Source organism: Pantoea sp. YU22, assembly GCF_003970755.1.
Taxonomy (GTDB): Bacteria; Pseudomonadota; Gammaproteobacteria; order Enterobacterales; family Enterobacteriaceae; genus Pantoea; species Pantoea piersonii.
Genome location: NZ_RYDU01000023.1, coordinates 1 through 45,307 on the forward strand (window position 1 = coordinate 1; position 45,307 = coordinate 45,307).

A 45,307-nucleotide genomic window follows, 5' to 3' on the forward strand; every position below is an offset into this window, starting at 1 on the left:
ATTCGCAGCTTTTGTCGCCGCTATCTGCCCCTGGGTTCTGACAATATCCGCCGCCTGGTTCCCAATCTCCCCTATCAGCTGCGCCTCCTGCAGCCGGTTTTGTTCTTTTTCCTTGTCGAATATCGGGGAGAGCGTCTGGTTCGCGTGCTCAACGTCCCGGCTCAGCCCGCTCACGTCCTGGGCCTGGCTGGCCTGGTCGCGGATAACTATCGCCCCCTCGCTGACCGCCGCCTTCGTCGTCGAGCTGTCGCTGCCGCTGTGGTTGGCCCCCACCAGCAGCCCGTTCGCCATGTTCCCGGCAAACTGACCGGCAATGCTGCCCCCGGTGCTGATGCCCGCGCTCTGGTGCTCCACCTTATAGTCCGCGTGGTTTTCGATGTTATTCCAGCCCAGCGTGCCCGTCTCCAGCTTATTGAGGCTGGCGTCCGCCGTCGAGCCGATAACCGCCCCGTCCAGCTGCGTGTGCTCTCCAACGGTGACGTCAAAGCCCCCCTTGCCCGCAAAGATGCCGGTCTGCTCCTCCACGCTCTGCCAGTTGCTGTGCATTTTGTCCCGCGAGGCGCTCAGGCTCGCCGAGCCGGTCATGGAGCCGATGTTAAAGCTGCCCCCCGCGCTGACGCTCTGCTGCTTCGAGTCGTAGCGGTCGCTGTCCTGCTCGCTCGCCAGCGTCAGGTTGCGGCCCACGTCCGCCTTCACCCTCTCCCCGCTTACCTGCGCGCCCTGAAGCGTGGTGTCGCGCCCGCTCACCATCGTCACCTGGTTCCCCGCGCTCACCTGGGTCTCCGTATGGGTGACGCCGCTGCCCTGCTCGCTGCCCTTGCTCTTGTTGACGCTGGCGGAAATGTTGAAGCCCCAGCCGCCCTGGCCGACCCCGACGCCCACGCCAAGGGTGCCGCCGTGACTCTCGTTTTTGCCCTCCAGCGACGAGGTGTTCTCCGCCGAAAGCAGGCTGAGGTCCCGGTTCGCCGACAGCAGCACGTCCTTGCCGGCCTGCAGCTGGCTGCCCTGCACCCTCAGGTCGCCGTCGGCCCCTTTCGCCCCGCTGCCCCGCGCCACCACGCTCAGGTTATCTCCCGCCGTCAGGCTGCTGCCCTGGGCGGTGCGCTGCTCGCTGTTCTGGGTCGAGGTGGAGGACTGGCTGCCGTAAGAGAGGCTGATGCCGATGGTATTGCTGTTCTGTGGGCTGTTGCCCTGCGCCGCCGCCAGGCGCGCGGCCTGCACCGCCTCCACGCCGTTGAGCGCGGCTTTGGTGGCCTGCAGCGCCGCCAGCCGTCCGCTGTCGGCGGACTTCGCCTCCTGCACCGTCTGCGTCGCCGTATTCAGCGCGCTGCCCACCGTACCGGAGAGCGCCAGCGTGAGGCCGGAGGTTTTCTGCTCCACCTTGCGCGTCTGGCTGCTCTGGTTCTCCGCCGCGGTGATGCTCACCTCCCGGCCGTCCAGCGTCAGGTTTTTACCGGCGATAAGCTCGGAGCCGGTAACGTCAAGGCGGTTGCCCGCCTCCAGCGTCACGTTGCCGTTAACGCTGCCGACGGTGCTGCCCTGGTTAGTCAGCTCCTGCCCCGTCTCGGTGGTTTTCAGGCTCTGCGAGCCGATACTGAAACCGATGCCGCCGGTGCCTGACAGCCCGCTCTTTTTCTCCTGCGACAGATGCTGTTCGCTGTTGCGCTCCGTGGCGCCCAGGATGCTGAGATCGTTGCCCGCCTGCAGGACGACGTCGTTGGTGCCCGTAACCTGGCTGCCCTGCACGCGCAGGTCGTTGCCCGCCGCGACCGTGACGCTGTCGCCGCTCAGCGCGCTGCCCTCCGCCGTCTGCTGCGAAATCTGATCGCGCGTTTTGAGGGTGCTTTTCGACAGCCAGCCGCTGCTGCCGGTCGCCTTGTAGCGCTCATCCAGATCCTTAGTGTTCTCGCCGTTGAGAAGCGTCACGTCGTGGCCGGCGGTAAGGGCCAGCGCGTCGTCCGCTGAGAGGGTGGCGGCGCTTGCGTTCAGATCGTTGCCCGCCAGCAGGCTAACATCGCCTTTGCCCACCACTTCGCTACCGACCTGCTGCGTGTTGCCCTGTTTCAGGCTGTTGTCTGCGTCCCAGACGATATCGTCGCGGCTTGCGGTAGTGACGGTGTTAAGACTGAGGTCGCGGCCCGCATGGATCACCGTCTGGCTCTCCTCGCCGCTGTTGACCACCTGCGCCGCCGTCAGGTTGATATCGCGCCCGGCCTGCAGGATCAGCCTGCCGTCGTCGCCCTGCACGTACATGCCCGCCACGCTGTCGACGCTGGTGCGCGCAAAGCTGTTATCGCCGTTCTGGCTCTCGACGCTGCGCGTGGTGCTGACGGCGTTGATATCCCGACCGGCGTTTGCCAGCAGCGCGTCGGTGCCCTGGATCGCGCCGCCGATGTTATTAATATCGGTGCGGGCGTTAAGATCCACGCTCGCGCCTTTAATGGTGCCCGCCAGGTTAGTGATGTTGTCGGCGCTCAGCTTCACTACTTCGCGTCCGGCCAGGGTGCCGCTGTTAAACAGCCCGCCGCCGAGGTTCAGGTTGAGTTTGCGGCCCGCAATCAGCGCGCCGCTGCCGTCCACATCGCCCGGCTGCACGCGCGCGTAAACCTGCGGCACCAGTACCGTCTGGCTGGAGCCGTCCGGCAGGCTGACCTGCGCGTTGACCAGCCAGACGATATCCTCGGTCAGCAGCGCCATCTGCTCCGGCGTCAGCGCCACGCCGAGCGTCAGGTTGTACTGCTTGCCAAAGGCGATGCCGTTGTTCATCAGCGCCTTGTACTGATCTTCGTCGTTGCTGTATCCGTCCAGATAGCGCTGGCCCGTCAGGTTGATTACCTGCTCACGGATCAGGCGCTGCTCGTAAAAACCGTCGCCGAGGCGCTTCATGACGCTATCGCTGTTCTGCGTCAGTGCGTCCTGCATATAGTCGCTGCTCAGCCACTGCTTCTCCTGGGTGAAGCGCGGATCGGTCTCTACCAGATATTTGCCGTCGGGCGACGGGTTGGTCTTAAACAGGCTGTTATCCGGCAGGCGCGTATCCGGCCCGACGATGCGCACCACGCGCGCCGCTTCTCCCTGCTGCGGCGTAACGCTGCTGGCGACCTCGAAGCGCTGGCCCGGCTTGAGCGCGGCGGCAGCAATGCCTGGCAGCGTGCCGGTATCGACCTTCTGCAGGTCAGGCGAAAGCGTGCTGCCCGCCACGGCGGCGCTGACGCTGCCGGTATGGCCGATAACCGCGTTGGTTCCCTGCGCGCTCTGCGGCGCAATCGTGACCGGGCTGCCGCTGATGTCGCCGTGATCGACCAGCTCGCTCGGCTTCAGCGCAATCGTCTCAATCACATCCGGCGGCGTATAGGCCGAGGTTTTTTTGCCCTGACTGTCACCGCCTTTATGGCGGATGCGGTAGTAGCGGGTGGACTTACCAACGTCGGTCGTGATGCGCTGGCCCGCCACCTCGACGTTATCCAGCTCGCCCGCGTTCATCGTCAGCGTATTGCCCGCCACCATCTGGCTTTTATCGTTGAACACCTTATCGGCGTTCACCGTCATATTGCCGCCCGCGATAATCTTCGCCGGATCGCTTTCGGCAATCTGCGTCTCCTGCACCGTGCGGGTGTAGTCATACTGGGTGAAGCGGTCGTGGTTGCTGCCGGTTTTGCCCGGCGTGTTGAGGTTGCGCAGCGAGTCAGCGGAGTTGCGATCGACAAAGACGCCCTCTTCACCCGCTTTCCAGCGCACCGTATCACCCGACTGCTGATACTCAGTGATCGCCTCCGTGGAAACGGTCGCCAGCCCGGTGCTGAAATGATCGTTGACGTTATTGATCTGTCCGGCGGTAAGGAGCATATCGCCCGCCGACTCAATGGTCGCGCTGTGGTTATTGATGGTATCGGCCTTGCCGGTCGCCAGCCCGTCGGCATCCAGTTCGCCGCCCAGCGCCATATCCCCTGCGCTGTAGATCAGGCCGTGATCGCGGTTGTTCAGCGTCTGGACGCCGATATCGACCCGCTCGCGTCCGGCCAGCGTGGCGGCAGTGCCGTTTTCCGCCAGGTTATTGAAGACCCCAGCCTGCACGCCCACCGTATCGCCGTAGATACGGCCGCTGCCGATATTGGTTAAGGTGCCAGCCTTCAGCAGCGTCTGTTTGCCGTCGATCAGGCCGTAGTTGGTTAGCTGGCCGTTCAGCGTCAGCCAGTCCTGCCCGGCGTTGATTTCGCCGCTGGCGGCGTTCAGCAGATTACTGGCGCGCAGATCCAGCTTACCGCCCGCCAGCAGCTTGCCGCTGTTGGTGACGTCGCCTGGCGTGGTGAAGTTAAAGTTGCCGTTGGCGATCATCTCGCCGCTGTTGTTCAGGCTCTGCTGGCTGACCAGCGTGATATCGCCGAGGGAAAGCAGTTGCCCGTCGCCGCCGATGCGATCGGCGCGGATCGCCAGCGATCGGCCCGCTTTGACGACGCCCGCGCTGTTGGTCAGCGTCAGACCGTCGCCCTGAAGCGATAACGCCTCTCCGGCGCTTATCTGCCCGCTGCTGTTGTCGATCGGGCCGGTGCTGTTGATGGTCAGTTGCTTATCGGCCAGCAGCGCGCCGCGCTGGTTAGCCAGGCTACCGATGTTGATCTCGATATTCGCCGCTTCGATGCCCTGCTGCGCGCCCTGGGTGTCCTGATTATTCAGCTGCAGCGCGTTAAGTACGGCGTTCGCGCCGCTGCGGATAAGCCCGGCGGCGTTATCTATCGCGCCCTGCGCGCTCGACAGCAGCAGATCGCCGATGCTCTGGATCTGCCCGCCGCGGTTATCCAGATGCGTGGCATTGAGGCTGGCCGCCTGTTCGCTGACCACGCGCCCACCATTGCGGTTATCCAGCTCGCCGCTTTCCAGCCAAAGGTCGCCCTTCGCGCCCAGCGTACCGCCCTGATTGTCGAGATCGCCGCTTTGCAGGCGCAGATCGCCCAGGCTGTAGAGCGTGCCGTTTTCGTTGTTGATGCCCTGACCGTTGCTGTCAACAAGCACGCTACCGCCCTGCAGCAGGCCTGCCCGGTTATTGAGTGCGGATTGTGTGGCGAGGCGGAGCTGGTTTTGCGCTACCAGCGTACCAGCCGCATTATTTAACCCGCCTGCATCCAGCTGCAAGGCTTTTCCGCTCAGGGCCAGACCCTGCGCGTTATCCATTTTCTCTGCGGCGATAACCATATCGCCCTGGCTGGTCAGGCCGCCTTTGTCGCCGCTGTTTTGGTTGAGCAGCGTGTCCACGCCGATATCGAGGCGATCGCCGCTCTGGATCAGGCCGCCTTCGCTGTTGTTCAGCGTGCCGCCGCGCAGCGTCAGCGCCTGCTGCGCCGCCACCTGCCCGTCGCGGTTATCCAGCACGCCGAAATCCAGCTGGCCCGTCTCGCCGCTCGCCAGCGTGCCCTGGCCGTTGAGCAGCTCTCCGGCGGTCACGCGCAGCGCCTTGCCCGCGCCGATAACGCCGCTCTGGTTATCCAGCAACTGTGTCGCGCTCAGGGTCAGCCCCTGGCCCGCTTTAATCGTCCCGCTCTGGTTGTTGATAGTCTCCGCAGCGGCGGAAAGCCCCGCCTGTGAGGCCAGGGTGCCGTGCTGATTCACCAGCTCCGCGCCCTGGAAAAGAAGCTCGCCCTGGCTGGCGATAAAGCCCTGCTGGTTGTCGGTCGCGCCTGCGTTAAGGGTAAGCGCGCCCAGACTGCTGATGCCGCCCTTGCTGCCGCTGTCGCGGTTGCTCAGCGCATAGCCGTGGGTGTCGATGCTGGCATCGCCGCCCGACTGCAGCAGGCCCGCGTCGTTGGTCAGCGCGCCGTCGCTGCTGATCTGCAGGCGCTGCTTGCCCACCAGCGTGCCGCCGCTGTTATTGAGCCCCTGGGTAGTCAGTTGCGTATCGCCGCCGCCCGCCAGCATCCCCTGGCGGTTATCCAGTTCGCCGCTGCGCAGCGTCAGCGCGCCGGAGCTGAGTATGCCGCCGCTGTCGCCGCTCAGCTGGTTGCTCAGGCGCGCGCCGTGCGTATCGAGCAGCAGATCGCCACCTGCCTGCAGCAGCCCGCCGTCGTTATTCAGCGCGCCGCTGTCGCTGTGCAGCGCGCCAGTGGCGGCGATAACGCCGTTCTGGTTATCCAGCGCGTTCTGGCCCAGCGCCAGCGTAAGGTTATCGCCGAGCAGCTTGCCGCCCTGATTCTCCAGCCCGGCGGCATTGAGGGTAAAGTCCTGCTGCGCTTCGAGGCGTCCAGCCTGATTCGCCAGCGCCTGCTGCGTCGTAATGCTGCCGCTGCCCGTCGCCGCCGTCACCTTGCCCTGGCTGTTGTCCAGCCGCTCGGCGTTTAGCGTAACGTTGCGGCTCGCCGCCACTTCGCCCTGGCGGTTATCCACCGCGCCGCTTACCTGCGCCGTCAGGCTGCCCTGCTGCGCGGCGACGAGGGTGCCGGAGCGGTTATTGAGCGCCGCCGCACTGAGATCGATATCGCCGTTGGCCGCCAGCTGGCCGCTTTCATTGTCGAGCGCGCCGCGCGTATGCAAACGCATCGCGCCGCTGCCGCTCTGCACTATCTGGCCCTGGCGGTTCGACAGGCTGTCGGCATCAGCATCGATCTGCTGAGCGGAAGTGGTACCGTTATCGAGGTTAAGCTCGCCGCCGCGCAGGCTGAGCTGGCCGTTCGAGATCAGCCTGCCGCCACTGCCCTGCAGGCTGCGTGCGTTAACCGCCAGCGTGCCGCTGCCGGCATGGGTAATATCGCCGGACTGATTATCCAGGGTGTCGGCGCTAAGAGTCAGATTGCCGCTGTTGGTCGCAATGCGCCCGCCGCGGTTATTCAGGTCGCCCTGCAGCGTCAGCGAAAGATCGTCGCCGCCGGTTTGCGTAATCTGGCCCTGCTGACTGGAGAGATCGTGAGCGTGCAGATCGAGCTTATTCGCCGTCAGCGTGCCGCCGTCGTTATCCAGCCGCTTGCCGGTGCTGGCGCTGAGCTGTTGCTGCGCGGCGATAGCGCCGTTGCGCGTAACCAGATCGCCGTCGCGGGCGTCGAGGGTGATATTTTTCCCCTGCGTCCGGCTGCCGCTGAAATCCAGCCCCTGCCCACGCGCGGCCAGGTCGCCGCCCGCCAGGTTCTGCCCCTGCGCGGTCAGCTTGCCTGAGGTAGCGAGCGTCAGATCGCCTGAGTCGTCGATCTTGCCGTCGCTCTGCACGCCAGCGGCGAGGATGCTCTCTTTGGTGCTGTTCAGGCTGGCTGCCTGAAGCGTGAGGTTATTGCGTGCGGCAACAGAGCCACTGTTCGCTACGTCCGCCGCGCTGGAGAGCGTGGCGTTGCCGCCGGAGAAGATCGCGCCGCTGTTGCTGACGCCCTCGCTGGCGGCAACCTGCAGCTCGCCGCTGCTCTGTATGCTGCCGCTGTTCTCAATACGTCCGTCGGCGCTGATCACGACGGTGCCCGCCTGCGCGCCGATGCTGCCGGCGTTGCGTACGCCGACGCCCGCTTCGGTGCCAATCAAACGAATTTTTCCGGCATACATGCCACCAAGGCTGGAGACATCGAGCGCCATCTGCGGGCGCGAGGCGGGATCGTCGCTCTGTTTCGTTACCTGCTGATGCGCCGCATCCACCTGGTTGCGGCCGGTAGTCACCTTCAGGTCGTTAGCCCAGACGCTGGCGTTGATTTTTACCGAGCGGGCGATAATGTCGGTGTAGTCCTGACGCGAGCTGTCCATCCCTGCGCCTTCGACCGCCACCTCTCCGCGCTCGACGTTAAAGCCGGTGAGGTTGCCGTTATTCATCTGCGCCTGGCCTGTGGTCAGCGTGGCGCGGTTGGCGTTGATAAAACCGCAGCCGTTGCAGGTGATGCCGGACGGGTTGGCGATCACCACCTCCGCTTTTTGTCCCGCCACTTCCACAAAACCGTTCAGGCGGCTGGGATCGCGCGAGTTGACCTCGTTGAGGATCACTTTGGCTTCGCCTCTGGCGAGCCAGGGGTTGCCGCTCACCATGCCGCCCAGTTCGGTCTGCACGTTTTTATGCGAGTTGTTCAGGATGGCGCCCTGCTGCCCGACATCGAACTGGCTGTAGCTGTTGCGCGAAACGCCGCCTGCGGAGGGGGTCTGGATATTGATCTGCGGCGTGCCGTTGGCGCTGTTGATAATGGTCGGCTGCTGTCCGCCAGGTGCCTGCGCGTCCGCCACGATCGCGGCACTGGCGGGCTGTATCACACCCATCGCCAGCCAGAGGCTAAAACTCAGCGCCCCGACTTTGCCGATCAGGCGGCTCAGGGTATGGCCCACGCCGGAGGAGCGGGAACTGCCCGCGCGGCCCGAACGGGCAATATCGGCCACCACCATCAGCATGCCGCGCGCTTTGTTGAAAATGATTCGGTACAGGTTTCTGTTCATCTAATGTCCTTATCAGATTTGTGGCAGCTCCACGGCGAGCGGATGCTGCTGCTGCCAGCGTTTTGCCGCCTCATGGCTGACGCTGCCGCCATGAAAGTTAAACACGCGCTTGCCGCGCTGCTCTCCGCGATGATCCAGCGCCCGCCAGCAGGCGTGAGGAAAGAGGTCGCGGCGCACCAGACGGCTCATCGCCAGCGTATGGCCGAAGGGCGCGATCCAGTCGCAGCACCACATGCGATCGCCGCTATTCCAGTCTTCAGGCGGAAAATGGATGGCGGGCAGCGTGAGATAGCGCGCTTCCGTCTCCCTGTTCAGCCAGGCCCAGCTAAAGAAAAACACCGGCTGGCCCGCCTCCGCCACCAGAACGTACTGCTGCTGTTTGATAATCGGCAGCAGCAGCGTCGGCAGCGCGTGCAGCGGCGCGTCGCGGTGCAGCGGCGAATGCATCCATAGCCAGACGGCGGCGCCCAGCACCTCCGCCTCGCTCTCGTCGCCGCCGAGGATCAGCGGTGATTTAATCTCATATTGTCCTGCGCGCATGTCGGCCTCTCAGTAGCTCCAGTTAAGGTTGAAGCCGAGCGTGACGTTGCTGGTGCGCAGGCCATCCGGTCGGGAGAACGGCGTGCCGATAAACAGGTCATAGCCGGTGTTGAACGCCTGCCCGCGCAGCCCCGCCACGCCGCCCGCCAGATGCTGGCCGGTTAACAGTTCGCTGCCAGCGCCGCCGACTTCGCCGTAATCCGCGCCCAGGTAGAACTCCTGCGCGGGCAGCGGCGTGCTCCAGGCGATATCGTTGCGCACATACCAGCCGCGGCTGGCATTAAGCGTGCGTTCGCCGTCGAAGCCGCGCACCGTCCAGCGGTTGCCGATAGCGAACTGCTCCTGCGGCGTAAGCGGCGTGTTGCTCATCTGGCGCAGATACTGCATGTTGTAACGAAAATGCTGATCGCCAAGCGTAAACGGCAGATTGAACTGCGCATTAAGCTGCACGATTTTGCTCAGCGCCGTCGCCTCGCCGAAATACTCCTCCGGCGCAGGCTGCGCGCCAAACCAGCGCGTGCCGCGTTGATAGCTGATGCCCGCGTCCAGCGTAGCCTGCTGAATGTAGTGGCGATGCTGCAGACCGATACGCCAGGCGGCGGTCTGTCGCCGCTGCACCTGCACTTCGGTGTCGTTGATATAGTTGCGGCTTTCGCGCGTCAGCACGTCATAGGTAAAGGAGGTTTTCTGCGTGCCGCTGCGGTGCAGCACGCGGCTGATCTGGAAATCGAGGCTTTTGCTTTTGCCGCTGTAGCGATAATCCTGCTTACGTCCGGCCACCGTCTGGTGATAGTCGTAATCGCTGCCCGTCGCGGAGAACATCCAGTAGCCGAACGGCACCGAATAGTGGCCGGTGAGGTTTTTGCTGCCCTTGCCGCCCTGGCCCTGCAGGTCGTGCGTGGCCGACAGATAAAAGAGATCGCTCAGCGCAAAAGGGTTGTCGAGCGAAAGCGTCACGCCGCCCAGATAGCGGCCGGTGCTGCGGGTGCCGGAGTCATCCAGCGAGACGCCGACGCGCCACATCTTTTTCTGCTGCCAGCGCACCTGAATGTCGCTTTCGCCAGGCTGTTCGCCGGGAACCACCGACATATCCGCCTGCACGGTCGGCAGGCGCTGCAGATTTTCCAGCCCCTGTTCGATATCCCGTAAATCAAGCAGGTTGCCCGCATGAGCAGGAAAGGCGCTATAGAGCCAGAGATAGTGGTCGCTCTCCGGCGTCAGTTTCGCCTCGCGCACGTAGCCCGGCACGATCACCAGACGCAGCGCGCCGCTGTTGAGATCCTGCGACGGCGCCAGCACGCGCGTAGTGACATAGCCGTGATCCACCAGCCGGTTTTGCAGCGTGCTCATCAGCAGGTTGATGCCTTTCGCCCCCAGGCAGCGCCCCTGCGCCTGGCTGGCGATGCGGTTAAGCGGCAGCCAGCGGGGCAGCGCCTGCTGCCCCTGCAGCTCGACGCGCTCGATAGTGAAACAGGGACGTTCAGCGGGAAAAACGATGCTGCCGAAGCTGGAAGACGGCGGCGAAAGACGCACATCCGGCGCTTTCGGTTCAATCTGGCGCTCCAGCGCCTGCTGGCGCTGTTGCTGGAGGCGTAGCTGGTCATTTCCGTCAGGCAGCGCCTCTGCGGCGGTGGCCTGTGCGGTAAAAAACGCGCCGTTCAGCAGAGCGACGGAGAAAAGAATACATTTATGCTGGAAAACCATCCGACAATCCCTGTCACGTAAAGTAATCGTAAATTATGTTAACTCAGGTAAAAGTGGCCGCATATTACCCATAATTTACTGTTAGCGACAACTTTCGTTTGCTGATTTTTTAAGCTGAATGTTTAGGGGATTTTACCGGTTTTCGTAATAAAACCGGAGCGGTGAGCGCGGATACAGGGGAGTTTGCAGAGGAAAAATTTAAGACCATTCTTAACCACAGAAACGGGCTAAAAAATGGAAAAGCGGCGAGTCGCCTCGCCGCCGATGATTTAGCGTACAATGACCGTCAGTAAAATCAGCGCAATGGCGATAACAGCCACGCCAATAAACGCCCGATCGAGCCTTACCCTTCTCATTGCCGCCCTCCTAGAACCACTGACCGAAGCGGCGGATATAGATCCGTTTCATTCCCTGAGCCACCAGGCAGTAGCCGAACAGCGTCGCCACCAGCCAGGGGAAATAGGCGAGCGGCAGCGGCGCCAGTCCAACCATCGCGCCAAGCGGCGAGAACGGAATGCCGATGCCAAGCGCCATAATGCCGAACGTAGTCAACAGTACCGGCAGCGCCGCGCGGCTCTGAATAAAGGGGATTTTCTGCGTGCGCAGCATATGCACCACCAGCGTCTGCGACAGCAACCCTTCAACAAACCAGCCGGACTGAAACAGCGACTGCGCGCCCGTATGATTGGCGCCGAAGACGTACCACATCAGCGCAAAGGTGGTGATATCGAACAGCGACGAGGTCGGCCCCATCCACAGCATAAAGCGCCGGATATTGCTGGCGTCCCATTTGCGCGGCTTGCGCAGGAACTCCGCATCCATCTTGTCCCAGGGCAGCGCCAGCTGGGAGATGTCATACATCAGGTTCTGCAGCAGCAGCTGAATCGACAGCATCGGCAGAAACGGAATAAAGGCGCTGGCAATCAGTACGGAAAAGACGTTGCCGTAGTTAGAGCTGGCGGTCATATTCAGGTACTTGATGATATTGCCGAAGGTTTCGCGCCCTTTCAGCACGCCCTCTTCCAGCACGCGCAGATCTTTCTCCAGCAGGATAATATCGGAGGACTCTTTGGCGATATCCGCCGCGCTGTCGACCGAAATCCCGACGTCGGCGTCGCGCAGCGCCGGGGCGTCGTTAATGCCGTCGCCGAGGAAGCCTACCGTGTGGCCGTTCTGCTGAAACAGACGTACCAGCCGCGCTTTCTGCGGCGGCGTCAGCCTGGCGAACAGGCTGCTCCGCTCTGCGGCCTGCGCCAGCTCGCCGTCGCTCATCGCCTCGATCTCATCGCCGGTCAGCATCGCGCTGGCGTCCAGTCCCACCTCCTGGCAGATACGCGCCGTGACCACCGGGTTGTCACCGGTCAGCACTTTGACCGCCACGCCGTTGTCGCGCAGCGCCTGAATCGCCTGGCCTGCGCTCGCTTTTGGCGGATCGAGGAAAGTCAGCATCCCTTCCAGCGTCAGCTCGCGCTCATCCGCCTGCGCCAGCGGCGGCGCGATGTCGCCTGCGCGCGTTGCCACCAGCAGCACGCGGAAGCCCTGCTGGTTATACTCTTCGGCCAGCGCCTGCAGCATCGCCCGGCGGTCGTCACAGAGCGGGACGCACTCACCGTAAAGGCGAATCGTTGTCGACACGGCAAGCATCTCTTCGACAGCACCTTTACAGACCAGCAGCGACTCGCCCTGCTGCAGATCTTCCAGCAGCACCGACAGGCGACGCCGCGCGAAATCAAAAGGCAGTTCATCCTGTTTGTGGTAGCGGCTGCGCTGCGTCTCGCTGACCTGCATCGCGCCTGCGCGCATTACCGCGCGATCCATCGGATTTTTGCTTCCCGTCTGGCTGTTGCTGTTCAGCCAGCCAAGCAGCAGCACGCGCGCATCCTCGTCGCCGGCGCAGTTAAGCGCGTGCGACAGCTGGATCTCATCCTGCGTCAGGGTGCCGGTTTTATCGGTGCAGAGCAGATCCATCGCGCCGAGGTTCTGAATCGCGTTCAGGCGCTTAACGATAACTTTGCGCCGCGCCATCGCCATGGCCCCTTTCGCCAGATTAGAGCTGACGATCATCGGCAGCATCTCTGGCGTCAGCCCCACGGCGACGGCCAGCGCGAACAGCGTGGCGTCGGTCCAGTCTCCTTTGCTGAAGCCATTAATAAACAGCACCACCGGCACCATAATCAGCATAAAGCGGATCAGCAGCATGCTGACGCTGTTGACGCCGCGATCGAAAGCGGTCTGGGCGCGGCTGCCGACCAGCGACTTCGCCAGCGACCCGAACCAGGTCAGGCTGCCGGTCGCGACGACAACGGCGCACGCGCTGCCGCTGGATACGCTGGCGCCCATCAGGCAGATGTTATCCAGCTCCAGCAGGCTCTTGCCGCTCGCTGGCGCGCTGCTGCTTTTTACCGCCACATCGGCGCTGAGGTCCACTTTCTCGACCGGCAGCGACTCGCCGGTCAGCACGGCCTGGCTGACGGAAAGATCGCGCGAGCTGATAAGGCGGACATCGGCGGGCACCAGATCGCCCGCGCTGAGCAGAACGATATCGCCTGGCACCAGCTCGCGCATGGCGACCTCCTGCGGCGCGCCGTCGCGCATGGCGGTCGCCGTCGTGCGGACCAGCGACTTCAGCGCCTGCGCGGCGCGGTTGGTACGAAACTCCTGCCAGAAACGCAGCATGGCGCTCAGCGTTACCATGGTGCAGATAATAGTGACGCCGGTGAGATCGCCCTCGTCGCCCGCGCGCAGCGGCAGCCAGTAGTCGGTGAAAAAACTCACCAGCGCCAGTGCCAGCAGCACGTAGATAAAGGGGTTATGAAACGCCATCAGCAGCTGCAACAGCGCAGGCGGCGCTTTTTCCTGCGCCACGTCGTTAGGGCCGAACTGCGCCAGACGGCGCTCCGCCTCCTGCTGGCTCAGGCCTGCCGCCTGGCTATGCAAACTGGCCAGCGTCGCCTCGACAGAGCGACTCGCTTCCTGCTCAATTAAATATTTTTTTTCGCCGTTTCGCGCAGCGCCGCGGCTATTTTTCGCCAGCGTTTGGCTTTCCAGTTTTAATTCGGACATAGTAAATTCTCCCTACAACAGGCAAAGCAATCCCGACATGCGAAAATACGCATGCGTAAAAAGTTAAATATTAAAAAGGATGCGTAGCGTGAGGGCCGAATAAGCCGCAGGCGTAAGCGTCTCGCCGCGTATGGATAGCGATGCGGCGAAAAAGCGCAGGCGCAGGGCGCAGCCAGTCAGCTACGCGCAGCGAGGAGGAGGAAACAGAGCGTGCGAAAAAAGCAGCATAACGATCGCCTTATCGTGAATAAGCTTATTCAGGAAGCAATCGTTATTAAACAGGATTGCTGCCCGCCGGGTGGCAAGCAGCATGAAAATTCAGCTTGCCAGTATCTGTAAAAATGTCGAATGACTGTCCAAGTGAATTCTCCAGTAGGAAGTTGCCGCTATTATAAGCGCGTCGCATTAAGGGTAAAGATTAAAATAACGCTAAATAGACTTTGTTGAGGTTCTGTTTCTCTATACTTGTTAAACGCGGTTTTTTGCCGCTTATAACCATAGCGCAAGCCTTATAACTTTAATGCATAAGGTTAGCCCATAATAGACTATTCTTCCTTTAAGCCCTTCCGTACACTCGCGTTACTACTTTATAAGGCAAGGAATTACCATGAAAAAAACTGTCGCTTCCCTGTTGGCAATGTCGCTGACAGCCGCCTTTGCCGCGCATGCCGTCACGCCGAAAGATACGCTGGTTATCGCTCAGTCCATTGATGACGCCGACAGCTTCGATCCCGCCAAAGGCTTTGAGCTGACCAGCGTGCAGGCTTTTACCAATATTTATCAGCGTCTGGTCCAGTCCGATCCGCAAAATCCGACAGATCTGAAACCGACGCTCGCCGCCAGCTGGCAGCCGGGCAGCGACAACCGCAGCCTGACCTTTGAACTGCGCAAAGACGCCCGCTTCGCCAGCGGCAATCCGCTGCGCCCGGAAGATGTCATCTTCTCGCTGGGCCGCGTGGTGAAGCTTAACCTCGATCCCTCTTTTATTTTGACGCAGCTCGGCTGGACCAAAGAGAACGTTGACGGCTTTCTGAAGAAGGTCGACGACAACCACGTTCAGATTAGCTGGACCGCCAACGTCAGCCCGACCTACGTGCTGAGCCTGCTGTCAGCGCCGGTCTCCTCTATTGTCGATGAAAAAACCGTGAAGGCGAATGAGAAAAACGGCGATCTGGGCAACGGCTGGCTGGCGACCAACTCGGCGGGCAGCGGCCCCTATCAGATCCGTAAAGTGGTGCTGCACCAGGTCGTGCTGCTGACCGCGAATCCCACTTCGCCTGCGGGCGCGCCGAAGCTGAAAAACGTACTGATTAAAAACGTGCCGGAACCGGCGGCACGCCGTCTGCTGCTGGAGCAGGGCGACGCGGATATCGCGCGTAACCTCGGCGCCGATCAAATCGCCGCGCTGAAAGGCAAAGCGGGCGTGAAAACCGAAGCGATTCCGATGGCATCGCTCTACTATATTCAGTTCAACGTCGGCGCCAACGATACCCTGAAAAACCCGGCGCTGTGGGAAGCAGCGCGCTACCTGTTCGACTATAAAGGCATCGCCAGCGAGCTGCTGAAAGGCCAGTTCGACGTGCACCAGACCTTCCTGCCGAAGGGTTTCCTCGGCGCGGTCAACGACACGCCTTACAGCTACGATCCTGAGAAGGCGAAAGCGATTCTGCAGAAAGCGGGCCTGACCAACGTCAGCTTCAATCTCTCTACCAGCAACCAGCCGCCCTATCTCGATATCGCGCAGGCGTTGCAGGGCAGCTTCGCCAAAGGCGGCGTGAAGATCAACGTGCAGCCGGGTCTGAGTTCGGAAGTCTCCACCAGCGTGAAGGCGCATAAGTATCAGGCGACGCTGAACGCCTGGGGCGCGGACTATTTCGATCCCAACACCAACGCCGCCTCTTTCGCCTATAACCCGGAAGATGGCAGCAAAACCATCGCTTACCGTTCAGACTGGCATATCCCTGAGCTGAATAAGCAGGTGCTGGCGGCGACGGCGGAAAGCGATCCGCAGAAGCGCGTGGCGCTCTATGAAGCGATGCAGAAATCGGTGCTGAAAAGCTCGCCGTACGTTATCGGCCTGCAGGCGCGCAACCTGATCGCGCTGCGCGACAACCTGAAAGGCTACGTGCAGGGCATTAACCCTGACATGGTTTACTACTCGCAGGTCAGCAAATAATGGCGCAGTCAGCCTCCGATGCCGGGTTCGCCCGGCATATCTGGCCGCGCCTGTCGCGGTTCGTCACCAGCCTGCTGTCGCTGCTGGTGACGCTGCTCGGGCTGCTGGCCTTTACCTTTATGCTGTCCCACCTTTCGCCAGTAGATCCGGTGCAGCAGATCGCTGGCGATCACGCCAGCGAAGCGACCTACGCTCAGGTGCGTCACGAGCTGGGGCTGGATCAGCCGGTGCTGGTGCAGTTCTGGCGCTACCTGGAGCACCTGGCGCGCGGCGACCTTGGCCTTTCCCGTCTCACTAATCAGCCGGTAGCGAACGATCTGATGCAGACCTTTCCGGCGACGATTGAGCTGGCGACCTGCGCCATGCTATTCGCCGCCCTGTTCGGCATTAGCCTGGCGCTGCTCGCCGCCTGGAAGCCGGGCAGCCTGCTCGACAATGTGGCGCGCTTTATCTCCCTGCTTGGCTATTCGGTGCCGGTATTCTGGCTCGGCCTGCTCGGGCTGCTGCTGTTTTACGCCGTACTGCACTGGTCGGCCGGGCCCGGACGACTCGATGACCTCTATGTCTATACGCTGGAGCCGAAAACCGGCTTCGTGCTGATCGACAGCTGGCTCTCCGGCGACCGCGAGATGTTCCGCAACGCTATCGCTCATCTCTGGCTGCCGGTGGTGATCCTCGGCCTGCTGGCGATGGCGGGCATTACCCGTCTGCTGCGTGCCGCGCTGCTGGAAGAGAGCAGCAAAGAGTATGTGACGCTGGCGCGCGCCAAGGGCGCCGGTCGCGGCCGCATTCTGCTGCGCCATATTTTTCCCAACGTGCTGGGCACGCTGGTGACGGTCATCGCCCTTTCCTACGCCACGCTGCTGGAAGGCTCGGTGCTGACCGAGACCGTTTTCGCCTGGCCGGGCGTCGGGCGCTATATGACCAATGCGCTCTTCTCGGCCGATGTACCGGCCATCCTCGGCTCCACGCTGCTGATCGGCGCCTGCTTTATACTGCTTAACGCCCTGGCGGACGCCTTAACCTGGTTAACCGATCCGAGAACCCGATGACGCAACAACTTTCTGAACTCGAAACCGTGCGGCCGCGCCGCCGCCGCCGTCGCGTCACCTCGCTGACCATCGGCCTGACGCTGGTAGCGATCCTGGTGCTGACCGCCCTGCTCGCGCCGCTGCTGGCGCCTTTCGATCCCAATATGCAGACGATTTCGGCGCGCCTGCTGCCGCCATCGGCGCAGCACTGGTTCGGCACCGACGGCTTCGGCCGCGATCTGCTCTCACGCGTCATTTACGGCGCGCGGCCGACCCTGCTGCTGGTGTCGCTGATCCTGGTGCTGACCATTCCGGTCGGCCTGCTGGTCGGCATTACCGCGGGCTACCTCGGCGGCTGGACGGAGCGCGTGCTGATGCGTATTACCGATATCTTTCTCTCGCTGCCTAACCTGGTTATCGCGCTGGCGCTGGTGGCAATGCTCGGCCCAGGCCTGATGAACGGCGCGCTGGCGCTGGCGCTCACCAGCTGGCCGCCCTTCGCCCGCCAGGCGCGCGCCGAAACGCTGGCGCTGCGCCGCAGCGACTATCTGGCCGCCGCGCGTATGCAGGGCATCACCGGGCTGCGCCTGATGTTCGGCCATATTCTGCCGCTCTGCCTGCCGACCGCCGTGGTGCGCGCCGCGCTCAGCCTCGGCGGCATTATTCTTTCCGCCGCCGGTCTCGGCTTCCTCGGCATGGGCGTACAGCCGCCAACCGCCGAATGGGGCTCGATGGTCGCGGAAGGCAGCAAAGTGATTTTCGACCAGTGGTGGGTCGCCGCCGCGCCGGGCGCGGCGATTCTGTTCGGCAGCCTGGCTTTTAACCTGACAGGCGACGGCCTGCGCGACCGACTGGATACCCGCCATGCCAAATGATCTGTTACTTCACGCCGAATCGCTGAGCATCCGCAGCGACGACGCGCTGCTGGTGGATGACATCAGCTTTCGCATCGGCCGCGAGCGCGTGGCGCTGGTGGGCGAATCGGGCTCCGGCAAGTCGCTGACCGCCCGCGCGCTGATGGGACTGCTCTCGCCCGCGCTGCGCCTTCACGCGCAGAAGCTTGAGGTGGCTGGCCACGACGCGCAGCGCCTGAGCGAAAAAGCCTGGAGCGCGCTGCGCGGCGATACGGTGGCGATGGTGATGCAGGACCCGAAATATGCCCTTAACCCGACGCGCACCATCGGCTGGCAGGTCGAGGAGCCGCTGCTGCTGCACCGCCGCCTGAGCCGCAGCGAGCGGAAAGAGAAAGTGTGCGAGATGCTCGACGCCGTGGGCCTGCCGCAGCCGCGCCAGCTGATGCAGCGCTATCCGCATCAGCTCTCCGGCGGCATGGGCCAGCGCGTGATGCTGGCGATCGCGCTGATCGCCGATCCCGCCTTTTTAATCGCCGACGAGCCGACCTCGGCGCTCGATCACGCCATGCGCGATCAGGTACTGGCGTTGATCCGCCGTCTGGTCGAGGCGCGCAATATGGGCCTGCTGCTGATCAGCCACGATCTGCAGCAGGTCTCCGAACACTGCGAGCGCGTGATGGTGATGTACAAAGGCCGCGTGCTCGATACCCTGCCCGCCGCCGATCTGCCGCGCGCCACCCATCCCTATACGCGCACGCTCTGGTCGTGCCGTCCGAGCAAAGCGACACACGGCGAGGCGCTGCCGGTGCTGGACCGCGCCGCGCTGGAGGCGAATCATGATTAATCTTCAGCAGCTCAGCGTCTCGCATAAGCAGGGCTATGAACTCCGCACCGTGGTGCATGAGGTCGATTTACAGGTCAACGCCGGCGAGTGTTTCGGTCTGGTCGGCCCGTCCGGTTGCGGCAAATCGTCGCTGCTGTGGGTGATGGCCGGGCTGAACCCGCACTGGCAGGGGAAAATGGCGCTGGCGGGCTGCGACGTCGCGCCGGGCAAGCCCTTTACCGGCCAGCTGCGCCGCGATGTGCAGATGGTATTTCAGGACCCCTACGCCTCGCTGCATCCGCGTCATCGCCTGCGTCGCACCCTGGCGGAGCCGCTGAAGCTGCTGCGCCGCGACAATATCGACGATCGTATTAATCAGGGCTTCCGTCACGTCGGGCTGGATCCGGCGCTGGCGGAGCGCTATCCGCATCAGCTTTCGGGCGGTCAGCGCCAGCGCGTGGCGATCGTACGTGCGCTGCTGCTGGAGCCAAAGATCCTGCTGCTGGATGAGCCGACCTCGGCGCTGGATATGTCGGTGCAGGCGGAGATCCTCAATCTGCTGAACGATCTCAAGCGCGACGACGGCCTGACGATGGTGCTGGTCAGCCACGATCCCGACGTGATCGACCATATGTGCGATCGCGCCGCGCGCATGGCGCAGGGCCGCATCGTCGAGCAGATCACCGCCTGACGGATCGCGCGAGCTGGCGCGCCTTGTGCGCTATACTCGCGCGAAATCTGTCAACAAAGAGGTCACCATGACGGTTAAGCTACGCCCGCTGGAGCGGGAAGATCTGCACTTCGTACACCAGCTGGATAATAACGCCAGCGTAATGCGCTACTGGTTTGAAGAGCCCTATGAGGCGTTTGTCGAGCTCTACGATCTCTATAACAAGCATATTCACGATCAGAGCGAGCGCCGCTTCGTCGTAGAGCACGACGGTCAGAAAGCGGGGCTGGTAGAGCTGGTGGAGATCAATCATGTCCACCGCCGCGCCGAGTTTCAGATCATTATCGATCCGGCGCATCAGGGCAAAGGGCTGGCAAGCCAGGCGGCGAAGCTGGCGATGGAGTACGGCTTCTCCGTGCTGAATCTCTATAAGCTCTATCTGATTGTCGATCAGGAGAATGAGAAAGCGATCCACATCTACAGCAAGCTGGGATTTGAGACGGAAGGCGTGCTGAAGCACGAATTTTTTATCAACGGCGAGTATCGCAATACCATCCGCATGTGCATTTTCCAGCACCAGTTCCTGGAAAGGTTCCGCTCAGGCGGCGCGATGGTGAAGCCCACCGCGCAGTAATCGCCCTCAGCTACGCGCGCCGACCGGATTGAGGAAGGGGCGCGGATGGTCCGGCTGGAGGTTGTACATTCCGCCGTTAAAGGGATCGACCAGCAGCCAGCCGGGAAAGCCGCCCAGCGGAATATTGCCGAGCAGATACCAGAGGTTGGCTTTGCCTTCGATCGGCAGCGTAACCGGCACGTAGCCCGGGCTCTCCAGCATCACCTGATAGTGCTTCTTGCCGAAATAGCGGCCGGTCGACTTCGCCAGCTCGACGGTTTGCGGCGTGTAACCCTCTGCCACCGGGCGTCCATCCTCATCCTGTACGGTAAAGCGCGCGCCCTGCGGCAGAGAGTCGATACGCACCGCCTGGGTTGGTGAGCCGACAATCGAGGCGCAGCCGCTAAGCAGCAGCGCGGCGGCAAGGATAAGAAGTCGCTGTTTCATGAGTGGATCCGCTAAAGAGTCTGAAAGGGCAGTGTAAACCGCCCTTGCGCCGTTAATCGCCTTAGCATCGACTGTTTTCTGCGCTTTATTGCGGTTGACACCGCTACGCAATCGCCGCGATATCCTGCGGCGTGGTGCGGCAGCAGCCGCCGATCAGCCGTGCGCCAGCGGCGCGCCACTCGGCCAGCCGGTCATGCAGCGTGCAGCCCGACGGCGCAGAGTGCCAGGTTTTCGTCGTCGCATCGTACTGCTCGCCGGAGTTGGGATAGACCACCAGCGGTTTGCTGGTCAGCCTCTGCAATGCCGTCAGCGCAGGCGTCACCTGCTCCAGTGCGACGCAGTTGATGCCCAGCGCCACAATCTGCGGCTGCGCCTGCAGGAAAGCGGCGACCTCGCGCAGCGGCGTGCCGTCGCTGATATGCTCCGCATCGCGCAGCGTAAAGGAGAACCATGCCTGCGCGCCGGGGAATTCCGTCAGCAGCGCGGCCAGCGCCTGCGCTTCGGCAAAAGAAGGCAGCGTTTCGCACGCCAGCAGATCCGCCCCCGCCGCCAGCAGCGCCTGTACGCGCGGACGGTGGAACGCCTGCATCTCTTCGTCCGGCAGCGCGTAGTCGCCGCGATATTCCGCGCCGTTGGCAAGAAAAGCGCCGTATGGCCCAACCGATCCCGCCACCAGCAGCGTGACCCGGCTGCCGCTGGCAGTGCGGTAGTCGTCGCGCGCGCGTCGCGCCAGCTCAACGCTGCGGGCGATAAGCTGAAGCGACTGCGCCTCATCCAGCCCGCGCGCGGCGAAGCCCTGCGGCGTCGCCTGATAGCTGGCGGTAATGGCAACGCGCGCGCCGGCGGCGAAATAGTCGCGGTGTACCTGGTAGATCAGCTCAGGATTTTCCATTAGCACCTTCGCCGACCAGAGCGCGTCCGCCAGATTGCAGCCGCGCGCCTCCAGCTCGGTCGCCAGCGCGCCGTCCAGGATAAGAATGTCGCTTTCAGCCAGCGCCTGCGCCACGGAATTATGCTGCATTTCTGGCCTCCTCAGCCTGCGATTTTTTATGAGTAATAGCGTAAACCCCATAGCAGAGCAGCACAAAGGGAATGCCGCACCAGAGCGCGATGCGCTGCGAGGGATCGAACGCCAGCCCGACGCACGCCAGCAGGCAAAGGGCAAAGCCCAGTATCGGCGTCAGCGGATAGAGCGGCGCGCGGTAGGTTAGCTCGCTCAGCGCCCTGCCCTGCGCCAGATGGCGGCGGCGGAACATATAGTGCGAGGCGCAGATGCTGAGCCAGACCACCACCACCGCAAAGCCGGAGATGGCCGACAGCGCGACAAATACCGTATCCGGCGCGATAACGCTGGAGAGCAGCGCCAGCACGCCGCCCAGCATACTGACGGTGATCGCCAGCTGCGGCACGCCGCGCTTATTGACGCGGGCGAAGCAGCGCGGCAGCGTCTTTTCGTTCGCCAGCGACCAGAGCATACGCCCTGACGCGTAGAGCCCGGAGTTAGCCGCGGAGAGGATCGCCGTGAGGATAACGAAATTCACGATATCCGCCGCATAAGGAAGGCCGATCTTTTCAAACACCAGCACAAAGGGGCTTTTGACGATGCCCGCCTGATCCATCGGGATCAGCGCCGCCAGCACCAGCACCGTACCGACAAAGAAGATGATCAGCCGCGCTACCGTGGTGCGGATCGCCAGCGGCAGCACTTTTTGCGGGTTTTCCGTTTCACCCGCGGCGATACCGATAAGCTCGGTGCCGGAAAAGGCGAAGTTCACCGCCACCATGGTCATGATAATCGGCAGCACGCCGTGCGGCAGCCAGCCGTGCTGGGTGAGGTTGCTTAGCCCCGGCGCGGCGCTGCCATCCTTTAGCGGGATAAAGCCGAACATCGCCGCCGCGCCCAGCACGATAAAGGCGATGATGGTGACGACTTTGACAAGCGAGAACCAGAACTCCCCTTCGGCGAAGAAGCGCGTGGAGATAATATTCAGCAGGTAGATGGCGACGCAAAACAGCAGGCACCAGATCCACACCGGCACCTGCGGAAACCAGTACTGCATGCAGAAGCCTGCGGCGGTAAAGCTGGAGCCGAGCGCCACCGTCCAGGTCAGCCAGTAGAGCCAGGCGACGGTATAGCCGGTAGCGGGACTGAGATAGCGCGCCGCATAGACGTGGAACGCGCCGGTTTCCGGCATCGCCACCGACAGCTCCCCCAGACAGACCATCACCAGCCACACTACCAGCGCGCCAATCAGGTAGGCGAGCAACGTGCCCGCCGCGCCGGTGGTGGAAATGATATAGCCGGTATTAAAAAACAGCCCGGTGCCGATTACGCCGCCCAGCGATAACATCACCAGATGGCGCGTTTTCATGGTGCGCTTAAAGTGTTCCCGTGACGGGTTTTCCTGCTCGCTCATCTTTTATCCGTATGGACGTCTAAACATCTATATGGCAGGGTTATACGCGTCGCCGGCGGGAATTGCAACGTGATAAAAGATAAGGATTTGATAAAAAGCAGCGCCGTGCCCCGCGCTGACGGGGCTGGCCGCTATCAGCCGAAAACGCTTTGCAGGTAGCGTTCCAGGGCGATACGTGAACTGAAACCGTGGGGAATGCCGTAGTGCTCCTGCGACTCGCCCGCCAGATAGAGTGGAAACCGCGTGTAGTGATCGCAGGTCTTCATCTCTGACGCCGGTTCGGCAAACGGCTGACTCTTCTCTTTTAACGTGGGGTGGATCACCAGCGCCGTGCGTCCCATACGGGCTTCGCGGTTAACATAGACATAGCTGTCGCCACGGCGATAGCCGTAAGCTTTTGGCGTGACTTCGTCAACTTCAAATCCCGCCTTTTCCAGAACGCGCGCTACCTCATCGGGTCGTAAATACATGCTCTTTCCTCTCCTCTTTCAAGCCTCGCAACCTTACAACAGCACGCCGCCGTGCGGCTTTCGGAATTTCCCTAAACCCCCGTCCTGCCGATGCGTTTATCCGCGTATCGTCTACACTCAGTATTACTTTCAAAATCAAAGGGAGCGAAAAAATGTTTAATCGAACCACAAAAAACGATGACATTGATGTTAACCAGGATGTAAACGAGCTCGCTGATTCGCTGGAAGCGCTGCTGAAATCCTACGGTAGCGAAGCAAAAGATGAAGTGGACTCTGCTCGCAGCCAGGCGCAGGCGCTGCTGAAGCAGACGCGCGCGAAGCTGAACGGCGGTCATAACCGCGTTTCCCAGGCGGCGCGTGATGCGAGCTACCAGGTGGACGCCTACGTGCATGATAAACCCTGGTACGGCGTGGGCATCGGTGCCGCCGTTGGCCTGGTGTTAGGCGCGCTGCTGGTCGGCCGCCGTTAATCTCCATTAAAATGCACTAAGCCTCGCGTAAGCGGGGCTTTTTTTCGCCTCTTTCCTGCCCCGCCATCTTTACAAAAATTTTTGCGCTGCCCCGAACCGCATGTCGCCTGGCTTTAGCCGCCCCTTGATGATTTATTGCCCAGATATCTATATATGGTGCGCTTGAATTTAAACACCACTATATCTAGTATTCTTTCTATCGACCAGACACAAGATGTGAGCGGCAACGAAGCCTGAAACAGGGGCATCCGCTTACGTATCACAGATACCTTGTCCATGACAGAAAGGAAATACGAATCATGCGCATTATTATTTACACAAAAGATAACTGTGTCCAGTGCAGCGCCACCAAAAACGCTATGGATCGTCATGGCATCGACTATCAGCTGATCAATCTCGACGCGCAGCCTGACGCCGTTGACGGCCTGAAATCGCTCGGTTACCGCCAGGTGCCGGTGGTGATGGCGGATGGCGAGCACTGGAGCGGCTTCCGCCCGGACAAAATCGCCGGTCTGCGTCAGCTTGCGGCGGCAGGAGAGTAGCGCCATGTTTCCACTGGTCTATTTTTCCAGCCAGTCGGAAAACACCCACCGGTTTATTGCCCGTCTGGGGCTGCCGGCGCGCCGCATTCCTCTCGACCTCTCCGCGCGTCTGCAGCACCACCAGCCCTATATCCTGGTGGTGCCGAGCTATGGCGGCGGCGGCAGTCGCGGCGCGGTCCCCAGACAGGTTATTCACTTTCTTAATGATGAATCGAACCGGCGCGGCATTCGCGGCGTGATCGCAGCGGGCAACCGCAATTTCGGCGAGGCTTACTGCCTGGCCGGCGACATTATCGCGCAAAAATGCCAGGTTCCTGTGCTCTACCGCTTTGAGCTGATGGGAACGCCGGAAGACATCGCCACGGTTAAAGCGGGAGTAACCCAATTTTGGCAACAACAGACACCCTCAATGGCGTAACGCTCGACTATCATGCGCTGAACGCCATGCTGAACCTCTATGATGCCGATGGCCGCATCCAGTTCAGCAAAGATCGCGAAGCGACGCGCCAGTTCTTTCTGCAGCATGTCGCGCCTAATACGCTCTCTTTCGCCAGCGCGGCGGAGCGTCTGCGCTACCTGGTCGCGGAAGGCTATTACGAAGCGGACGTGCTGAACCAGTACGACTTCGACTTCCTGTGCCGTTTCCACGACGAGGCGGCGGCCTGGGGCTTTGAATTCAAGACGTTTCTCGGCGCGTGGAAGTTCTACACCAGCTATACGCTGAAAAGCTTCGACGGCAAACGCTATCTCGAAACCTTCGAGCAGCGCGCCTGCATGGTGGCGCTGACCCTGGCGCAGGGCAGCGAGACGCTGGCGCGATCCCTGCTGGAAGAGATGCTGAGCGGCCGCTTCCAGCCTGCGACGCCCACCTTCCTCAACTGCGGCAAACAGCAGCGCGGCGAGCTGGTCTCCTGTTTCCTGCTGCGCATCGAAGATAATATGGAATCGATCGGCCGCGCGGTGAATTCAGCGCTGCAGCTCTCCAAGCGCGGCGGCGGCGTGGCCTTCCTGCTCTCCAACCTGCGGGAAAACGGCGCGCCGATTAAGCGCATCGAGAACCAGTCGTCGGGTGTTATTCCGGTGATGAAGATGCTCGAGGACGCCTTCTCCTACGCCAACCAGCTTGGCGCACGTCAGGGCGCGGGCGCGGTCTGGCTCAACGCGCATCATCCCGATATCCTGCGCTTTCTCGATACCAAGCGGGAAAACGCCGACGAGAAGATCCGCATTAAAACGCTCTCGCTCGGCGTCGTCATTCCCGATATTACCTTTCAGCTGGCGAAGGAGAATCGCCAGATGGCGCTCTTTTCGCCCTACGACGTTGAACGGATTTATGGCCAGGCGTTCGGCGATATCAGCATCAGCGAGAAGTATGACGAGATGGTGGCGGACGACCGCATCCGTAAAAGCTGGATCCAGCCGCGCGACTTCTTCCAGACGCTGGCGGAGATTCAGTTCGAGTCCGGCTATCCCTACATCATGTATGAGGACAGCGTTAACCGCAGCAACCCGATCGCCGGCCGTATCAATATGAGCAATCTCTGCTCGGAAATTTTGCAGGTTAACAGCCCCAGCGAGTTCAATGAGGATCTGAGCTATCGCCGCATCGGCAAAGATATCTCCTGCAACCTCGGTTCGCTGAATATCGCGCACGCCATGGACTCGCGCGACCTGGCGCGTACCGTAGAGGTCGCGGTGCGCGCGCTGACGGCGGTTTCCGATATGAGTCATATTGGCTCGGTGCCGTCGGTCGCAGAGGGCAACCAGCGTTCGCACGCCATTGGCCTGGGGCAGATGAACCTGCACGGCTATCTGGCGCGCGAGGGAATGGCCTACGGTTCGCCGGAAGCGCTCGACTTCACCAACCTCTATTTCTACTGCGTCACCTTCTATGCGCTGCGCACCTCTAACCAGCTGGCGCGCGAGCGCAGGCAGCGCTTTGACGGCTTTGAGCACTCCGCCTACGCCAGCGGCGCGTATTTCGATAAATATGTAGAGCGCGACTGGCTGCCGCGCACCGGGCGTGTGGCGCGCCTGTTCGCCGAGGCCGGAATGACACTGCCGACGCGCGCCGACTGGCAGGCGCTGCGCGAGGCGGTGATGACGCACGGTTTATATAACCAGAACCTGCAGGCGATTCCGCCTACCGGCTCTATCTCCTATATCAACCATGCGACCTCAAGCATCCACCCGATTGTGTCGCGCATCGAAATCCGTAAAGAGGGAAAAACCGGACGCGTTTACTACCCTGCGCCCTTTATGACCAACGAGAACCTGGATCTCTATCAGGATGCCTATCAGATCGGGCCGGAAGCGATTATCGACACCTATGCCGAAGCGACGCAGCATGTCGATCAGGGGCTGTCGCTGACGCTCTTTTTCCGTGACGATGTGACGACGCGCGACATCAACAAAGCGCAGATTTACGCCTGGAAGAAAGGCATCAAAACGCTTTACTACATTCGACTGCGCCAGATGGCGCTACAGGGCACGGAGGTGCAGGGCTGCGTTTCCTGCGCGTTGTGATGAAAACTATGCAACTACAACAGATTCAGGCGATTAACTGGAACCGTCTTCAGGACGAGAAAGATCTCGAAGTGTGGAACCGTCTGACCAGTAACTTCTGGCTGCCGGAAAAGGTGCCGCTCTCGAACGATCTGCCCGCCTGGCAGACGCTGGACAGCCAGCAGCAGCAGCTCACTATCCGCGTCTTTACCGGACTGACGCTGCTCGACACCATTCAGAACGTTATCGGCGCGCCGGGTCTGATGCCGGATGCGCTGACGCCGCACGAAGAGGCGGTGCTCTCCAATATCAGCTTTATGGAGGCGGTGCACGCGCGATCCTACAGCTCGATTTTCTCGACGCTCTGCAACACCAGCGACGTAGACGCCGCCTATCAGTGGAGTGAAGAGAACGAGGCGCTGCAGAACAAGGCGCGCATCATTCTGGCGCACTACCGCGCCGACGATCCGCTGAAGAAAAAGATCGCCAGCGTCTTCCTGGAGTCGTTCCTCTTCTACTCCGGGTTCTGGCTGCCGATGTACTGGTCAAGCCGCGGCAAGCTGACCAATACCGCCGATCTGATCCGCCTTATTATTCGCGACGAAGCGGTGCACGGCTACTACATCGGCTATAAGTACCAGAAAGCGCTGGAGCAGGCGGATGACGCGCGCAAAGAGGAGCTACAGCAGTTCGCCTACGATCTGCTGCTGGCGCTGTATGAAAATGAGGTCATCTACACCGAGGCGCTCTATGCCGATGTGGGCTGGGCGGAAGAGGTAAAAACATTTCTGCACTATAACGCCAATAAGGCGCTGATGAATCTGGGCTATGAAGCGCTGTTCCCGGCGGAACTCACCACGGTAAACCCGGCTATCCTTGCCGCGCTTTCGCCTAACGCCGATGAAAACCACGATTTCTTCTCCGGCTCCGGCTCCTCCTATGTGATGGGCAAAGCGGTCGAAACCGAAGACGAAGACTGGGATTTTTAATCCTCTGCTGTCGGGCCCGTTGCGGCCCGATATTTTTATTTTATCGCCCTCTTTCCCGCCCCTATTTCGCCAGCAATCACCTTTTTATTTCGCAAATATGACGCCCTGATGACGTGCTAATTACGCCATTTCGGCTCGCTCTTTTCTGGCAATTTTGCTGTTTACGGCGCCAAATCGCCATAATTCACGATCGCCCTGGCAAAAAATTAGCGGCCCCTTATCCCTTGTGAGCACTGGAAATTCTGCCGTTTGCGCCCCTTCCCTGACCATGAATATCGCCATCCAGGGTTGTCAGATAATGTCAGTATGGTACGGTATGAGCCGCTTAAATTTAACCAGGAAAGCTGAACTTCAAAATAAATTAAACAGGATTATATCACTGCATGGCAATTAAACTTGAAGTAAAAAACCTGTATAAAATATTCGGGGAAAACCCCGATCGCGCCTTTAAATATATTGAGAAAGGGGAAAGCAAAGAGACCATTCTGGCGAAAACCGGTCTGTCTCTGGGCGTCAAAAACGCCAGTCTGGCCATTGAAGAAGGCGAGATATTCGTCATCATGGGACTCTCCGGCTCCGGAAAATCGACCATGGTTCGCCTTCTCAATCGTCTGATAGAACCCACCCGCGGTCAGGTAATCATTGACGGCGTCGATATTGCAAAAATATCCGACAGCGAACTGCGCGAGGTGCGCAGAAATAAAATCAGTATGGTATTCCAGTCGTTTGCGCTGATGCCGCATATGAACGTGCTAAATAATACCGCCTTCGGCATGGAATTAGCTGGCGTCCCGCTGGCGGAACGTCAGGAAAAAGCGCTGGACGCGCTGCGTCAGGTCGGCCTGGAAAATTATGCGCATGCTTATCCCGATGAACTTTCCGGCGGCATGCGCCAGCGCGTTGGATTAGCCCGCGCGCTGGCGATTAATCCCGATATTTTGCTGATGGACGAGGCGTTTTCAGCGCTCGATCCGCTGATCCGCACCGAAATGCAGGATGAGCTGGTTAAGCTGCAGGCGAAACATCAGCGCACCATTATTTTTATTTCCCACGATCTCGACGAAGCGATGCGCATCGGCGACCGCATCGCCATTATGCAGGGCGGCGAAGTGGTGCAGGTCGGCACGCCGGATGAAATTCTCAATAATCCGGCCAACGACTATGTGCGCACCTTCTTCCGCGGCGTCGATATCAGCCACGTCTTTAGCGCGAAAGATATCGCCCGCCGCAGCGCTGGCGCGCTGATCCGCAAGGCGCCCGGCTTTGGCCCGCGCTCTGCCATCAAACTGTTGCAGGATGAGGATCGCGAATTCGGCTATGTGCTGGAGAAGCAAAAATTTATCGGCGTGGTCTCCACCGACTCGCTGAAAGCGGCGCTGGCGGCAGGCGAAGGGCTGGAGAGCGCCCTGCTCGACGCGCCAGCCGCCGTTCCCTCTGATACCTCGCTGAACGAACTGCTCGGCCACGTCGCGCACGCGCCCTGCGCCGTGCCGGTGGTTGGCGAAGAGAATCAGTACGTCGGTATCATTTCCAAAGGCATGTTGTTACGCGCTTTAGATCGTGAGGGAGCTTCGTCATGAGTGAACAAAACAGTCAACCCTGGGATAGCGCAAGCGCCGCGCCTCACTCCACCGATGCCGCGCAGGCGAGCAGCGATCCCTGGTCAGGCGCGGGTGATGCCGCAACACAGAGCGCCGCGCCCGCCGGCAACGGCGCCGACGCCTGGGGAACGCCCGACGGCAGCACCGCGCATAGCGCCGCCAGCAGCGGCAGCGACTGGCTGAGCAGCGCGCCTGCGCCGCAGCCGGAACATTTTAATCTACTCGATCCCTTCCATAAAACCTGGATCCCGCTCGATCGCTGGGTGACCGAAGGCATCGACTGGGTGGTCAATCACTTCCGTCCGGTGTTTCAGGGCATTCGCGTGCCGGTGGACTATATCCTGAGCGCCTTTCAGCATCTGCTGCAGAGCCTGCCCGCGCCGATAGCGATTCTGGTGTTCGCTCTGATCGCCTGGCAGATCGCCAGCCCGGCGATGGGCGTCGCTACGCTGATCTCGCTGGTGCTGATCGGCGCTATCGGCGCCTGGTCGCAGGCGATGGTGACGCTGGCGCTGGTGCTTACCGCACTGCTGTTCTGTATCGTCATCGGGCTGCCGCTGGGCATCTGGCTGGCGCGCAGCGAGCGCGCGGGCCGCATCATACGGCCGCTGCTGGACGCCATGCAGACGACGCCGGCATTCGTCTACCTGGTACCGATCGTCATGCTGTTCGGTATCGGCAACGTGCCTGGCGTGGTGGTCACCATTATTTTCGCCCTGCCGCCGATGGTGCGCCTGACCATTCTCGGCATCAAGCAGGTGCCCGCCGATCTGATCGAAGCCAGCGAGTCCTTTGGCGCCAGCCCGCGCCAGATGCTGTTCAAAGTGCAGCTGCCGCTGGCGATGCCGACCATTATGGCGGGCGTAAACCAGACGCTGATGCTGGCGCTGTCGATGGTGGTGATCGCTTCAATGATCGCCGTCGGCGGACTGGGTCAGATGGTGCTGCGCGGCATCGGCCGTCTTGATATGGGACTGGCCACCGTGGGCGGCGTCGGTATCGTTATCCTCGCCATTATTCTCGATCGTCTGACCCAGTCAGTGGGTCGCGATGACCGCAGCCGCGGCAGCCGCCACTGGAGCCATAGCGGGCCGGTTGGCCTGCTGACGCGTCCTTTCCGTAAATCCTGATTTTCGGGCGGTCCTTCGCGGCCGCCCGCCTCGCAACGTCGACAATAAGGAATAACTATGCGCAAGACCGCACCTCTCCTCGCCGCCGTGCTGACCACGCTCGCCCTCTCCCAGGCTTCCGCTGCCGATCTCCCCGGCACTGGCATTACCGTTAAGCCTGCGCAAAGCACCATTGCCGAAGAGGGCTTTCAGACCCTACTGGTAAGTCGCGCGCTGGAAAAACTGGGCTATAGCGTCGAGAAGCCGAGCGAAATCGACTACAACGTGGCCTACACCTCTATGGCCGCCGGCGACATTACCTTTATCGCCACCAACTGGCAGCCGCTGCACGACGATATGTATAACGCCGCCGGCGGCGACAAAAAGTTCTACCGTGCAGGCACCTATGTCTCTGGCGCGGCGCAGGGCTACCTGATTGACAAGAAAACCGCCGAGCAGTACCACATCACCAATATCGCCCAGCTGAAAGATCCCAAAATCGCTAAGCTGTTCGACAGCAACGGCGACGGCAAAGCGGATATGACCGGCTGCACGCCGGGCTGGGGCTGCGAAGCGGTTATCAATCATCAGAACACCGCGTTCGGCCTGAGCGATACCGTCACCGCCAATATGGGCAACTACTCGGCGATGATCGCCGATACCCTGGCGCGCTTTAAGCAGGGCAAACCGATTCTTTACTATACCTGGACGCCATACTGGCTGAGCGACGTGCTGAAGCCGGGCCGCGATGTGGTGTGGCTGCAGGTGCCCTTCTCGTCGCTGCCTGGGGCGCAGAGCAAGGTGGACACCAAACTGGCTAACGGCGCGAATTATGGTTTCCCGGTTAACACCATGCATATCGTAGCGAACAAAGCCTGGGCTGAAAAAAACCCGGCGGCGGCAAAACTGTTCGCCGAGATGAAGCTGCCGATTACCGATATCAATGCGGAAAACGCGGCGATGCATGCAGGCCAGGCATCTGAAGCGGATATTAACCGCCACGTCGATGGCTGGATAAAAGCCCACCAGCAGCAGTTCGATCAGTGGATTAAAGACGCCCTTGCGGCCGCAAAATAAGTAAATACTCACTTCAGGGGCAGAACTCTCTGCCCCTTCGCTTTCTGCTGTACCGACTGGTACGTCCTGTCAATTTACACATTAATGAAATAGTTTTTTGGGTTACTATTACCCCATTATGATTATTACTACCTGCCTAATATATAAATGAATACTCATCGCCATACGCTGACGCCTGCGCTGGTCGTGCTGATGTCCATCGCCACCGGGCTCTCCGTAGCAAGCAACTACTATGTGCAGCCGCTGCTCAATACCGTCGCCAGCAATTTCGGCCTCTCCGTCAGCATGGCGGGGTTTATCGTCACCACGGCGCAACTCGGCTACGCCTGCGGTCTGCTGCTGCTGGTGCCGCTTGGCGATATGCTTGAACGCCGCGCGCTGATCGTCGGTATGAGCCTGCTGGCCGCAGGCGGCATGGTGATTACCGCCACCTCCTCCTCTTTTTCCCTGCTGCTGCTGGGCACCGTACTGACCGGGCTGTTTTCAGTCGTGGCGCAGATCCTGGTGCCGCTTGCCGCGACGCTGGCGCCGCCAGAGAAGCGCGGCAAAATCGTCGGTACGGTGATGAGCGGCCTGCTGCTCGGCATTCTGCTGGCGCGCACCGTTGCGGGCGCGCTGGCGCAGCTGGGCGGCTGGCGTACCGTTTACTGGACCGCCAGCGTATTAATGGCACTGATGGCGCTGGCGCTGTGGCGTTTTTTGCCGCAGGTGAAACCTTCGGTGTCGCTTAACTACCCGCAGCTGCTGAAATCGATTTTCCAGCTTTATAAGGCGAATCGCGTTATCCGCACCCGCGCCCTTACCGGCTGTCTCTCTTTCGCCAACTTCAGCGTGCTCTGGACTTCAATGGCGTTTCTGCTCGCCTCTCCGCCTTACAGCTACTCTGAAGGCGAAATCGGTCTGCTGGGTCTGGTCGGCGCGGCGGGCGCGCTGGCCGCGCGTCAGGCCGGGTCGCTGGCGGATAAAGGCAAAGCCAGGCTCACCACCACGCTGGGCCTGCTGATTATGCTCGCCTCCTGGGGAATGACGGCGCTGGGCGCGCACTCGCTGGTGGCGCTGATTGTCGGCATTCTGCTGCTCGACCTGGCGGTGCAGGGCGTGCATATCACTAACCAGAGCGTGATCTACAGCCGGATGCCTGAGGCGCGTAATCGCCTCACGTCGGGTTATATGACCAGCTATTTTATCGGCGGCGCATTTGGCTCCCTTCTTTCCGCCAACGCGTTTCACGCTGCCGGCTGGTACGGCGTTTGCGCTGCCGGTGTGATCATGACGTTGCTCAACCTGCTGATTTGGTGGCGCGGCTATCGTTTCGAAACCCAGTTAAGTAAGTAAATAAAATGCCAAAGATGTGATTGAGTCTGGTCACGAATGGTTAGTTTTGTTATGGTTAGCATCAAATCTATTCACAGAAGTTATTTTTTCTTGCGAAATTATTTAGCAAACAAAAAGTTTCTTCCCGTATTGATATCGACTCCTGCAGCAGCCCGCGGCGGTGAGCGAGGGTTTCGTGCCCAGGGTCAGGGAGTGGCCTGGAAACACCTGATGACGACAGTGTGACCTTCTGAACAATTGCGCGGAGTAAAAATGACTACGCTTAATCTGTCACCATCGTTACTATATTAGTTGAAACTAGTGAGGTTTTTTTATAATGGAAAGTTCGTTTACTCCCATTGAACAGATGCTTAACATCCGCGCAAATCGCCATAAAGATTTCCCGCTGCACGAAATCATTCTGACGCGTCTGTGCATGCACATGCAGGGAAAGCTGCTGGAAAATCGCAATAAGATGTTAAAGGCGCAGGGAATTAACGAAACCTTATTCATGGCGCTGATCACGCTGGACACGCAGGAAAACCAGAGCATTCAGCCGTCCGAGCTGAGCGCCGCGCTGGGTTCTTCGCGTACCAATGCGACGCGCATCGCAGACGAGCTGGAGAAACGCGGCTGGATCGAGCGTCGCGAGAGCGATAACGATCGTCGCTGCCTCCATCTGCATCTGACCGAAAAAGGTAATGAGTTTCTGCGTCAGCTGCTGCCGCCCCAGCATCAGAGCCTGCAGTATCTCTGGTCTTCTCTGTCGAACGATGAAAAATCGCAGCTGGAAGGCATCACGCGTAAGCTACTCAATCGTCTCGATAAAATGGACGAAGATCAGGTCATCTCTTCCCTGTCTCGCTAATAGCAAGAACTGCGACACAATCACCTGTCGAAACCGTTATTTTAATCCCCTTTTATCCGGCCAGCGCCTTGTCGCTGGCTTTTTTCGACTCGGGCTCCGTGAAAAGGGACGATCGCGCCCCGACATATGAAACAGTTGGAGATTGACATGAGTGCAACGGCGGAGGCGCAAAGCCCGCAACAGCCAGCCAATAAAAAGAAGACGCGTAAAAAAGTGCTGCTTCTGCTGGCGCTGCTTTTTGTGCTGGCTGGTATCGCATGGGGTGTTTACTGGTTCCTGGTGCTGCGGCACTTTCAGGAAACGGATGATGCTTACGTGGCCGGAAACCAGGTACAGGTGATGGCGCAGGTGTCGGGCAGCGTCAATAAGGTCTGGTTTGACGACACCGATTACGTCAAGAAAGGCGACGTGCTGGTTTCGCTGGATAAAACCGACGCCGAACAGGCGTTTGAAAAAGCGCAGACCGCGCTGGCCACCAGCGTGCGTCAGACGCATCAGCTGATGATCAACGCTAAGCAGTATCAGGCGAGCATCGCGCTGCAGCAAACGGCGCTGGCACAGGCGGAAGCCGATCTGAAACGTCGCGAGCCGCTGGGTGCCTCTAACCTGATCGGCCGCGAAGAGCTGCAGCACTCGCGCGATGCGGTTGCCACCGCTAAAGCGCAGCTTGATGTGGCGGTGCAGCAGTACAACGCGAATCAGGCGATGATCCTCAACACTTCGCTGGAGGATCAGCCTGCGGTGAAACAGGCCGCCGCTGAACTGCGCGACGCCTGGCTGGCGCTGCAGCGTACCGATATTCGCAGCCCGATGGACGGTTATGTCTCGCGCCGCAGCGTGCAGGTCGGTTCGCAAATCGATACCAGCACAGCGCTGATGGCCGTGGTTCCCGCCACCAACCTGTGGATCGACGCCAACTTTAAAGAGACGCAGCTGGCAGGCGTACGCATTGGACAGGACGCGACGGTCGTGGCTGATATCTACGGCGACGACGTGACCTATCACGGCAAAGTGGTCGGCCTGGATATGGGCACCGGCAGCGCTTTTTCGCTGCTGCCTGCGCAGAACGCCACCGGCAACTGGATCAAAGTGGTGCAGCGTCTGCCGGTGCGTATCGAGCTTAACCAGGATGATATCGTGAAGCATCCGCTGCGTATTGGTCTCTCGACGCTGGTGAAAGTCGATACCACAAATAAAGATGGCAGCATGCTCGCCACCAGCGTTCGCCAGCAGGCTGCCTACAGCACTAATGCGCTGGCGATCGACCTGGCGTCGGTGAATCAGCTGATCACAGATATCGTCCGCGCCAACGCCGGATGATGACGCGGAGGCTGTCATGGCACAAAAACCGCTAGAAGGCGCGCCGCTGGTCCTGATGACCATTGCGCTGTCGTTGGCGACCTTTATGCAGGTGCTGGATTCGACCATCGCTAACGTGGCGATCCCCACCATTGCAGGCAATCTGGGCGCGTCCAACTCGCAGGGCACCTGGGTCATTACCTCGTTTGGGGTGGCGAACGCTATCTCCATTCCCATTACGGGCTGGCTGGCGAAGCGCGTCGGCGAGGTAAAGCTCTTTACCTGGGCGACGATTCTGTTCGCCCTCGCCTCCTGGGCGTGCGGTATGTCGGAAAGCCTGGAGATGCTGATTTTCTTCCGCATCCTGCAGGGCGTGGTAGCCGGTCCGCTGATCCCGCTGTCGCAGAGTCTGCTGCTCAGCAACTATCCGCCCGCCAAACGCAGCATCGCCCTCTCGTTGTGGGCGATGACGGTGATTGTCGCGCCGATCTGCGGCCCAATTCTCGGCGGCTGGATCAGCGATAACTACCACTGGGGCTGGATCTTCTTTATCAACGTGCCGATCGGCGCCGTGGTGGTGATGCTGACGTTGCAGACCCTGCGCGGCCGCGAGACACGCACCGAAGTGCGTCCTATCGACGTGGTGGGCCTGGTGCTGCTGGTCGTGGGTATCGGCTGTCTGCAGGTGATGCTGGACCGCGGTAAAGAGCTTGACTGGTTTAACTCCACCGAGATTATCGTACTGACGGTCGTCGCCGTGATATCTCTGGCGGTACTGCTGGTGTGGGAGCTGACCGACGACCACCCGATTGTCGATCTGGCGCTGTTTAAGTCGCGCAACTTCACCATCGGCTGCCTCTCAATCAGCCTGGCCTATATGCTCTACTTCGGCTCGATTGTATTGCTGCCGCAGCTGTTGCAGGAGGTATATGGCTACACCGCCACCTGGGCCGGTCTGGCGTCCGCGCCGGTAGGCATCATTCCGGTGATCCTGTCGCCGATTATCGGCCGCTTCGCCCACAAGCTGGATATGCGCAAGCTGGTGACCTTCAGCTTTATTATGTACGCCGTCTGCTTCTACTGGCGCGCCTATACCTTCGAACCCTCGATGGACTTCGGCGCATCGGCCTGGCCGCAGTTTATCCAGGGATTCGCCGTCGCCTGCTTCTTTATGCCGCTCACCACCATTACCCTTTCCGGGCTGTCGCCGGATCGGCTGGCGGCGGCGTCGAGCCTGTCGAACTTCGTGCGTACTCTGGCGGGCTCGATTGGCACCTCGATTACCACCACCATGTGGACCGACCGGGAATCGATGCATCACAGCACCTTCAGCGAGTCGGTTACGCCCTATAACCCCAATGCGCAGCAGATGTATCACCAGCTGGAAGGGATGGGCATGTCACATCAGCAGGCATCAGCCTATATCGCGCAGCAGATCACCAACCAGGGATTGATTATCTCCGCCAATGAGATCTTCTGGGCGTCGGCGGGAGTGTTTCTGGTTCTGCTGGTGCTGATCTGGTTCGCCCGACCGCCCTTTGGGTCAGGCAGCGGCGGCGGCGGCGCGCACTAAGGTCTGTCTCGCCATTCCTGACAGATCCCTGTCCGCTTCGGCATCTTCCCTGAACAAAAACGGGCCTTTCGGCCCGTTTTTTTATGCGTTCTGTCGCCACCATTCGGCAAGCAAAATACCGGTCGCCACCGAGACGTTAAGGCTTTCGACGTTGCCGGTCCCGCCGATCGACAGGCTGATATCGCCCTGCTGGAACGCGCTGTCGGACAGGCCTTCGCTCTCCTGACCCAGCACCAGCACCATTTTCGCCGGCAGCTCAGCTTTCGCCAGCGGCGCCCCCTCATGGCTTGAGGTCGTCACAATGGTGTAACCCGCTTTACGGAACGCTTCCAGACCGCCAGCAAAGCTTTCGCCGCTGATCGCCTGTACGTGTTCGGCGCCGCCTTCAGCGGTACGCACCGCCGCGCCGGACTCCAGCAGCGAAGCGTCATTCACCAGCAGACCTTTAACGCCGAAGTGCGCGCAGCTGCGCATAATGCCGCCCAGGTTATGCGGGTTGCTGACATCTTCCAGCGCCAGTACGCAATCTTTCTCACCGGCCTGGCTCAGCCACTCGCTGACCGCCATGCCCATGCGTTTTTTAATAATGAAGCAGACGCCGCCGTGATGCTCAGTGCCGGACGCTTTCGCCAGCTCGGCATCTTCTACGACGTGATAGGCTTTGCGGTTCGCCGCCAGCCAGCGTAGCGCTTCGCGGAAACGCGGCGTCACGCTCTGCACAAACCAGGCGCGCACGATCGCTTCCGGACGGCTCTGAAACAGCGCCTGGCAGGCGTTTTCGCCATACACGCGCGTCTCTTCCTGACGCTGACGACGGATCACTTCCGGATCGATAGCGACCTTGCCGCCCTGCTCCGGCTGTTTCTCTTCAACGGACGCACGCTCGCTCGGCGGACGCGACACGGTACGCCAGGGCGAGAACGATTCATCGTTACGCGGTTTGCGGCCAGCCTCATCGCTGCGAGGTCTGCGGCTGCCTTCATCGCTGCGGGGTTTGCGGCTGGCGCCCTCTTCGCTGCGGCGGCCAGAGGAACGACGCGAATCTTCCTGACGGGCTGGGCGGCCACCACCTTTACCGGTACGCGGGTTCGGCGCGCGTGAGCCATTCTCGCCCTCATCTCGCACGTACATCACTTTTACCTTGCCACTTTTGCCTTTAAATTCGTCGTTCATCTGTTCCTCCTGCATTGAGAGCGCGAAGATTACCTGATGTATTAGCGCTTAGCTATCAACTATTGAACCTATTGGACAATCCAGTTTGAGGGCTGTTCGCAACCTTCTCATAATGGACAATATTTACAAGACTGACACCTGCAACCCCCTTGAGGTATATATGAATACGGTATGCGCTTCCTGTCAGGCAACCAATCGCGTTCCCCAGGAGCGCGTTGCCGATGGAGCTAAATGCGGCCGCTGCGGCAGCGAACTTTTTAATGGCGAAGTGGCTAACGCGACCGCCGAAACGCTGGATAAATATCTACAGGACGATCTGCCGGTCGTGGTGGACTTCTGGGCGCCCTGGTGCGGGCCCTGCGTCAACTTCGCGCCGGTCTTTAAAGAGGTGGCGCAGGCGCGCAGCGGCCAGGTGCGTTTCGTTAAGGTCAATACCGAAGCGGAACCTTCGCTGAGCGCGCGTTTTCGTATCCGCAGCATTCCCACCATTATGATCTTTAAAAAAGGCGAGCTGGTGGACATGCTGAACGGCGCGATGCCGAAAGCGCCTTTCAATGAATGGCTTGATGAGTCGCTATAAGCTCTGAGTCGGCAGGCGGAAGAGCTGGCCGAAAAGCCAGGCTTTCCGCGGCCATGGTCAAAAGCGCCGAAGCCTCTCCCGCATTAGCCTCTTATCAGCCCATACAGGCCAGCCGCGCTGGCCTTTTTCTTTTCCCGCGCGCTTCGATTACACTAGCGTTTTACTTTGTCCACTAAGCCATGACTGATAACGCCGTTCTCCGCCTGCGTGCGCAACGCCTTGCCCGCGCCACTCGCCCTTTTCTTGCCCGTGGCAATCGCGTGGTGCGCTGTCAGCGCTGTCTGCTGCCGCAGAAAAATTGCCTGTGCGCCACTATCCAGCCGCAGAGCGCGCGTAGTCGCTTTTGCCTGGTGATGTTCGATACCGAGCCGATGAAGCCCAGCAATACCGGACGGCTGATCGCCGATATTTTGCCGCAGACCGAAGCGTTTGGCTGGTCGCGTACCGAACCCGATCCCGCCCTGCTGAGCGCGGTTGCGCATCCCGACTATCAGCCGATGGTGGTGTTTCCCGCCTCCTACGCCGATCCCGGCCGCGAAGTGCTGACCGCGCCGCCGCTCAGCGGCAAGCCGCCGCTCTTTATTATGCTCGACGGCACCTGGACCGAGGCGCGCAAAATGTTTCGCAAAAGTCCCTGGCTCGATGCGCTGCCGGTCATGTCGCTAAACGTCACCGCGCCCTCGCGCTATACGCTGCGCGAAGCCCATGGCGAAGGCCAGCACTGCACCGCCGAAGTCGCCGCCGCGCTGCTGGAGCAGGCAGGCGACGCTGCCGCGGCGCACGCCCTGCTTCACCATTTTGAACGGTTTCGCCATGCCTATCTGGCAGGCAAACCGCACCATCCCGCGCATCAAACCGCCATCGTCGAGAGTCTTTAGCGCTTACGTGCGGCGATCCGCTGCTGGATTGCCGCCTCCCGCCAGCGCGGCAAAATTTTGTTGTGGCTCTCAGCCTGCGATCGCCGAACCGGCAAACCCGGGAAAAAACGATTACAATCACGCCAGTCGACTTCAGGAGGGCGGGATGAGCCAACGCGGGCTGGAAGCGCTGTTACGACCTAAATCTATTGCGGTGATTGGCGCCTCGGACAGGGCGGGACGCGCCGGGCACTTTATGATGCGCAATCTGCTGGCGGGGGGTTTCAGCGGCCCGGTGCTGCCGGTCACGCCAAAATACAGGGCCGTCAGCGGCGTGCTCGCCTGGCCTACCATCGACAGCCTGCCTTTCGCGCCTGACCTGGCGGTGATCTGTACCCATGCGAAACGCAATCTCGAACTGCTGCAACAGCTGGGCGAAAAAGGGTGTAAAGCCTGCATTATTCTCTCCGCACCCGCCAGCCAGCTGGAGGCGCTAAAAAGCTGCGCCGCGCAGTGGCAGATTCGCCTGCTCGGCCCTAACAGTCTCGGGCTGCTCGCGCCCTGGCAAGGACTTAACGCCAGCTTCTCGCCGGTGCCGATTGAGAAAGGCCGCATCGCCTTTATCTCGCAGTCGGCAGCGGTCTCCAATACCATTCTCGACTGGGCGCAGCAGCGCAATCTGGGCTTCTCCTGGTTTATTGCGCTGGGCGACAGCCTGGATACCGACGTTGACGATCTGCTCGATTTTCTGGCGCGCGACGGCAAAACCAGCGCCATTCTGCTCTACCTTGAGCACCTGAGCGATGCGCGACGCTTTGTGTCGGCCTCGCGCAGCGCCTCGCGTAATAAACCTATCCTGGTGATCAAAAGCGGCCGCAGTCATCAGGCTCAGGCCCTGCTCGGCACCCATAGCGGGCTGGACGCCGCCTGGGATGCGGCGATTCAGCGCGCGGGCCTGCTGCGCGTGCAGGATACCCATGAACTCTTCACCGCCGTGGAGTCGCTCAGTCATATGCGTCCGCTGCGCGGCGACAGGCTGATGATTATCAGCAACGGCGCCGCACCTGCCGCGCTGGCGTTAGACGAACTCTATGCGCGCAACGGCAAGCTTGCTGCCCTGAACGACGAAACGCTCTCGGCGCTGGCCGCGCTGCTGCCGGAAGGCGTCGGGCGCGGCAATCCGCTCGACCTGAAAGATGACGCCACGCCGCAGCGCTATGTTGACTGCATTACTGTGCTGCTTAACAGCCATGAACTGGATGCGCTGATGATCATTCATGCGCCCAGCGCGGTAGCGCCCGCAACCGAATCGGCGCAGCAGATCATTGACGCTATCGCCGCTCATCCGCGCGGTAAGCAGGTGACGCTCCTGACTAACTGGTGCGGCGAATTCTCATCGCTGGCGGCGCGGCGCGCCTTTACCCAGGCGGGCATTCCCACATGGCGCACGCCGGAAGGCACGGTAACCGCCTTTATGCACCAGGTAGAGTATCGCCGTAATCAGAAACAGCTGCGCGAAACGCCGGCGCTGCCCGCCAGCCTGACTCAGGACACCGCTCAGGCGCATCAGCTGCTGTCACAGGCACTGGCGAAAGGTGTCACGACGCTTGATACGCACGAAGTGCAGCCGATCCTGCAGGCGTACGGCATGGCAACGCTGCCGACCTGGATTGCCCATGACAGCGCGGAATCGGCCGCTATCGCCGAGCGTATCGGCTATCCCGTGGCGCTCAAGCTGCGCTCGCCCGATATCGCCCATAAATCTGAAGTTCAGGGCGTTATGCTCTATCTGCGCAACGCCGCAGAGGTACAGCAGGCGGCCGAAGCCATTATCGACCGGGTTAAACAGACGATGCCTCAGGCATGCATCGAAGGATTGCTGGTTCAGAGCATGGCTAATCGCGCCGGGGCCCAGGAACTGCGCGTAGTGGTGCAACAGGATGCGCTGTTCGGGCCGGTCATTTTGCTGGGCGAAGGCGGCGTTGAGTGGCAGGCGGACAAACAGGCGGCGGTCGCGCTGCCGCCGCTTAATATGACGCTGGCGCGCTATCTGGTCATTCAGGCGATCAAAAGCGGCAAGATCCGCAGTCGCGGCGGTCTGGGTACGCTGGATATTCCGGCGCTCAGTCAGCTGCTGGTGCAGGTTTCTAACCTGGTGGTGGACTGCCCGGAGATCCAGCGGCTCGATATTCATCCGCTGCTGGCGGCGGGCAGCGAATTTACCCTGCTAGACGTCACGCTGGATCTGGTGCCTTTTAGCGGCGACAGCGAAGCGCGGCTGGCGATTCGCCCCTATCCGCAGCAGCTTGAAGAGCGGGTAACGCTGAAAGATGGGCAGAGCTGCCTGTTTCGCCCTATCCTGCCGGAAGACGAACCCCTGCTGCGCGCTTTTATCGCCCAGGTCACCAAAGAAGACCTTTATTACCGCTACTTCAGCGAAATCAACGAATTTACCCATGACGATCTCGCCAATATGACGCAGATCGATTATGACCGCGAGATGGCTTTCGTCGCGGTGCGCCAGCAGCAGGAGATGAGCGAGATTATTGGCGTCACGCGCGCGATTTCCGACGCCGACAATATCGACGCCGAATTTTCCGTACTGGTGCGATCTGACTTAAAAGGGCTGGGCATGGGACGACGGCTGCTGGAAAAAATGATCCGCTATACGCGCGATCACGGGCTGCAGCAGCTCAACGGTATCACCATGCCGCACAACCGCGGCATGATTACCCTGGCGCGCAAGCTGGGTTTCGGCGTGGATGTTCAGCTTGATGAGGGTATCGTCAGCCTGAATTTACCCTTACACAGGGACATCGGCTAACCTTGTAGAGAAAGGTAAAAAATGGCCGACCACATAAGGTTGGTGTTATTATTTACCGTTATGACCCTGATTTGATGGCAAAAGGCCATGCAATGAACCGAGAAGAAGCGCACTGCGATGCTGACTAAATTCAAACGCAATAAGCATCAACAACACCTTGCACAGTTGCCGAAACTGTCACAGTCCGCTGCGGATGTGTCAACACTCTACTCGCCTGCTGATTTCCGTCGCACGCTGCTGGAAAAAATCGCGGCGGCGCAGCATCGTATCTGCATTGTCGCCCTCTATATGGAGAACGACGACGCCGGACGTGCCGTTATGGATGCGCTCTATGCGGCGAAACGCGCACGTCCAGAGCTCGATGTCAGCATTCTGGTCGACTGGCATCGCGCTCAGCGCGGCCGCATCGGTGCGGCACGCGGCGTGACGAATGCAGACTGGTATTGCGAAATGGCGACGCAGCATGCAGATATCGCCATTCCGGTTTACGGCATTCCCGTCAATACGCGCGAAGCGCTTGGCGTACTGCACCTTAAAGGCTTTATTATCGACGATACGCTGCTCTACAGCGGCGCCAGCATTAACGACGTTTATCTGCACCAGCACGATAAGTACCGTTACGATCGCTATCAGCTGATTCGTAATCCGCAGCTGGCCGACACCATGTATGAGTGGATCAACGTTAATCTCAAGCAGTCGGAAGCGGTCAATCGTCTCGACCAGCAGGAACGTCCTTCCAGCCCGGAAATCAAAAATGAAACGCGCCAGTTCCGCCAGGATCTGCGTGGATTCAATTATCAGTTCGCGGGCGATGGCCATAACGAAGAGCTGACCGTTACGCCGCTGGTCGGCCTGGGCAAACGCAGCCTGCTGAACAAAACCATTTTCCACCTGATGCCCTGCACCGAGCGGAAGCTGACTATCTGCACGCCTTATTTCAACCTGCCGGCGATTCTGGTGCGCAGCATTATCCATTTGCTGCGCGAGGGCAAAGAGGTAGAGATCATCGTCGGCGATAAGACCGCCAACGATTTCTATATTCCGCCCGAGCAGCCTTTCAAAATCATCGGCGCCCTGCCCTATCTTTATGAAATTAACCTGCGCCGTTTCCTCAGCCGCCTGCAGTATTATGTGGATAACGGCCAGCTGGCGGTACGTCTGTGGAAGGATGGCGAGAACAGTTATCACCTGAAAGGCATATGGGTGGATGACGAGTGGACGCTGATTACCGGTAATAACCTTAATCCGCGCGCCTGGCGCCTCGATCTGGAAAACGCAGTGCTAATCCACGATCCGCTGCATCAGCTGGCCGAGCAGCGTGAAAAAGAGCTGTCGCTGATCCGTACCCATACGCACGTGGTGAAGCACTTCCGCGACCTGGAAAGCATCGCCGACTATCCGGCTAAGGTGCGCAAGCTGATCCGCCGCCTGCGCCGTATTCGTATCGACCGTCTTATTAGCCGTATTCTCTGATGCGTTGTCTGGCGCGCCGCTACGCGCCAGGCAAAAAGCCTTCAACAGCCGCTTTTCGGGCGGGAACGGTGAAGGCTTCGCCAGAAAGACCTACAGCCTGATGCCTTTGCCGCGTTTATGTAGCAACAGCGACACCACAAACGCCAGCGCGCCCATCGCCGACACATACCAGAAAAATGTTGTTTCGATGCCCTGCTGTTTCATCAGCAGCGCGACATATTCCGCCGACCCGCCAAAAATAGCATTTGCCACGGCATAGGATAAGCCGACGCCAAGCGCACGCACCTCCGGCGGGAACATCTCCGCCTTAAGGATGCCGCTGATCGCGGTATAGAAGCTGGTAATCAGCAGCGCCAGCATGATCAGGCAGAAAGCGATGGCAGGACTCTGCACGCTTTGCAGCGCAGTCAGGATCGGAACGGTACATATGGCCGCGCCCGCGCCGAAGATCAGCATCGATCCCCGACGACCGATTTTATCTGAGAACGCGCCGATAAGGGGCTGTATCAGCATAAACACCAGCAGCGCGCCGGTCATCAGTCCGCTGGCGCTTTTCGCATCCATGCCCGCCGTGTTCACCAGATACTTCTGCATATAGGTAGTAAAGGTATAGAAGCTCAGCGAGCCGCCGGCGGTAAAACCAAGCACCATCAGAAAGGCGCGCGGATGGTTGCGCAGCAGGCCGGTGATACTGCCAGCGTCTTTATGTCGACGGCTCTGTTTATCGGAGGTTTCATGCAGCGAACGCCGCAGCCAGAGGGCCACCACAGCAAGGAGAGCGCCGAGAAAAAAAGGAATGCGCCAGCCCCAGCTGCGCAGATCCTCTTCGCTGAGAATAAACTGCAGTACGACGACCGTCAGCACCGCCAGTAGCTGACCGCCGATCAGCGTGACATATTGAAAAGAGGCGTAGAAACCTTTGCGTCCCTCCAGCGCCACCTCGCTCATGTAGGTCGCGCTGGTGCCATACTCCCCGCCGACCGACAGCCCCTGAAACATGCGCGCCAGCAGCAGGATCGCCGGAGCAGCAATGCCAATACTGCCATAGCCGGGCAGACAGGCGATGACCAGCGAGCCAAAACACATCATGCATACCGAAATAAGCATCGATTTCTTACGTCCGTGACGATCGCCGATATATCCAAACAGCCAGCCGCCAATGGGACGCATTAAAAAGCCTGCGGCGAACACCCCAGCAGTTTGCAGCAGTTGCGTGGTGGTATCCCCTTTGGGGAAGAAGATATGTGCGAAATAGAGTGAGAAGAAGGAGTAGACATAAAAGTCGAACCACTCCACCAGGTTGCCTGATGATGCGCCGACGATTGCCCAGACGCGTTTTTTGCTGATCCCCTGCTCTTCTGTTGCATGCTGGGATGCGCGCGTATTAATTTCTGCCATGCGTAACCTCATGTTCCTTGCTGATAAACAGCGCCAAAACAGTGAGTAAACCATTTCATCGATGACAACGAAACGTTATCGCCGCCGTGGTGCGGTAAATGTGATGCGGAAGAGGTTTGGGTGTAACGCGTGTAGAGAGGAGCAGGTTTTTTTCTGACCTGTAACGCAAAAAACCCTGACCGCCAGGTCAGGGTTATCGCGTATGGATGCCTGGCAGTTCCCTACTCTCGCATGGGGAGACCCCACACTACCATCGGCGCTACGGCGTTTCACTTCTGAGTTCGGCATGGGGTCAGGTGGGACCGCCGCGCTAAGGCCGCCAGGCAAATTCTGTCTTCCGCGCCGCCTCGCCGGGCCGCGCAGAGTTTATCCGTCACAAGCTGAAAATTCGCGTCTCACAAAACGCCTCTGGCGTTGTAAGGTTAAGCCTCACGGGTCATTAGTACCGGTTAGCTCAACGCATCG

Annotated in this window: 33 protein-coding genes and 1 rRNA gene; 22 read left to right on the plus strand and 12 right to left on the minus strand. The window is 60.3% G+C overall.

Annotation, left to right across the window (positions count from 1 at the left end; genetic code table 11):
• The 5 genes from EKL29_RS20780 to mgtA all read right to left on the minus strand — a co-directional run.
• A partial coding sequence (locus EKL29_RS20780; RefSeq protein WP_126690586.1) for a hemagglutinin repeat-containing protein occupies positions 1–8,382 on the minus strand: 8,382 nt, incomplete at its 3' end.
• Between the two features lie 12 nt (positions 8,383–8,394).
• A complete protein-coding gene (locus EKL29_RS20785; RefSeq protein ID WP_126690587.1) occupies positions 8,395–8,922 on the minus strand; it encodes a toxin-activating lysine-acyltransferase in 528 nt (175 codons plus the stop codon).
• 9 nt (positions 8,923–8,931) lie between these two features.
• Positions 8,932–10,626, minus strand: a complete 1,695-nt coding sequence (locus tag EKL29_RS20790; RefSeq protein WP_126690588.1) for a ShlB/FhaC/HecB family hemolysin secretion/activation protein — start codon at positions 10,624–10,626, stop codon at positions 8,932–8,934.
• A 269-nt stretch (positions 10,627–10,895) separates the two neighbouring features.
• Entirely contained in the window at positions 10,896–10,982 is an 87-nt protein-coding gene (gene mgtU, locus EKL29_RS23595; RefSeq protein ID WP_371315545.1) for a magnesium transporter protection protein MgtU, read from the minus strand.
• A 10-nt stretch (positions 10,983–10,992) separates the two neighbouring features.
• Positions 10,993–13,689, minus strand: coding sequence for a magnesium-translocating P-type ATPase (gene mgtA, locus EKL29_RS20795; RefSeq protein WP_126690589.1), 2,697 nt, complete (start codon positions 13,687–13,689; stop codon positions 10,993–10,995).
• 607 nt (positions 13,690–14,296) lie between these two features.
• Here mgtA and EKL29_RS20800 point away from each other — a divergent pair.
• The 6 genes from EKL29_RS20800 to speG all read left to right on the plus strand — a co-directional run bounded on the left by EKL29_RS20800 (position 14,297) and on the right by speG (position 19,877).
• On the plus strand, positions 14,297–15,865 hold the full coding sequence (locus EKL29_RS20800) for an ABC transporter substrate-binding protein (RefSeq protein WP_120457436.1): 1,569 nt from the start codon (positions 14,297–14,299) through the stop codon (positions 15,863–15,865).
• Positions 15,865–16,917, plus strand: a complete 1,053-nt coding sequence (locus EKL29_RS20805) for an ABC transporter permease (protein ID WP_120457434.1) — start codon at positions 15,865–15,867, stop codon at positions 16,915–16,917. The genes EKL29_RS20800 and EKL29_RS20805 overlap by 1 nt, the downstream gene beginning before the upstream one ends.
• The gene (locus EKL29_RS20810) at positions 16,914–17,771 is read left to right on the plus strand and encodes an ABC transporter permease (protein WP_120457433.1); all 858 of its coding nucleotides are present in this window, start codon (positions 16,914–16,916) and stop codon (positions 17,769–17,771) included. The genes EKL29_RS20805 and EKL29_RS20810 overlap by 4 nt, the downstream gene beginning before the upstream one ends.
• Positions 17,761–18,594 (plus strand): ABC transporter ATP-binding protein, encoded by an 834-nt coding sequence (locus tag EKL29_RS20815; protein ID WP_120457431.1) that lies wholly within the window; start codon positions 17,761–17,763, stop codon positions 18,592–18,594. The genes EKL29_RS20810 and EKL29_RS20815 overlap by 11 nt, the downstream gene beginning before the upstream one ends.
• The gene (locus tag EKL29_RS20820) at positions 18,587–19,264 is read left to right on the plus strand and encodes an ABC transporter ATP-binding protein (protein ID WP_120457429.1); all 678 of its coding nucleotides are present in this window, start codon (positions 18,587–18,589) and stop codon (positions 19,262–19,264) included. The genes EKL29_RS20815 and EKL29_RS20820 overlap by 8 nt, the downstream gene beginning before the upstream one ends.
• A 67-nt stretch (positions 19,265–19,331) precedes the next feature.
• Positions 19,332–19,877: a spermidine N1-acetyltransferase gene (gene speG / locus EKL29_RS20825; protein WP_120457653.1), complete on the plus strand. Its 546-nt coding sequence runs from the start codon at positions 19,332–19,334 to the stop codon at positions 19,875–19,877.
• 6 nt (positions 19,878–19,883) lie between these two features.
• Here the strand turns inward: speG and EKL29_RS20830 are convergent, their stop codons facing one another.
• The 4 genes from EKL29_RS20830 to EKL29_RS20845 form a co-directional block, all read right to left on the minus strand.
• Complete coding sequence (locus EKL29_RS20830; protein WP_120457427.1) at positions 19,884–20,303, minus strand: hypothetical protein; 420 nt, start codon at positions 20,301–20,303, stop codon at positions 19,884–19,886.
• A 103-nt stretch (positions 20,304–20,406) separates the two neighbouring features.
• On the minus strand, positions 20,407–21,324 hold the full coding sequence (gene mmuM, locus EKL29_RS20835; RefSeq protein ID WP_126690590.1) for a homocysteine S-methyltransferase: 918 nt from the start codon (positions 21,322–21,324) through the stop codon (positions 20,407–20,409).
• A complete protein-coding gene (mmuP, locus tag EKL29_RS20840) occupies positions 21,314–22,720 on the minus strand; it encodes an S-methylmethionine permease (protein ID WP_126690591.1) in 1,407 nt (468 codons plus the stop codon). The genes mmuM and mmuP overlap by 11 nt, the downstream gene beginning before the upstream one ends.
• 134 nt (positions 22,721–22,854) lie before the next feature.
• The gene (locus EKL29_RS20845; RefSeq protein WP_033754097.1) at positions 22,855–23,190 is read right to left on the minus strand and encodes a DUF2002 family protein; all 336 of its coding nucleotides are present in this window, start codon (positions 23,188–23,190) and stop codon (positions 22,855–22,857) included.
• Positions 23,191–23,342: 152 nt separating this feature from the next.
• Here EKL29_RS20845 and EKL29_RS20850 point away from each other — a divergent pair, with 152 nt between their 5' ends.
• The 12 genes from EKL29_RS20850 (at position 23,343) to emrB (ending at position 36,537) form a co-directional block, all read left to right on the plus strand.
• Entirely contained in the window at positions 23,343–23,660 is a 318-nt protein-coding gene (locus EKL29_RS20850; protein WP_120457422.1) for a DUF883 family protein, read from the plus strand.
• A gap of 299 nt (positions 23,661–23,959) precedes the next feature.
• Entirely contained in the window at positions 23,960–24,202 is a 243-nt protein-coding gene (locus EKL29_RS20855) for a redoxin NrdH (protein ID WP_120457420.1), read from the plus strand.
• 4 nt (positions 24,203–24,206) lie between these two features.
• Complete coding sequence (gene nrdI, locus EKL29_RS20860) at positions 24,207–24,620, plus strand: class Ib ribonucleoside-diphosphate reductase assembly flavoprotein NrdI (protein WP_120457418.1); 414 nt, start codon at positions 24,207–24,209, stop codon at positions 24,618–24,620.
• Positions 24,590–26,728 carry a class 1b ribonucleoside-diphosphate reductase subunit alpha gene (gene nrdE, locus EKL29_RS20865; RefSeq protein ID WP_126690592.1) on the plus strand — a complete coding sequence of 713 codons (2,139 nt, stop codon included), beginning with the start codon at positions 24,590–24,592 and terminating at the stop codon, positions 26,726–26,728. Before nrdI ends, nrdE begins: the two co-directional genes overlap by 31 nt.
• A gap of 8 nt (positions 26,729–26,736) precedes the next feature.
• A complete protein-coding gene (nrdF, locus tag EKL29_RS20870) occupies positions 26,737–27,696 on the plus strand; it encodes a class 1b ribonucleoside-diphosphate reductase subunit beta (protein WP_126690593.1) in 960 nt (319 codons plus the stop codon).
• A 383-nt stretch (positions 27,697–28,079) separates the two neighbouring features.
• Positions 28,080–29,276, plus strand: coding sequence for a glycine betaine/L-proline ABC transporter ATP-binding protein ProV (proV, locus tag EKL29_RS20875; protein WP_120457414.1), 1,197 nt, complete (start codon positions 28,080–28,082; stop codon positions 29,274–29,276).
• Positions 29,273–30,427 (plus strand): glycine betaine/L-proline ABC transporter permease ProW, encoded by a 1,155-nt coding sequence (proW, locus tag EKL29_RS20880; protein ID WP_126690594.1) that lies wholly within the window; start codon positions 29,273–29,275, stop codon positions 30,425–30,427. Before proV ends, proW begins: the two co-directional genes overlap by 4 nt.
• A gap of 57 nt (positions 30,428–30,484) precedes the next feature.
• A complete protein-coding gene (proX, locus tag EKL29_RS20885) occupies positions 30,485–31,483 on the plus strand; it encodes a glycine betaine/L-proline ABC transporter substrate-binding protein ProX (RefSeq protein WP_126690595.1) in 999 nt (332 codons plus the stop codon).
• 147 nt (positions 31,484–31,630) lie between these two features.
• Positions 31,631–32,818 (plus strand): MFS transporter, encoded by a 1,188-nt coding sequence (locus EKL29_RS20890; RefSeq protein WP_126690596.1) that lies wholly within the window; start codon positions 31,631–31,633, stop codon positions 32,816–32,818.
• A gap of 316 nt (positions 32,819–33,134) precedes the next feature.
• Complete coding sequence (gene mprA / locus EKL29_RS20895) at positions 33,135–33,665, plus strand: transcriptional repressor MprA (RefSeq protein ID WP_126690597.1); 531 nt, start codon at positions 33,135–33,137, stop codon at positions 33,663–33,665.
• A gap of 147 nt (positions 33,666–33,812) precedes the next feature.
• Positions 33,813–34,985 (plus strand): multidrug efflux MFS transporter periplasmic adaptor subunit EmrA, encoded by a 1,173-nt coding sequence (emrA, locus tag EKL29_RS20900; RefSeq protein WP_126690598.1) that lies wholly within the window; start codon positions 33,813–33,815, stop codon positions 34,983–34,985.
• A gap of 16 nt (positions 34,986–35,001) precedes the next feature.
• The gene (emrB, locus tag EKL29_RS20905; protein ID WP_126690599.1) at positions 35,002–36,537 is read left to right on the plus strand and encodes a multidrug efflux MFS transporter permease subunit EmrB; all 1,536 of its coding nucleotides are present in this window, start codon (positions 35,002–35,004) and stop codon (positions 36,535–36,537) included.
• An 81-nt stretch (positions 36,538–36,618) separates the two neighbouring features.
• Here the strand turns inward: emrB and EKL29_RS20910 are convergent, their stop codons facing one another.
• Entirely contained in the window at positions 36,619–37,710 is a 1,092-nt protein-coding gene (locus EKL29_RS20910; RefSeq protein ID WP_126690600.1) for a tRNA/rRNA methyltransferase, read from the minus strand.
• A 160-nt stretch (positions 37,711–37,870) separates the two neighbouring features.
• Between EKL29_RS20910 and trxC the strand changes: the two genes are divergently transcribed.
• From trxC to pssA, 4 genes are all read left to right on the plus strand, one after another.
• A complete protein-coding gene (gene trxC / locus EKL29_RS20915) occupies positions 37,871–38,290 on the plus strand; it encodes a thioredoxin TrxC (RefSeq protein WP_120457401.1) in 420 nt (139 codons plus the stop codon).
• Between the two features lie 179 nt (positions 38,291–38,469).
• Entirely contained in the window at positions 38,470–39,168 is a 699-nt protein-coding gene (locus EKL29_RS20920) for a tRNA-uridine aminocarboxypropyltransferase (RefSeq protein WP_120457647.1), read from the plus strand.
• Positions 39,169–39,313: 145 nt separating this feature from the next.
• The gene (locus tag EKL29_RS20925; protein ID WP_126690601.1) at positions 39,314–41,971 is read left to right on the plus strand and encodes a bifunctional acetate--CoA ligase family protein/GNAT family N-acetyltransferase; all 2,658 of its coding nucleotides are present in this window, start codon (positions 39,314–39,316) and stop codon (positions 41,969–41,971) included.
• Positions 41,972–42,088: 117 nt separating this feature from the next.
• Positions 42,089–43,444: a CDP-diacylglycerol--serine O-phosphatidyltransferase gene (gene pssA, locus EKL29_RS20930; protein WP_120457398.1), complete on the plus strand. Its 1,356-nt coding sequence runs from the start codon at positions 42,089–42,091 to the stop codon at positions 43,442–43,444.
• Positions 43,445–43,534: 90 nt separating this feature from the next.
• Here the strand turns inward: pssA and EKL29_RS20935 are convergent, their stop codons facing one another.
• Together EKL29_RS20935 and rrf are read right to left on the minus strand one after the other, a co-directional pair.
• Complete coding sequence (locus tag EKL29_RS20935) at positions 43,535–44,842, minus strand: MFS family transporter (protein WP_126690602.1); 1,308 nt, start codon at positions 44,840–44,842, stop codon at positions 43,535–43,537.
• 208 nt (positions 44,843–45,050) lie between these two features.
• Positions 45,051–45,166 (minus strand): 5S ribosomal RNA (gene rrf, locus EKL29_RS20940).
• Between the last annotated feature and the right edge of the window lie 141 nt (positions 45,167–45,307).

Coding starts and splice junctions, on each gene's coding strand:
- nrdF (WP_126690593.1), top strand. CDS start 26,737: ATGCAACTACAACAGATTCAGGCGATTAACTGGAACCGTCTTCAGGAC.
- EKL29_RS20855 (WP_120457420.1), top strand. CDS start 23,960: ATGCGCATTATTATTTACACAAAAGATAACTGTGTCCAGTGCAGCGCC.
- proV (WP_120457414.1), top strand. CDS start 28,080: ATGGCAATTAAACTTGAAGTAAAAAACCTGTATAAAATATTCGGGGAA.
- mmuP (WP_126690591.1), bottom strand. CDS start 22,720: ATGAGCGAGCAGGAAAACCCGTCACGGGAACACTTTAAGCGCACCATG.
- emrB (WP_126690599.1), top strand. CDS start 35,002: ATGGCACAAAAACCGCTAGAAGGCGCGCCGCTGGTCCTGATGACCATT.
- EKL29_RS20810 (WP_120457433.1), top strand. CDS start 16,914: ATGACGCAACAACTTTCTGAACTCGAAACCGTGCGGCCGCGCCGCCGC.
- nrdI (WP_120457418.1), top strand. CDS start 24,207: ATGTTTCCACTGGTCTATTTTTCCAGCCAGTCGGAAAACACCCACCGG.
- EKL29_RS20850 (WP_120457422.1), top strand. CDS start 23,343: ATGTTTAATCGAACCACAAAAAACGATGACATTGATGTTAACCAGGAT.
- EKL29_RS20910 (WP_126690600.1), bottom strand. CDS start 37,710: ATGAACGACGAATTTAAAGGCAAAAGTGGCAAGGTAAAAGTGATGTAC.
- mmuM (WP_126690590.1), bottom strand. CDS start 21,324: ATGCAGCATAATTCCGTGGCGCAGGCGCTGGCTGAAAGCGACATTCTT.
- EKL29_RS20805 (WP_120457434.1), top strand. CDS start 15,865: ATGGCGCAGTCAGCCTCCGATGCCGGGTTCGCCCGGCATATCTGGCCG.
- EKL29_RS20935 (WP_126690602.1), bottom strand. CDS start 44,842: ATGGCAGAAATTAATACGCGCGCATCCCAGCATGCAACAGAAGAGCAG.
- EKL29_RS20790 (WP_126690588.1), bottom strand. CDS start 10,626: ATGGTTTTCCAGCATAAATGTATTCTTTTCTCCGTCGCTCTGCTGAAC.
- EKL29_RS20815 (WP_120457431.1), top strand. CDS start 17,761: ATGCCAAATGATCTGTTACTTCACGCCGAATCGCTGAGCATCCGCAGC.
- proW (WP_126690594.1), top strand. CDS start 29,273: ATGAGTGAACAAAACAGTCAACCCTGGGATAGCGCAAGCGCCGCGCCT.
- EKL29_RS20820 (WP_120457429.1), top strand. CDS start 18,587: ATGATTAATCTTCAGCAGCTCAGCGTCTCGCATAAGCAGGGCTATGAA.
- speG (WP_120457653.1), top strand. CDS start 19,332: ATGACGGTTAAGCTACGCCCGCTGGAGCGGGAAGATCTGCACTTCGTA.
- EKL29_RS20800 (WP_120457436.1), top strand. CDS start 14,297: ATGAAAAAAACTGTCGCTTCCCTGTTGGCAATGTCGCTGACAGCCGCC.
- mprA (WP_126690597.1), top strand. CDS start 33,135: ATGGAAAGTTCGTTTACTCCCATTGAACAGATGCTTAACATCCGCGCA.
- EKL29_RS20785 (WP_126690587.1), bottom strand. CDS start 8,922: ATGCGCGCAGGACAATATGAGATTAAATCACCGCTGATCCTCGGCGGC.
- EKL29_RS20845 (WP_033754097.1), bottom strand. CDS start 23,190: ATGTATTTACGACCCGATGAGGTAGCGCGCGTTCTGGAAAAGGCGGGA.
- trxC (WP_120457401.1), top strand. CDS start 37,871: ATGAATACGGTATGCGCTTCCTGTCAGGCAACCAATCGCGTTCCCCAG.
- EKL29_RS20920 (WP_120457647.1), top strand. CDS start 38,470: ATGACTGATAACGCCGTTCTCCGCCTGCGTGCGCAACGCCTTGCCCGC.
- EKL29_RS20890 (WP_126690596.1), top strand. CDS start 31,631: ATGAATACTCATCGCCATACGCTGACGCCTGCGCTGGTCGTGCTGATG.
- pssA (WP_120457398.1), top strand. CDS start 42,089: ATGCTGACTAAATTCAAACGCAATAAGCATCAACAACACCTTGCACAG.
- EKL29_RS20925 (WP_126690601.1), top strand. CDS start 39,314: ATGAGCCAACGCGGGCTGGAAGCGCTGTTACGACCTAAATCTATTGCG.
- emrA (WP_126690598.1), top strand. CDS start 33,813: ATGAGTGCAACGGCGGAGGCGCAAAGCCCGCAACAGCCAGCCAATAAA.
- proX (WP_126690595.1), top strand. CDS start 30,485: ATGCGCAAGACCGCACCTCTCCTCGCCGCCGTGCTGACCACGCTCGCC.
- EKL29_RS20830 (WP_120457427.1), bottom strand. CDS start 20,303: ATGAAACAGCGACTTCTTATCCTTGCCGCCGCGCTGCTGCTTAGCGGC.
- mgtA (WP_126690589.1), bottom strand. CDS start 13,689: ATGTCCGAATTAAAACTGGAAAGCCAAACGCTGGCGAAAAATAGCCGC.
- mgtU (WP_371315545.1), bottom strand. CDS start 10,982: ATGAGAAGGGTAAGGCTCGATCGGGCGTTTATTGGCGTGGCTGTTATC.